This window comes from Pseudomonas guariconensis, from assembly GCF_015680235.1.
Taxonomy (GTDB): domain Bacteria; phylum Pseudomonadota; class Gammaproteobacteria; order Pseudomonadales; family Pseudomonadaceae; genus Aquipseudomonas; species Aquipseudomonas guariconensis_A.
In genome coordinates, this window is sequence record NZ_JADLJL010000039.1 from 1 (window position 1) to 43,794 (window position 43,794).

A 43,794-nucleotide genomic window follows, 5' to 3' on the forward strand; every position below is an offset into this window, starting at 1 on the left:
AAGAACATGCGGCTTGCGCCGCGTGTGGGAGGGGGCTGTTCCCGCGATCAAGGGCGATGCCCTTGCCACGCGACGGTGATATCGGGCCCGGCCCAATCGCGGGACAAGCCCGCTCCCACAAGGACCTGCACAATCAAATAGTTATGCGTTGTTCTATGAGAGCGGGGCTTGTGCCGCGATTGGGCTGCCAAGCAGCCCCCGGGAAAAAACCCGTCACAAACCCCACCGCCAAAACCCCCGCCACACACTCTTTTTCCATCCCAGACAAGCTGTTACTGTAGCCCGATCAAAGCCCAACGCCCCTGGATCGGATGCCGACTTGATACGTCCCCTCCTGCTGTCTCTCAGCCTGGCCTTGAGCTTTCCCGCAGTCGCGACGGTGAGCGAAAGCCACGGTTACGCGCAGTTCGGCACGCTCAAGTATCCAGCCACCTTCACCCATTTCGACTGGGTCAACCCGCAAGCGCCCAAGGGCGGTACCTTGCGGGCCATGGCATTCGGAACCTTCGACACCCTCAACCCCTATACCTTCAAGGGTTCAAGCCCGGTCAGCACGCCGAACTTCCTGCAATACGGCATCAACGAGCTGAACGAGCCGCTGATGGTCGGCACCGGCCAGTACGCCCCCTCTGGCGACGAGCCCACCTCCAGCTACGGCCTGATCGCCCGCTCGGTGGAGTACAGCGAGGATCGCAGCTGGGTGGTGTTCAACCTGCGCCCGGAGGCACGCTTCCACGATGGCCACCCGATCACCTCGGCAGACGTGGCGTTCTCCTACCGCACCCTGCTCAAGGAAGGCCACCCGATGTACCGCACCAACCTGCAGGAAGTGCGACGGGTGGACATCCTCGGCCCCAAGCGCATCCGCTTCGTGTTCAAACGCGCCGGCAACCCGTTGCTGATCCTGCGCCTGGGCGAAATGCCGGTGCTGCCCAAGCACTACTGGAAAGGCCGCGACTTCAAGGCCACCACCTTCGAGCCGCCACTGGGCAGCGGCCCCTACCGCATCACCCAGGTGGAGCCTGGCCGGCGCCTGGTGTTCGAGCGGGTGAAGAACTACTGGGGCAAGGACCTGGCGGTCAATCGCGGCAAGTACAACTTCGACCGCGTCGAGTACGAGTTCTACCGTGACGCCACGGTGGCCTTCGAAGCGTTCAAGGCCGGCGAGTTCGACATCTATATCGAGCACCAGGCCAAGAACTGGGCCAACGGCTACAACTTCCCGGCCATCCGCCGGGGTGATGTGATCAAGGCGCAGATCCCGCACCGCATCCCCACCCAGACCCAGGGGCTGTTCATGAACAGCCGCCGGGCAGCCTTCAGCGACCCACGGGTGCGTCAGGCCCTAGGGTTGATGCTCGACTTCGAATGGACCAACCGCGCCCTGTTCAGCAGCGCCTACCGCCGTTCGACCAGTTACTACCCCAACAGCGAGTTCGCGGCCACCGGCTTGCCCACCGGCAAGGAATGGTTGCTGCTGGCACCGTTCCGTGACGAGCTGCCGGCCAAGCTGTTCACCCAGCCCTACAGCGTCAGCCACACCGACGGCCGCGGCATCGACCGCAAGACCTTGCGCCAGGCCTTGGAGCTGTTCGCCAAGGCCGGCTGGAAACTCGACGGCCAACGCCTGGTCAACGCCAAGGGCCAACAGTTCCGTTTGGAGCTGCTGCTGGTCAACCCGAACCTGGAACGCATCCTCCAACCCTACGTGGAGAACCTGGCCAACATGGGCATCGACGCGCGCCTGCGCACGGTTGATCGCGCCCAGTACAAGCAGCGTCTGGACCAGTTCGACTTCGACATGATCCTCATGACCCTGGCCCAGACCTTGAGCCCGGGCCTGGAACAATGGCTGTACTTCCATTCCAGCCAAGCCTCGGTCAAGGGCAGCAAGAACTACGCAGGGGTGAAGGACCCGGTGGTCGACCACCTACTCGACACCCTGCTCGCCGCCCGCACCCGTGACGACCAGGTCGCCGCTGCCCGCGCCCTGGACCGGGTGCTGTCGTGGCAGTACTACATGATCCCCAACTGGTATCTCGACAATCACCGCCTGGCCTACCGCAACCGGTTCGCCTTCGTCGCCACGCCGCCCTATACCCTGGGCCTGAACAGCTGGTGGCTCAAGACCTCGGAGAAAGCCCAATGATGCCAACGCACCCTTTGCGCCGGCTGGCCGGCAGCCTGCTGCTGGCCTGCCTGAGCCTCCCGGCGATGGCCGCACCGCAACACGCCCTGACCCTGTACGACGAGCCGCCCAAGTACCCGGCCGACTTCAAGCACTTCGACTACGTCAACCCCGATGCGCCCAAGGGCGGCACCTTCCGCCAATCCAGCTTCGGCAGCTTCGACAGCCTCAACCCCTTCATCAACAAGGGCGTGCCGGCCGACGACGTGAGCATCATCTACGACACCCTGATGCGCCAGAGCCTGGACGAACCCTTCACCGAATACGGCCTGGTCGCCGGCCAGATCGAGAAGGCCCCCGACAACAGCTGGGTGCGCTTCTACCTGCGCCCCGAAGCGCGCTTCCACGACGGCCACCCGATGCGTGCCGAGGACGTGGTGTTCACCTTCAACACCCTGATGAGCAAGGGCGCCCCACTGTTTCGCGGCTACTATGCCGACGTTGCCGAAGTGGTCGCCGAAGACCCACTGCGCGTCCTGTTCAAGTTCAAGCACAAGAACAACCGCGAGCTGCCGCTGATTCTCGGCCAGTTGCCGGTACTGCCCAAGCACTGGTGGCAAGGCCGTGATTTCGACCGTGGCAACCTGGAGATCCCGCTGGGCAGCGGCCCGTACAAGGTCGCCGAGGTCAAGGCCGGCCGCTCGGTGCGCTACGAGCGGGTCAAGGACTACTGGGCCAAGGATTTGCCGATCAACCGCGGCTACTACAACTTCGACCAGATGACCTACGATTCCTACCGCGACAACACTGTCGCCCTGGAAGCGCTCAAGGCCGGGCAGTTCGACTACTGGCTGGAAACCAGCGCGAAGAACTGGGCCACCGCCTACAACGTGCCCGCCGTGCAGGAAGGCCGGTTGGTCCGCGAGGAACTGGCCAACGGCAACCCCACCGGCATGCAGGGCTTCATCTTCAACCTGCGTCGCCCGGTGTTCCAGGACGTGCGCATCCGCCAAGCCCTGAGCCTGCTGCTGGACTACGAATGGACCAACAAGCAGCTGTTCAACGGCGCCTACACCCGCACCGGCAGCTACTTCGAGAACTCCGAGATGGCCGCCGAGGGCCTGCCGGGGCCCGATGAGCTGAAGATTCTCGAACCGCTGCGCGGCAAGATCCCCGAACAGGTCTTCACCGAGCCATTCCACAACCCGGTCAGCGACGGCAGCGGCATGATTCGCGACCAGCAACGCAAGGCCTACAAGCTGCTGCAGGAAGCCGGCTGGAAGATCGCCGACGACAAAATGGTCGATGCCCAGGGCAAGCCGGTGGTCATCGAGTTCCTGCTGGCCCAGACCGAGTTCGAGCGCATCCTGCTGCCGTTCAAGCGCAACCTCGCCGACCTCGGCATCGAGCTGAACATCCGCCGCGTCGATGTCTCGCAATACATCAACCGCCTGCGCTCGCGCGACTTCGACATGATCGTCGGCGGTTACCCGCAATCGAGCTCCCCGGGTAACGAGCAGCGCGAGTTCTGGAGCAGTGCCGCCGCCGACAACCCCGGCAGCCGCAACTTCATCGGCCTGCGCGACCCGGCCATCGACCAGCTGGTGGAGCAGTTGATCAACGCCGACTCGCGCCAGAGCCTGATCGCCCATACCCGTGCCCTGGACCGCGTGCTGCTGTGGGGCTACTACGTGATCCCCAACTGGCACATCAAGACCTGGCGCGTGGCCTACTGGAACCACATCGGCCACCCGAAGGTGTCGCCCAAGTACGACATCGGCATCAATACCTGGTGGATCAAGCCCGAAGTAACCCCAGCGGTGGCCGAGCCTGCCGCGCCGCAGGACGAGGCGAACTGACATGCTCGCCTACATCCTGCGCCGCCTGCTGCTGATCGTCCCGACCCTGTTCGGCATCCTGATCATCAACTTCATCATCGTCCAGGCCGCCCCCGGCGGCCCGGTGGAGCAGATGATCGCCAAGCTCGAAGGCTTCGAGGGCGCCACCAGCCGCATCGCCGGCGGCGGTGCCGAAGTGGCCGTGGCCGGCTCCAACTACCGCGGTGCCCAAGGCCTGGACCCGGCCCTGATCGCCGAGATCGAGCGCATGTATGGCTTCGACAAGTCGGCGCCTGAACGCTTGTGGATCATGATCAAGAACTACGCCCAGCTGGACTTCGGCGAGAGCTTCTTCCGCGATGCCAAGGTCATCGACCTGATCATCGAGAAGATGCCCGTGTCCATCTCGCTCGGGTTATGGAGCACGCTGATCATGTACTTGGTGTCGATCCCCCTGGGGGTCGCCAAGGCCGTGCGTCACGGCAGCCATTTCGACGTCTGGACCAGCTCGGCGATCATCGTCGGCTACGCCATCCCGGCGTTCCTGTTCGCCATCCTGCTGATCGTGCTGTTCGCCGGCGGCAGCTACTTCGACTGGTTCCCCCTGCGCGGCCTGACGTCCAACAACTTCGACGAGCTTTCCACCACCGGCAAGGTCCTGGATTATTTCTGGCACCTGGTGTTGCCGATCACCGCGCTGGTCATCGGCAACTTCGCCACCATGACCCTGCTGACCAAGAACAGCTTCCTCGACGAAATCAACAAGCAGTACGTCATCACCGCCAAGGCCAAGGGCCTGAGCCGGCCACGGGTGCTGTACGGCCATGTGTTCCGCAATGCCATGCTGCTGGTGATCGCGGGCTTTCCTTCGGCATTCATCGGCATCTTCTTCACAGGGTCCCTGCTCATCGAGGTGATCTTCTCCCTCGACGGCCTGGGTCTGATGAGCTTCGAGGCGGCGATCAACCGCGACTACCCGGTGGTTTTCGGCACCCTGTTCATCTTCACCCTGCTGGGGCTGGTGGTGAAGCTGATCGGCGACCTGACCTACACCCTGGTCGACCCCCGCATCGACTTCGCCAGCCGGGAGCAATGACATGGCACTCTCCCCTCTCAATCGCCGGCGCTTCGAGCGCTTCAAGGCCAACCGCCGCGGCTGGTGGTCGCTGTGGATCTTCATCGTGCTGTTCGGCCTGAGCCTGGGCGCCGAGCTGATCGCCAATGACAAGCCCATCGCCGTGCGCTACGACGGCCAATGGTACTTCCCGGCCTTCAAGCGCTACCCGGAGACCACCTTCGGCGGCGAGTTCCCCCTGGAGGCCAACTACAAGAGCCCCTACATCCGCGAGCTGCTGGCCACGAAGGACAGCTTCGTGCTGTGGGCACCGATCCCGTTCAGCTACCAGAGCATCAACTACGACCTCAAGGTCCCGGCCCCCGCCCCGCCTTCGGCGGACAACTGGCTGGGCACCGACGACCAGGGCCGCGACGTGCTGGCGCGGGTGATCTATGGCTTCCGTGTGTCGGTGCTGTTCGCCCTGACGCTCACCGTGCTCAGTTCCATCGTCGGCGTGATCGCCGGTGCCCTGCAGGGCTATTACGGCGGCTGGGTGGACCTGGCCGGCCAGCGTTTCCTGGAAATCTGGTCGGGCCTGCCGGTGCTGTACCTGCTGATCATCCTCGCAAGCTTCGTGCAGCCCAACTTCTGGTGGTTGCTGGGCATCATGCTGCTGTTCTCCTGGATGAGCCTGGTGGATGTGGTGCGCGCCGAGTTCCTGCGCGGGCGCAACCTCGAGTACGTGCGCGCCGCCCGCGCCCTGGGCATGCGCAACGGCGCGATCATGTACCGGCACATTCTGCCCAATGCCATGATCTCCACCATGACCTTCATGCCGTTCATCCTCACCGGGGCCATCGGCACCCTCACCGCCTTGGACTTCCTCGGCTTCGGCCTGCCGCCCGGCGCGCCCTCGCTGGGCGAGCTGGTGGCCCAGGGCAAGTCCAACCTGCAGGCGCCGTGGCTCGGCATCAGTGCCTTCGCCGTACTGGCGATCATGCTGAGCCTGCTGGTGTTCATCGGCGAATCCGCCCGCGATGCCTTCGACCCGAGGAAATGACATGAGCGAACAGAACCTGATCGAAGTGCGTGACCTGGCGGTGGAGTTCGTGACCGGCGAGCAGGTCAACCGTGTGGTCGATGGCATCAGCTTCGATATCCGCAAGGGCGAGACCCTGGCGCTGGTCGGCGAGAGCGGGTCGGGCAAATCCGTCACCGCCCATTCCATCCTGCGGCTGCTGCCCTACCCCCTGGCCCGACACCCCAACGGCAGCATCCGCTATGGCGACAAGGACCTGCTGCGACTGGGCGAAAAACCCATGCAACGCATTCGTGGCGACCGCATCGCGATGATCTTCCAGGAACCGATGACCTCGCTGAACCCGCTGCACACCATCGAGAAGCAGATCAACGAGATTCTCCTGCTGCACAAGGGCCTGACCGGCAAGCAAGCCACCGCGCGGACCCTCGAGCTGCTGGAGATGGTCGGCATCCCCGAGCCGCACAAACGCCTCAAGGCCCTGCCCCACGAGCTGTCCGGCGGCCAGCGCCAGCGCGTGATGATCGCCATGGCGTTGGCCAACGAGCCGGAGCTGTTGATCGCCGACGAGCCCACCACCGCGCTCGATGTGACCGTGCAGCTGAAGATCCTCGACCTGCTCAAGGAGCTGCAGGCGCGGCTGGGGATGGCCCTGCTGCTGATCAGCCATGACCTGAACCTGGTGCGGCGCGTTGCCCATCGGGTGTGCGTGATGCAGTGCGGGAAGATCGTCGAACAGGCCGATTGCGCGACCCTGTTCCGCTCGCCACAGCATCACTACACCAAGATGCTGATCAATGCCGAGCCCAGTGGCGCGCCAGCGGATAACCCGGTGGGCTCGCCGTTGCTGGAGGTCGAGGACCTACGTGTGTGGTTCCCGATCAAGAAAGGCCTGCTGCGGCGCACCGTCGACCATGTCAAAGCCGTGGACGGCATCGACTTCAGCCTGCCCCAGGGGCAGACCCTCGGTATCGTGGGTGAAAGCGGTTCGGGCAAGTCCACCCTGGGCCTTGCCATCCTTCGCCTGATCGCCAGCCGCGGCGGCATCCGCTTCCACGGTCAGAACCTCGAAGGCCTCAGCCAGAAGGACGTACGGCCGCTACGGCGGGAAATGCAGGTGGTCTTCCAGGACCCCTTCGGCAGCCTCAGCCCGCGCATGTGCGTGGCCGATATCGTCGGCGAAGGCTTGCGGATTCACCGCATCGGCACGCCTGCCGAACAGGAAGCCGCGATCATTGCAGCGCTTGAGGAAGTGGGGCTGGACCCACGGACTCGGCATCGGTATCCGCATGAGTTCTCGGGTGGCCAGCGCCAACGTATCGCCATTGCCCGAGCGCTGGTATTGAAACCTGCGTTGATTCTGCTGGATGAGCCGACCTCGGCGCTGGACCGAACCGTGCAGCGGCAGGTGGTGGAACTGCTGCGCAACCTGCAGCACAAGTACAACCTGACCTACTTGTTCATCAGCCATGACCTGGCGGTGGTCAAGGCACTCAGTCACCAGTTGATGGTGATCAAGCATGGGCATGTGGTGGAACAAGGAGATGCGCAGGCGATCTTCCATGCCCCACAGCATCCGTACACGCGGCAGTTGTTGGAAGCGGCGTTTTTGGAGGCGGCCCCGGTTGCCTAGGGTGGTGTCGGAGCAGCAGGAATACCTACCTCAAGTGGGCGGCAGAATGCCGTGCGCCTCGAAGTATCGGCCCAAGGTGGAGGCTTGCCCCTCAGGATCAGCCAGCGCGACATAGCTGTCAGGCCGCAACAGATAAGTCGCGTCTCTGGCGAAACCGGCTTGCTCGTACGCACGCGCCCAAGGGAAGATATGCAACGGAATGCCGTGCATCGCGCACCATTGGGACACGCCTGCCTTGGCTTGACCATAAACATGCACTTGCCACTCAATGGTTGCCAGTGAATCGTAGTTGTCCGCAGTGCCCATGGGTAGCCAAGGCAGGCGATCACCGCCCTGAACCTCACCGACCCGGCCCTGGCTCAGCGGGCTGTCGCGATAATCGAGGGTGGTTTGCGAAACCACTCGGAACAGGTACTCACGGACGTTTTCGCTCCTGTACGCGACGCTCGCGAACATTGGCGCAATGCGAGTGCGTACAAAGTCGGCAATTGCGCCCTGAGTGGTAACAAAGGTGAACAGTTTGTCAGTGGTGTCCACCAGCGTGCGGGCGAATGCCTGGCGCTCGATCTGGTAGCTGTCGAGCAATGTATCGGGCGCCGTGCCTTTGACCACCGCAGCCAACTTCCACGCCAGATTGATCGCATCCAGGATACCGGTATTCATGCCCTGACCACCGGCCGGGCTATGGACATGCGCAGCATCGCCGAGCAGAAACGCTCTGCCACGGCGGAAATGGTCCGTGACACGATGATGAACACGGTAGGTGGAAAACCAGTTCACGTCGGTGATCTTAAGGTTCAACCCGTTGATCGCATCATGGCCAACGTCTGCGAACGTCAGCTGCTCAGGATGCTCGGCGCGCTCATCACGCACGGTGCCAATCAGGCGGTATTGGTCCTGTTCGCCATAGCACAACAGCAGCACAAAGTCGGATTTATCAAAAGCGATGTGTGCCTCACCCGCAGGCGCCATACCAGTGACCCTGACATCCGCAACATAGAAAAGCTGTTTGTAGGTCCCGCCCTCGAAACCGCTGCCGATCGCTTGCCGAATGCGCGACCGAGCGCCATCGCATCCTGCCAGGAAAGCCGCAGTGAAGGATTCTTCTCGCCCGTCAGCATGTTTCAGCAAAGCCGTGACATGGCCTTCTCCCTCATCGAAGGACAGCAGCTCGACCTGCCGCTCCACTTCCACGCCGAGCGACTGGAGCCGCTGCACCAGTAGGCGCTCATGGCGATCCTGGGGATAAATCAGCACAAAGGGGTACGCAGAAACCTCTCTGCCTGCATCGACCAAGGGGATACGCGCCCTGTGGCTGCCTCGTGCCCACATGTTCATGGCAGGGGTTTTATAGCCGGCATCTATCACGGCCTCGGCCATATCGAGCTGGCGATAGAGCTCTAGCGTGCGGGCCTGGACAGCCATGGCGCGAGAAGCCTCGCCTGGACCATTGGTCTTGTCGATGATTCGTACGGCGATGCCCTGCTTGGTGAGCCAAAGCGCAAGAACCAGCCCGGTTGGCCCCGCTCCAACAATGAGAACGTCGGTCTGCGCCATGAGCTCACCTCGGAAATGAAGGTTTCAGGAGTCATAGATGTGCCTGAAAGCGCGCAAAGTCAACGATTCATGAGCCTCGTTTTTCAACCCGAGGCTTGGGCTTTGGATCTCACGATTGGCATTCCGGGAGTGGCTTCTCTCGGCCTTTGCTGCAGCCATGAGCGGTGGTCCTACGAAACAAGGGGCGATTCAAGCATTGAGCAAGCCGCAATACCCATGGCAAACCGAAGAGACGACGCCACCACGCTCGTGCCGCGTCTTTTTTACGCCGAGGTTCGGCATCGGAGCTTGGTGAAATCGCCCGTCACTGTCGATTGGACCTTTTGCCCGAAGGTGTTTACGAGACGAGGGGCTGTTCAGATTTCGCTGTCCTGGATGACTGACTCATAAAATGAAATTGTCCTATCTCGTCACTCGCAGCGCCTCCAGCACCAAAGAGAAAGCTGGGGATGGCTGCCTGCGACTTGGGTAATAGAGGTAAAACCCGGGAAATGCGGGGCACCAATCATCCAAAACACGCACTAGGCTACCGTTTTGAATGTGAGGAGCGAACTCTTCCTCGGGCAGCCAAGCGACCCCCAACCCCGCCAACGCCGCGTCCACGATGTTAGGGGAGGTATTGAACACCAATTGCCCTTCTACTCGGACGTTGACCTGTTTGTCTTTGCGTTGGAAGTCCCAAACATACAACCCACCACCGGACTGCATGCGCATGTTGATGCAGTTATGGCCGAGCAAGTCATTCGGTTTGCGTGGCTTCGGGTGCAGGGAGAAATAGGCGGGTGACGCTACAACGGCCATGCGCACGGGCGGGCCAATGGGCATCGCAATCATGTCCTTGTCAATGGTATCGCCCAGGCGCACACCGGCATCGAATCGATCGGCCACGATATCGCGGAAACCATAATTGATGTCGAACTCCACCTTAATGTCTGGATATTCGAAAAGCAGCGGCGTGAGCTTGGGAAGCAACAATGTCCTCTGGATGTGATCTCCGCAGGTAATCCGGACCGTTCCTGTGGGCTTGTCGCGCAACGCAGACAATTCATCCAGCTCAGCCTCGATCTCATCGAACCGATTACCGATTGCATTGAGCAGGCGCTCACCCGCTGCTGTGGGCGAAACGCTGCGTGTAGTGCGGGTAAGTAAACGTATTTGCAGCCGCGCCTCTAGCCCGCTGATCGCCTGGCTCAGGGCGGATTGAGTCACACCTAGCTGGGCAGCCGCGCGCGTGAAGGTGCCTTCACGCGCGACCGTCACGAACGATAGAAGGTCATTGAGGTTACGTTTGATCATGACCTTAGTCTCGCATGATTAATTTATTAGTAAAGCTAATAACCTTGTTCAGTATTGATTAGCTAGTTATGCGGTATGGCATGCCTGAAAATTCATGGCTTCGCGGAGCGATCCGCAACGACCAGGTTATGCAATGACTGTCAGTACCCTCAACCACACCAGTGAGTCCTCTGCCCAATCCAGCTCTTGGAGCGGCGTTCTAGCAATATCCGTGTGCGCATTCGCTCTGGTAGCTTCAGAGTTCTTGCCAGTGAGCCTGCTGACCTCTATCTCCAACGACCTCGGCATCACCGAAGGCATGGCAGGTCAAGGCATAGCTATTTCCGGCGCCTTCGCCGTGATCACCAGCCTTTTCATTTCCTCTCTGGCTGGCAGCTTGGACCGCAAAAAACTGTTGCTGTGGCTAACGACAGCCATGGGTGTGTCGGGCGCAATTGTAGCGCTGGCACCTTCCTACTGGATCTACATGCTGGGCCGGGCATTGATCGGAGTCGTGATCGGTGGATTCTGGTCGATGTCAGCAGCTACAGCCATGCGTCTGGTTTCCAGTCACGACGTGCCGCGAGCACTGGCGCTGGTGAACGGTGGGAACGCACTCGCTACGGTTATTGCTGCCCCGCTGGGCGCCTGGCTCGGCACGCTTATAGGTTGGCGTGGTGCTTTTCTGTGTCTAGTGCCGATTGCCCTGGCTGCACTTGCATGGCAATGGAAAACCTTGCCGTTAATGCAGGTTACCGCTCCGGCCTCAGGACAGGCCAACGTGTTCAAGGTTTTCACGCTGCTCAAACGCCCCGGAGTTCCGGTTGGTATGCTGGCCAGCGGCTTACTATTCATGGGGCAATTCGCCCTGTTCACCTACGTGCGGCCGTTTCTGGAGACCGTTACGGGTGTGCACGGCGGTGGCGTTTCCTTCGTCCTGCTTGTGATCGGCACTGCCGGCTTCATCGGCACCCTTGTTATTGGCCGAGTTCTCCAACATCGCCTTTACGAAACGCTGACGGTCATCCCGTTTTTGATGTGCCTGATTGCCGTCACATTGGTGACACTCGGGGACCAGGTGGCCATGGTCATCGCTTTGCTCGGGTTGTGGGGGCTGACCGGTACCTCGGCACCGGTGGGTTGGTGGGCGTGGATAGCTCGAGTTTTCCCCAACGATGCAGAAGCAGGGGGAGGCCTTTTTGTCGCCGTAGTCCAGCTCTCGATAGCCTTGGGCTCCACGCTGGGCGGGCTCTTGTTCGACCAACAAGGTTACGCGAGCACTTTCCTCATGAGCGCCTCAGTCTTGATGGTTTCGGCGGTCTTGACCCTTATCACCGCACGTTTGAAGAACGCGGCCGGTTAACGCCCCCCAAAAAAGGGTCGTGCCCGGTCATCGCTCTTTGCATGTATCGAGTTTCAGGAGAACGCCATGAACATCAAGCAACGCAATCGTCACCAGCGCAGCAATGGGCTTTTTCCAATGCTAGTACTCGCGGGCGCGCTGACGGCGCTGCTCGGCTGCCAAGCCACTACCCCTGCCACCTCCGCGACCAACCCTGGAGCCAAGACAATGCAACTGCAATTGACGCAGGAATGGGACAAAACCTTCCCCCAAAGTGCAAAGGTTGATCATCGCAAAGTCACCTTTCCTAATCGCTACGGCATCACGCTGGCAGCCGACGTCTACGTGCCCAAAGAGCGCCCCCACGCGCGGCTGCCGGCGGTGGTGGTCAGCGGTCCATTCGGCGCGGTAAAGGAGCAGTCCTCTGGGCTGTATGCACAAACCTTGGCTGAACGCGGTTTTGTCACGCTGGCGTTCGACCCGTCGTACACCGGAGAAAGTGGTGGTCAGCCGCGCAATGTGGCATCGCCGGATATCAATACTGAGGATTTCAGCGCCGCCGTGGACGCTATAGGCTTGCTGCCGGAAGTTGATCGCGAGCGGATAGGCGTCATCGGTATTTGCGGATGGGGTGGCATGGCACTTAACGCTGCAGCCGTAGACAAGCGAGTCAAAGCCGTGGTGACCAGCACCATGTACGACATGACGCGAGTTATGTCCAAGGGCTACAACGACAGCGTGACACTCGAGCAGCGTACGCAGACGCTGGAGCGACTCAGTCAGCAGCGCTGGGTCGATGCGCAGAGCGGAGCGCCTGGCTATCAGCCACCCTACAACGTGCTCAAAGGCGGAGAGGCACAGTTTCTCGTCGACTACCACGATTACTACATGACGTCCCGCGGCTACCATCCTCGGGCGGTCAACTCCGGTAATGCCTGGACAATGACGACACCACTGTCATTCATGAACATGCCTCTGCTGACCTACATCAAGGAAATCTCGCCGCGCCCCATCCTCTTCATCCACGGGGAAAAAGCCCATTCCCGTTATTTCAGCGAGACCGCATTCGCAGCGGCGGCAGAACCCAAGGAGCTCTTGATCGTTCCTGGGGCAAGCCACGTAGATCTGTACGACCGCCCTGACAAGATTCCTTTCGATCGTATTGCCCGGTTCTTCGCTAACAACCTGAAGTAACGGGGGCGAATGCCGCCGAGACGCCCTTGTCGGTACGAGCGGCGAACGCGAAATCACAAATATCCGACCTGCGTGGTCACAGGAGCTAAATGCGATGATGTACTCGCATCTGGGCCGAACCGGCCTCAAAGTCAGCCGTATCGGGCTTGGCACCATGAACTTCGGCGAATTGACCGACGAAAAGACCAGCTTTGCAATCATGAATGAGGCTGTTGACGCCGGCATCAACTTCTTCGACACCGCCGATGTGTACGGTGGGCCACAGTCACCGGATATGGCCAAGGGTTATGGCCTATCCGAAGAAATCATCGGTAACTGGCTTGACCAGGACCCGTCGCGACGCGACAAGATCGTGCTGGCGACCAAGGTGTACCAGCCGATGGATATTGGCCCCAACGACAAGTACCTGTCGGCCTATCACATTCGCCGTGCCTGCGAAGCTAGCCTGAAGCGCCTGAAGACTGACCACATTGATCTCTACCAGATGCACCATGTTGACCGTGCAACGCCCTGGGAAGAAATCTGGCAGGCAATGGAGCAGTTGATCCGTGAAGGCAAGATCACCTACGTCGGCAGCAGCAACTTTGCTGGTTGGGACATTGCCACCGCCCAGTGCGTGGCAGATGCGCGCAACCTGTTGGGGCTTGCCTCGGAGCAAAGTCTGTACAACCTCACCCAACGCACCATCGAACTTGAAGTGATCCCGGCGCTGCGCTACTTCGGGATCGGGCTGATTCCCTGGAGCCCGATCGGTATGGGGCTGCTGGGGGGCGTTTTGCGCAAGATCGCTGGGGGCCGTCGAGCGACGCCTCACTTGCAGCAGAGGATCGAGTTGCTCCGGCCACAACTGGAGGCCTATGAAACGCTATGCGAAGAATTGGGTGCGGCGCCGGCTGATGTGGCACTCGCCTGGCTCCTTCAAAATCCAGTGGTAACCGCAGCGCTCAGTGGGCCTCGGACTACCGTGCAATTACGGGAGAATCTCAAGGCACTTGAGCTGAAACTATCGGCTTCAACCCTGTCGAAGCTGGATTCGATCTGGCCCGGCCCTGGCGGCGAAGCCCCTCAGGCGTATGCCTGGTAGAGACTGAACCAAGGAGACTAAGTGTCTGTAGATCCACGTTCAAAACTGGCATCCATTTTGGCGCTGATGTTCAGCGCCACTTCACTTGCCAATGACATGGTCGCCGGAGATGAACGCCACATGCACGCCATCCATATCATCCTCGGCAAGCAGGTAATCAGCGCCTCCCTTGAAGACAGTCCAGCTACCCGGGACTTAATTTCACAGCTCCCATTGAGCATCGACCTTGCTGATTACTCGGCCAAGGAAAAAATCGCCTACTTGCCGCACAAGCTAGACACCTCAGGGGCACCTGCCGGTATAGATCCAGATGTCGGAGACGTCACCTACTACGCGCCTTGGGGCAATCTGGCAATTTTCTATCGTGACTTTGGTTACTCGGTTGGTCTTATCAAGCTCGGGAGCATCACTAACGGCCTTGAACATCTCGGATACTCGGGGTCTAGGCAGGCCATAATAAAGCTCGCTCCTGCCAAGAAGTGAATCGCCGTTGGTACACCCTGACTGGCGGTTTTGGGCCGATTCTGTTGAAAAAGTCGGTTTTTCAGCTGACCTGAACCCAGGCACGACCATCGCCTAAGAACCGACTCACCACATTGAGTGGTTTCTCGGCCCTTCGTTGACCGTTGCTGCTCAGTTAGTGGGTTAATTTGAGGTTTCTTGCTGAGTGCAGGCGCACCTATCCCGTGGCAGGTGGCCCTTGAGATGTAAATTTAGCCAGCCGTCGCAGGTTCTGTACCGCGGCCGCCAGCGTGAATTCATCGGTCGCGCCACTCATGCCACGTAGTCTCAGGCGATCCAGTTTCAGGATGCGCTTGAGGTGGGCAAACAACATTTCGACCTTCTTACGTTCGTGGCGAGAGCGCACGTACGCAGGTGTCGTTGCGATGCGCCGAGCCACATCGCGCGCGGCTTCATGGACGCTGCGGGCGATCTTGCGGAACGCAGTGTTCGGGCAACACTTGGCTTTCATCGGACAGGCAACGCAGTCGGTCTGCCTGGATCGGAAGATGATGGTGTTGGCTTTGGTGACGTGCGAACGCTTGTTCTTGAAGGCTCGCCATTCGCTACGTAATGCATTGCCAGCCGGGCAGCAGTATTCCTCAGACTCTTCATTCCAGCGGAAATCGTTGCTCGAAAAACTGTCGTTCTTGCGTTCGGTTTTGTCCCACACCGGCACATGTGGCTCGATGTCCTTTTCCTCCACCATCCAGGCCAGCATCGGCGCGGTACCGTAAGCGGTGTCGCCAATCAGGCGTTCCGGCTTGATGTCGAACTGCGCTTCGACCCGATCGATCATCGTCTTGGTGCTCTCGACTTCTGCGGTTCGATGAGCCGGTGTGGGTTCCACATCCATGATCACGCCGTGCTCGGTATCGATCAGATAATTCGTGGAGTAAGCGTAGAACGCTGGGCCACCTGGAGCTGCGGTCCAGCGGGCTTGAGGATCAGTCAGCGATAGGCGCTTCGGTAGCGTTTCGGCCAGAGCCTCTTCATCGAGCGCCTCAAGATACTCACGCACGGCGCGGGTGCTCAGGGCCGGATCGCTCCAGTTGACCGGTTCATCGCCCGGTACGCCGCGCTGCCGGCTGGCATCCGCCTTGATGATGCTGGCGTCCACGGCAAAGCCTTCACCTTTGACCAAGCCAGCGTCCATGCAACGACGCAGCACTTCATTGAACAGCCAGCGAAACAGATCGCTGTCCCGAAAACGGCCGTGTCGATTTTTGGAAAAGGTCGAGTGATTGGGGACCTCATCTTCAAGGCTCAACCGGCAGAACCAGCGATACGCCAGGTTCAAATGGGTCTCTTCGCACAGCCGCCGCTCTGAGCGAATGCCGTAGCAATAGCCCACGATCAGCATGCGGATCATCAGTTCGGGATCAATCGACGGACGCCCAATCGGGCTGTAAAAATCGGCGAGGTAATGGCGCAAGTCGCTCAGATCGAGACACCGATCAATGCTACGCAGAAGGTGATTGGCGGGGATGTGGTCTTCAAGGTTGAATGAGTAAAACAGCCGTTCCTGCCCACTCGATAACTGTCCCATCATGCTGCGTGCTTCCCTGCTGGCCGATGCGCGGATTTTGCCGCAGGCCAGACAGGGGAGCTACTTTTTCAACAGAATCGGTCGAAACCAGCCATTCCGATGAAGCTACGGTCCTGCCACCCGGGTCAGTTCCGGGTCGGTCCTGACGGTAAAAATCAGATTTCACCCCTTCCCTGTAGTCCATTTCCCAAACATACTCCTGTCGCTTTTTTTCCGTTGCGGTCGCTCTGGCAGCGCTCTAGTCTCGGCGTGTCGCTGAAATCAGCGATCGGCTTTGACAGGCCGCAACGGTATTAAGCATACGGCTAGCCCTCAATGGCGGCTGTACGTGCGGGCACGCTTGCGTGCGCCGGAACTTGCTTATTCCACCGGTCTGTCAACCCGCGTACAGCTGCCACCCTTCTGTTTGACAGCAGGTGGGTGGCCGCACCGCCAAAGGAATAAGTAATGTCGAAGATCGTCCCCGATCCACCCCAGAACCTCCCCTCCCTCGAAGACACGATCATCCAGGCCTCGGAGTACGCCCTCTGCGCGCAGACCGTGGCGCATCAGGCGATTCAGCTGCTGCCCAAGTCACCCGTCTCGATGCTGATGATGGTGTCGATGCATGAGCTTGAAGCGCTGCGCGTATTGCTTGAGTCGGCGTTGAACCAGATGCAGGTGCCGGCGGAGCCGCGAACGCTGCATTAACAGATCGAGTTGTTGTCTGGGCTGGCCCTATCGCCGGCAAGCCGGCTCCCACCTGTCCTGCGCTGTGATCAGAGACACCGCCGTACGTGTGGGAGCTGGCTTGCCAGCGATAAGGCCCGGTTGAGCAGCGAGCATTCCAGGGAGATGAGCAAAATGGCCACAGATGACATCGAGGTCAAAACCACCGTTGGCAAAACGAAGTTCTACCAAGGCCCGGGCATGACCGACCCGATGTTTTGCATCGAGCCTGGCATTCCCTGCCAATACGCGCGGGAACAGGCTTCGGAGTTGATGGGCTACGTGCGGGATATGACCCTCACCGGGGTGATGGAAGACAAACCTCAGTTGGTGTGGGCATCGCATTACCTGGCGGCGCTGGCCAAGGCGTTGATGGATGACGCGGAGTTGGGGATGATGCGCCGAGTGTAGGGATGGATGGCGTGACGGCTGCGGAGCGATTCTCGTCCCTTCAGCGGACAAGGTTCGAGCCATTTGGCTGACTCTTGAATCCTGGGGGCGCTTTGCGCCCCTTTCGCGGCGCGAGGCCGCTCCTACAGAAGAGGTGGAGATTTCACGTCTTGGCCTCAGCGCTTGCCCAACAGTTCCTGGCGCTCTCGCCAGATTTCCTGGCCTTGAATAATTTTGTGTAAAGCTGTGGGGGCTGGACGACCGCTCCCTACCGCTCCACCGGCCCGAGCGCCACACCGGCGGCATTCGATTGCCACTTCTGGTACCATCGCGCCACCCAACAACAAGGCGGCCCGGCCAAACGAAGCCGTTCGAACCGGTAGCCCGCCTGATCATCTGTGATTCCTTCGACTATGCCATTCGCCACGCACGCGTAGTGGCGGCACACCCTGTTAGGTGGCTGGCATGGTCAGGTCATGATTACGACTATATGAATTACTCATTGCCCGCCTGACATCGAACAGCCGGGTTCATGAGGCGCTTACGCATTCCATTTTGCCGTGATACAAGGCAAATCAAGAGCACCAACATGAAGTACAACAGAAACAAGACGCACGTCGTGATTGCTGATGATCACGATATCATCCTGACAGGCATCAGAACGATCCTGCAAAGTTCGAGCGAATACCATATTTCAGCCGAGGCCAAGACGCCGACCGAACTTATGATTGCCTTGAGCCGGGTTCAGTGCGACATCCTCATCACTGATTTCAACATGCCCGATCCCTTGGCCAAGGACAGCCTGAGCATGCTCAGCACCATTCGCATGCGCTACCCCGACCTTCCGATCATCGTGCTGAGTACGCTGGACAACCCAATCGTGCTTTCCGCGATCCTGGGGCTGAACGTAATGGGCGTGGTGTCCAAGGGCAACGCGATAGAGACGTTACCCCAAGCACTGTTGAAGGCCAGCCTGAATGAAAAATACCTGGACGCCAGTTTTTTCGATTTACTGGTGAATGCAGGCTTGGCGAAAGGGAAACACATCACGATCTTCACCAAACCCGAGATCGCGGTTTTCAACAAACTGACTGAAAGCCACATACTCGAAGACATCGGAAGGGATACAGGACTGCCCTTGGTGGATATCATCTCCATCGTCAACAAGGCCCTGAGAAAGTTCAGGCTCAAAAGCATAGAAGAGCTCACTGCCCATCTCAGCGGCAATGGTTTTTATAAATATTCATGATGCTTGGGCGCGGCGCGCTCGAGCCTACTCAGGGTTGAACTTTTAGGGCTGCTTTGCAGCCCTTTCGCGGCGCAAGGCCGCGCCTACAGGTATGCGTAGCGCCAATCCGTCATGATGCCGGCGCAACCAGGCGATAGCCCACACCCGCCTCGGTGATGATGAACCGCGGTGCAGTCGGGTCATCGCCGAGCTTCTGCCGCACATGGGCCACGACGATGCGCAGGTAATGGGTGTCGTCCACGTGGGTCGGGCCCCAGATATCCTTGAGCAACTGCTGCTGGGTGATCACCCGCCCCGGATGGCTGGCCAGTTGGGCCAGGAAGGCATATTCCTTGCGCGTCAGCGCCACTTCGGCACCGTCGAGCGTCACCTTGCGAAACGCGAAATCCACCACCAGCGGCCCGAAGCTCACCGAAGACACCGCGCTGCCGGCCTGGGGCACCTGGCGCAGCAGCGCGCGCACGCGGGCGAGGAACTCCTGGATGCCAAAGGGCTTGGTCACGTAGTCGTTGGCACCGCCGTCGAGTGCATCGACTTTTTGCACTTCGCTGGCGCGTACCGACAGCACCAACACCGGCACGGCGCTCCATTCGCGCAGCTCACGCAGCACCTGTTGGCCGTCCATGTCCGGCAGGCCGAGGTCGAGCACCACCAGGTCCGGCTTGGCCAGTGCCGCCTGGGCCAGGCCTTCGCTGCCGGTGGCGGCTTCGAGCACCTTGTAGCCCTGGGAAGCTAGGCTGATGCGCAGGAACTTGCGGATCTGTGGTTCATCGTCGATGACCAGCAGGGTGGCGGGCTGACTCATGGGGCTTCGCTTTCAGGTTCGGGTTGTGGGGGCAGCGGCAAGCATAGAGTGATGCAGGTGCCCTGGCCATCGATGCCGTCGTCGACCAGGATCTTGCCGCCATGGGCGCCGATCATGCCCTGGCAGATCGCCAGGCCCAGGCCGGTGCCCTGCCCGCCACGGTCGCCGCGGGCGGCGGTGTAGAACATGTCGAAGATCATCTCGCGCTCGGCCACCGGGATGCCTGGGCCCTGGTCACTGACGGCGAAGCACAGTTGCTCGCCCTGAAGGTCAACGCGCAGCTCCAGGCGTCCGTTGGCGGGCGAGAAGCGCGCGGCGTTTTCCAATACATTCACCAGCGCCTGCTCGATCAGGGCGGCATGCACGTACAACAGCGGCAAGGTGGCAGGGACTTCGGTATGCACACGCAAGGGCGCCAGCACCACACGCAGGCGGTTGAGGGCGCTGCCAACGATGTCCGCCGGGGCGACCCAGTCGCGCGCCAGCGTGAGGCCGCCATGGCCCAGGCGGGTCATGTCCAGCAGGTTCTGGATGTAGCGATCGAGGCGTTCGGCTTCGTTGCGGGTGCCCTCGAGCAGCTCCTGGCGGTCGTGCGCAGGGATGGCATCGCCCAAGGCCAGCAGGCTGTCGATGCTGCCGCGCATGGCGGTCAGGGGGGTGCGCAGGTCGTGGGAGACCGAGGCCAGCAAGGCGCTGCGCAACTGTTCGGTTTCGCCGTGCAGACGCGCAGCCTCCAGTTGCTCGCCCAGCCGGGCACGGGCCAGGGCCTGGGCCAGAGGTTGGCCGAGGGCCATCAGCAGGCGGCGGCGTTGGGCACCAAGCGGCTCGCGGGTGCGTGGCCGCACGCCAAGCAGGGCCAGGGGTTGGCCCTCCGCTGACAACGGCCACCACCACCAGCGGCCCTGAGGCAAGGTGTCGCTGCCGTGGCCGGCAGCCTGGCCGTGCTGCCAGGCCCATTCGGCGGCGGCGCGTTCGTTGTCGGTGAGTTGCGGGGCGTGGCCGCTGGCAGCCTGCAGCCCGCCTTCGCTGTCGCGTTCGAGCAGGCAGGCCTGCAGGTCCTGCCAGGCACCCAGGTGCTGGCCGGCGGCACTGAACACGGCCTGACGGTCGGTGGCTACAGTGAGCCGGCGCGACAGGTCGAGCAGCTGCGTGGTTTCGGCCTGGGTTTCCTTCAAGGCCTGCAACTGCCGGCGCTGGCGCGTGGCCAGGTTGCCGGTGAGCGCAGCCATGAGCAGGAAGAACACCAGGGTCAGCACGTCTTCTTCGCGCTGGATGCTGAAGGAAAAGGTGGGCGGAATGAACAGGAAGTCGTAGCTCAGGAACGACAGCGCCGCGCAGGCCAGGGCCGGCCCCAGGCTGCTGCGCACCGCCACCAACAGCACCGCGACGAGAAATACCAGGGACATGTTGGGCAGCGGTAACAGGCTCGATACCGCCCACGACACGCCAGCAGCCAGCACGGTCGCCAGCAACGCCAGGAGATAATGGCGCCATACCCAGACTCGCTTGGCCGCCGCACCTGTTTTTTGTGGCTGGGCGTCTCGATCGAGCACGTTGATTTCCAGGCCGTGGCTTTCGCGCAGCAGGCGCATCGCCACACCGCCGCCGAACAGGCGTCGACGCAGGCGATCACGGGACTGGCCCACCAACACCAAGCTGGCCCGGCGCTCGTTGGCGTGCTGGATCAAGGTGCGCGTCACTTCACCTGCGCGCAGCACCACCACTTCGCCACCCAGACGTTCAGCCAACTGCTGGGCCGCCTGCAGGCGCTGGCGGGCGGTTTCGTCGCGAAGCCGGCCGTTGTCCACATGCACCAGGCTCCAGGGCAAATGCCGGCGCTGGGCGACCCGGCTGGCATGGCGCACCAGGCGCTCGGCCTGGTCGTCGCCGTCCACGCCGACCAGCAATCGCCCCCGCAGGGCGGGAGCTTCCTCGCCGCGCTGGCGATAACCATGGGCAAGGTCGGCATCGACCTGGGCGGCGGCAGTCTGCATGGCCAGCTCGCGCAGAGCGGTGAGGTTGGTCTGGGAGAAGAAGGCATCGATGGCCGCCCTCGCCTGCTCCGGCACATAGACCTTGCCTTCGCGCAGGCGCATGAGCAGCTCGCGGGGCGGAAGGTCGATCAGCACCAGCTCGAAGGCTTCCTGCAACACCCAGTCGGGCAGGGTTTCGCGCACCTGCACGCCGGTGATGTCGCGGACCTTGTCGTTGAGGCTTTCCAGGTGCTGGACGTTGACCGTGGTGTACACGTCGATGCCGGCGGCCAGCAGTTCCTGGACGTCCTGCCAGCGCTTGGCGTGGCGGCTGCCGGGGGCATTGGTGTGGGCCAGTTCGTCGACCAGGGCCAGGCCAGGCCTCGCGGCCAGCACGCCGTCCAGGTCCATTTCCTCGAGGGTGACCCCGCGGTATTCGCTGCGCACCAGGGGTTGTTGCGGCAGGCCACCGAGCAATGCCTCGGTCTCGGCGCGCCCGTGGGTTTCCACCACCGCGGCCAGCACGCGCACGCCCTGGCGCTGCTGGGCGTGCGCCGCCTGGAGCATGGCGTAGGTCTTGCCCACGCCTGGGGCGGCGCCGAGGAACACCTTGAGCTTGCCACGGCCTTCGCGCGGCAGGGTTGCCAGAAGCGCATCGGCGCGGGTGGCGTTACTCATGTTTCATCCTTCAGTCATGCGGTGAATGGTCGATCCTGGGGGCTGCTTTGCAGCCCATCGCGGGGCAAGCCCGCTCCCACAGGGACCGCGCCGAACCCCAGAACAGCGCGGTTCCTGTGGGAGCGGGCTTGCCCCGCGATGGGCCGCAAAACGGCCCCACTATCAGCGCTCCAGCGCCTGGTTCAGCGCCAGCACATTCACCACGGGCGGGCCAACCAACGGGTGCAGGGTGGACGCTTCTACCAGCGCTTGCAAGCGCTCCACCGGCACCTGACGCGCCGCCGCCACGCGCGGTAGCTGGTAGGCCACAGCCTCAGGCGGCAGGTGCGGGTCCAGACCGCTGCCAGAGGTGGTCAACAAGGCCTGGGGCACGGGCCCTTGCTGCGCTTGATACAGCGCGTTGGCCTCCCTCTTGATCCGCTCGGCCAACGCCGGGTTGCTCGGTGCCAGGTTGCTGGCACCGCTGGCCACGGTGGCGTAGTCCGCCGCCGAGGGGCGTGGATGGAACCAGGCATCGCCTTTGAAATCCTGGGCGATCAGCGCCGAGCCGCGGACTCGCCCTTGCGCATCACGAACCAGGCTGCCGTTGGCCTGTTCAGGGAAGGCCAGTTGGGCGATACCGGTCACCGCCAGGGGATACAAGGCGCCGGTGACCAAGGTCATCAGCAAGACCAGGCTCAGGGCCGGGCGCAGGTAGGTCGTCATGTTCGTCTCCTTCAAACCAAATGCAGGGCGTTGAGCAGCAGGTCGATCAGCTTGATCCCGGCAAACGGCACGATGATCCCGCCCACGCCATAAATCAGCAGGTTGCGCCGCAGCAGTTGCGCGGCACTCGCCGCTTGCACCCTCACACCGCGCAAGGCCAGAGGGATCAGCACGATGATGATCAGTGCGTTGAACACGATCGCCGAAAGGATGGCGCTCTGCGGGCTCTGCAACTGCATGAGGTTGAGCACGCCCAACTGCGGGTAGATGGACGCGAACAGTGCCGGCAGGATGGCGAAGTACTTGGCCACGTCGTTGGCGATGGAAAAGGTGGTCAGCGCACCGCGGGTGACCAGTAGCTCCTTGCCCACCTGCACCACATCCAGCAACTTGGTCGGGTCGCTGTCCAAGTCGACCATGTTGGCCGCCTCGCGCGCGGCCTGGGTGCCATCGTTCATGGCCATGCCGACATCAGCCTGAGCCAAGGCCGGGGCATCGTTGGCCCCATCGCCGCACATGGCCACCAGGCGACCATCGCCTTGCTCCTGGCGAATGCGCGCCAGCTTCTTCTCCGGGGTGGCTTCGGCAAGCACGTCGTCCACGCCGGCTTCGGCGGCGATGGCGGCGGCAGTGAGCGGGTTGTCGCCGGTGACCATCACCGTGCGGATGCCCAGCTTGCGCAATTCGGCGAAGCGCTCGCGGATGCCGGGCTTGACCACGTCCTTGAGGTGGATGACCCCAAGCAGGCGTTGGTCCAGGCACACCAGCAGCGGCGTACCGCCCCCCTGGGCGATGCGCTCCACGTCGCGGGCCAGGGGCGCCGGCATGTCCAGGCGCTGCATGCCGACGAAAGCCAGCACCGCATCCACCGCGCCCTTGCGGTAGCGGCGCTGTTGGAAGTCGACCCCGGACAACCGGGTTTCGGCGCTGAAGGCGATCGGCTCGACCTCGCTGGCAGTGGGTTCGTCGAAGTCGTACTGCTGGCGCAGGTATTCGACGATCGACTTGCCCTCGGCGGTGTCATCGGCCAGCGAGGCAAGCAATGCCCCCTCCCCCAGCTCGCGCGCAGTGATGCCCGGTGCTGCGTGCAGGGCGCTGCAACGGCGGTTGCCGAAGGTGATGGTGCCGGTCTTGTCGAGCATCAACGTGTGCACGTCGCCGGCGGCCTCCACCGCACGGCCGGAGCGGGCGATGACGTTCAGGCGCACGAGGCGGTCCATGCCGGCGATGCCGATGGCCGAGAGCAAACCGCCGATGGTGGTAGGGATCAAGGTCACCAGCAGCGCCGCGAGGAAGATCAGCGGCAGGCTGCCGCCGGCAAAACGGGCGAAGGGCTGCAGGGTCACCACCACGATCAGGAAGATCAGGGTCAGACCGATCAGCAGGATGTCCAGGGCGGTTTCGTTGGGGGCTTTCTGCCGCTTGGCGCCTTCGACCAGGGCGATCATGCGGTCCAGGGTCGACTCGCCAGGGTTGCTGGTGATGCGCACCAGCAGCCAGTCCGAGACCAGGCGGGTGTTGCCGGTGACAGCGGAGCGGTCGCCACCGGACTCGCGGATCACCGGCGCTGACTCACCTGTGATGGCCGCTTCGTTGACCGCGGCGATCCCTTCGATCACCTCGCCATCGCCAGGAATCAGCTCGCCAGCGACCACCTTCACCACGTCGTCCTTGCGCAGTTGCGTTGCAGGGACGGTTTCGAAGGTGCCGTCGCGTTTGCGCCGTTTCGCGGTCAGGCCCTGGCTGCCGGCCTTGAGGCTGTCGGCACGGGCCTTGCCACGGCCCTCGGCCAGGGCTTCGGCGAAGTTGGCGAACAGCACAGTGAACCATAGCCACAGGGCGACCTGCACCGCCACGCCGGTGCTGACGTCGCTGCCCGGCACGAAGCACAGCACTGTGGTCAGCACAGCGGTGAGCGCCACCACCAGCATCACCGGAGAGCGCTTGAGCTGGCGCGGGTCGAGCTTGACGAAGGCTTGCACCAGGGCCGGGCGCCACAGGGCGGCAAGGCGGGTCTGGTCCTTGGCAGGATGCTGGGTTTTCACATTGGAAATGGGCATGTTCATGGAGGATTCCTCAGAAACCCAGGCTCAGGTATTCGGCGACCGGCCCCAGGGCCAGGGTTGGCAGGAAGGTCAGGCCACCGACCAGCAGGATGGTCACCAGCAGCAGGACAGTGAACAGGGGGCCGTGAGTGGGGAAACTGTTCAGCCCCTGGGGTGCGCGTTGCTTCGCCGCCAAGCTGCCGGCCAGGGCCAGCACCGGCAGGATGTAGCCGAAGCGGCCAATGAGCATGGCCAGGCCGATCATCAGGTTGTGGTATGGCGTGTTGGCACCGAAGCCGGCGAACGCCGAGCCGTTGTTGGCCGCGCCCGAGGTGTACGCATAGAGCAGCTGGCTGAAGCCGTGAGCGCCCGGATTGGTCACCGCGCTGGCAGGCCCCGGCAGGCTGGCGGTGACGGCACCGAGCACCAGTACTCCGACCGGCATCACCAGCAAGGTCGCCACCAGCAACTGCACCTCCCGCGCCTGTAGTTTCTTGCCCAGATACTCCGGCGTGCGCCCGATCATCAGCCCCGCCAGGAACACGGCGACCAGCACGAACAGCAGCATGCCGTACAAGCCGGCCCCCACGCCGCCGAAGATGACTTCGCCCACCATCATGTTGACCATGGCAACCATGCCGGTGAGGGGGTTGAGGCTGTCATGCATGGCATTGACCGAACCGTTGGAGGCGGCCGTGGTGGTGACCGTCCACAACACCGAGGCAGTGGTGCCGAAACGGCTCTCCTTGCCCTCCAGCGGTGCCGCTTGTTGCACCTGGGCGCTTTGCAGGGCCGGGTTGGGCTGTTGCTCGGACCAGAGCGCCACGGCGCCGCCGATCAGGAACAGAGCGAGCATGCAGGCGAGGATAGCGCGGCTCTGGCGCAGGTCCTTGACGTAATGGCCGAAGGTGAACACCAGCGCGGCTGGAATGAGGATGATCGACGCCACTTCGAACAGGTTGCTCCAGGCCGTCGGATTTTCGAACGGGTGGGCCGAATTGACGCCGAAGAAGCCGCCGCCGTTGGTGCCCAGTTGCTTGATGGCGACCTGGCTGGCGACCGGGCCCAAGGGGATGGTCTGGTCGTTGCCTTGCAGGGTCAGGGCATGGGCGTAGCCGGCGAAGGTCTGCGGCACCCCCTGCCATACCAGCAGCAGTGCCAGCATCAGGCACAGCGGTAGCAGCACGTAGAGGGTGGCGCGGGTCAGGTCCACCCAGAAGTTGCCCAGGGTGGCGGCTGAACGCCGGGCGATGCCACGGCACAAGGCCACCAGCACGGCCAAGCCGGTGGCGGCACTGACGAAGTTCTGCACGGTCAGGCCGATCATTTGGCTCAGGTAGCTGACCGAGGCCTCGCCGCTGTACGCCTGCCAGTTGGTGTTGGTCATGAAGCTGACCGCGGTGTTGAACGCCAGCGACCATTCCTGGCCTGGAAGGTGTTGCGGGTTGAGCGGCAGGTGGCCTTGCAGCAACAACACCGCGAACAAGCTCACGAAGCCCGCCAAGTTGAACGCCAGCAGCGCCAGGGCGTACTGCTTCCAGCCCTGTTCCTGCTCGGCGCGCACGCCGGCCAGGCGGTAGCAGCCTTGCTCTACCGGCCCGAGTATCGGTGACAGCCAGGTACGCCGGCCTTCCATCACCCTGAAGCAGAAGCGCCCAAGCCAAGGTGCCGGCAGCAGCACGATGGCGAAGAAAGCCGCCAGCAAGACGTAGTCGTAACTGTGCATGGCCGCTCCCTAGCCGCGATCGGCGCGCAGCAGCGCCACCAGCAGATAGACCGCCAACGCCACTGCCAAAAGCAGTGACACCCCTTCGAGCATGTTCATGCGCTTGTCTCCCTTTTCACGGCGCCTGCCGCGTCAGGAAGATTGTCGGAGGGTGGAGCGTAAAGGGACGAGGCCGAGGGGGCGCCCAGGGGATAAAGAATGCGTAAAGATCAGGCCTCTGAATCCCCTACCCTCACCTGTAGGAGCGGCCTTGTGCCGCGAAAGGGCCGCAAGGCGGCCCCGGCTATCATGGCGTTATCATCGAAATCCTAGGACCGCTGCGCGGCCCTTTCGCGGCGCAAGGCCGCTCCTACAGGGAAAGGCGTTGGGTGATCGTGACGGCTACGCCTGTGGGGGCTGCGGCGTTTGCGCCCCGGCGTTGCGGCTCCAGTCCAGCAGCAGGCTGTAGCCCACTGCCAACAATGTCGGGCCGATGAACAGGCCGATGAAGCCAAAGGCGATCAAACCGCCGAACACCCCGAGCAGCACGATCACCAGCGGCAGGTTGCCGCCACGGCTGATCAGATAGGGTTTGAGCACGTTGTCCACGCCACTGATGATGAAGGTGCCCCACAGGCCAAGGAACACCGCCATGCCGTACTCGCCCTTCCACACCAGCCAGCCGGTGGCAGGTATCCAGGCCAACGGCGGCCCCATGGGGATCAGGCTGAGCATGAAGGTGACCAGCCCCAGCACGATGGCGCCCGGAACGCCGGCGATCAGGAAACCGATCATGGCCAGCAGGCCCTGGGCGGCGGCGGTGCCGATCACGCCGTTGACCACACGCTGCACGGTGCCGGCCACCAGGTCCAGGTAGTACTCGGCGCGCTCGCCCATCAACCGCTGCAGCAGGCGCAGGACGAAGGCCGCCAGGCGCGGCCCGTCGCGGTAGAAGAAGAACACGAACACCAGGCTCAAGGTCAGCTCGAGCACGCCGCTGCCGATCTGCGCGCTGCGCGCCAGCAACCAGTTGCCCACCTGCCCCAGATACGGCTTGATCGACGCCATCAGCGCGGCGCCCTGCTGGTCCAGGGAGGCCCACCAGGCAACCAGGCGTTCACCCACGAAGGGTATGTTGCCCAGCCAGGCCGGAGCATCGGGCAGGCCATCGACCTGCACGTCACGCACGAAAGCCGTGGCGTCGCGGATATGGTCGGCCAGGTTGAAGCCCAGCCACACCAAGGGCAAAGCCACCAGCAGAATCCACACGGCGGTGAGCAGGCCAGCAGCGAGGGTTTCCCGCCCACCCAGGGCACGCGTGAGCAGGCGCATCAATGGCCAGCTGGCGAAGGCCAGGATCGCCCCCCACAGCAACGCCGAGATGAACGGAGCCATGACCCACAGGCCAGCGCCGAGCAAGGCCAGGAGGAGGATCTGGATCAACAGCCGGTCATTGTTGGCCATCATGGCTCTCGCTCAACGGATCAATTCCAGGTGCAGGCCATCGGTGGCTGCAGCCCCCACTTCCAGGCGCGCGGCGCGTACTCCGGCCTGCACCAACTGCTCGCGCCAGGCTTCGGCCTGGGCTCCGCTGAGGCTGGCGCGCAAGGTGCTGTCCAGGTTCAGGCTGCGCCCGAGCAAAGCCACCCAGGCCGGTTGCGGCGTGGCCAGATCAGGGTAGTCCAGCTTGCCGGTGTCGCGCAGCTCGCGCAGCACCGTGGCCGGGGTCGGCAGCAGCTCGCCCAGAGGGGTGGCGGAGACGAACTCCTCGACATGCAGGTACGCACGGCGATTGCCACGGGTGACGCTGTAGAGCGACACCAGGGTGTCGGCTTCGTCGGCAGAACGGCGCAGGAGGATGAACGCTTGCTGCTCGTCGCCGCCGTTGAGCCGCGCATTGGCGAACACCTCGTTGGCCCACAGGCTGGCTTCGCCGCAATCGCGGCCTTGGCACCAGAACAGCGGATAGCCGCCATCGCGCTGCAAGGCTTCACGGGCGCTGGTGAAGGCTTCACGGGCAGTGCGCTCCACGGGCAGCTCGTAGGTGACGGAACTCACCTGCCCGCGGCTTTCGACTTTCTCCTCGACCCGCAACCGGCCGCTGATCTTGCGCAGTGGGCCCATGGGGTAGACCCGTTCCTGCTCCACGGCCGGGCGCTGATCGACCACCTTGGCGTCCACCGGCACCGGCAGGCTGCCGGCCCACGATAACGGGCTGGCCAGGCCCAGGCATGCGGCGATAAGAATACGTGCGCTCATCGGCCACCCTTCACGCCCGGGGCGACGGTGAAACTCTCCAGGATGTCTGGCATGTGCATGGTTGTCTCCCTGTTCAACCCGCCAAGCCTCGACACTTGTCCGGTGCAAGTCAAGAAAAGCCGAAGAAGCGATTGAAACAGTCTGCAACAAGGGTTGCGCCTTGGTCGTCGTTCAAGTGCAGGTGATGGCCACCGGGCAAGGTGACCGTCTCGAAGGGTAGCTGCTCCAGCAAGGCCGTGTGGCGGGCGAGCATGCCGTCGGCGGCGATCACCAGGCAGGCCGGGCACGCGACGCGCTGCACGAAGGCCATGGCCTGGGCCTCGTTCAGGCGCACCGGTGATGGCAGGGTAAGGCGGCTGTCGCTGCGCCAGCTGTAGCCACCCGGTACCGGCATCAGGCCGCGCTGGGCGAGCAGCTCGGCGGCTTCGCGGCTGACCGCGACCATACCTTTCATGCGTGCCTGCACGCCCTCCTCCAGGGTCGCATACACCGACTTGCGCTTGCCGTCCAGGCGCAGCTGCGCCTGCAGGGCCATGCCCAGGCGCTCGGCAGCGTCCTGCTCGCGCCCGGTGGGCGGCACCACGCCGTCGATCAGTGCCAGGTGGCTGATGCGGTCTGGCAAGGCACCGGCCAACTGCACCGAAATGATCGCCCCCAGGGAATGCCCGAGCAGAGCAAAGCGCTGCCAGCCCAACTGCTCGGCCACCCGCAGCACGTCATGGGCGTAGTCGGCCAAGGCATAGCCGGCGCCCGGGGGACGGTGTTCGGAATACCCATGCCCGGCCAGGTCCAGGGCGACGATGCGCAGGCCTTTCAAACGCGGCGCCAGGCGGATGAAGCTGTTGGCGTTGTCCAGCCAACCATGCAGCGCGATCACCGGCAGGCCATCGGCCGGGCCGAACAGGTGCGCCGCCAGCTCGATGTGGCCCAGGGCGAGGCGGACCTCCTCGACTTGCGTGTTCATGGGCGGCTCCAGCGGTCGAACAGGCCCTTGAGCAGCCTGGCGGTATCGCCCGGGCGCTCCAGCGGGAACATGTGCCCGCCCGAAATGCTGTGGTATTCACCCTTGGGCATATTGCGCACGGCCAGGGCATGGTGCCGGCGGATCACCCCGCTGCGATCGCCCCGCACCATGGCCAACGGCACCTGCAACTGGCGCGCGGGCGCCGGGCTGACATGGGGAATGCTGCGGTAGATACGGATTTCGGTGTCCGGGTCGAAGCAAAGGCGCAAGCCCTCCCCGGCCGACCGCAGGCCATGCTCGAGGTAGGCCTCCAGGCATTCGGGGTCGAAATGGCGGAACAAGGTCTTGCTGGCGAAGTAGGCCCGTGCGCTATCGCGGTCAGGGAAGGCTTCGCGCCGCCCCAAGGTGCGCCCGGCGGGGGTGATGCGGTCGATGAAGCCGAAACGCTTGGCCGCGCGGATCAGCCACTGGTCGGCACGGGTCAGCACCGGGGAGTCGAGCATCACCACACCACGGTAGTACTGTGGGCAACGCAAGGCCGCATGCAGGTGCAGTACGCCACCCAGGGAATGGCCGACGCCCCACACCGGCTGGCCCTGCCGGGCAAGATGGTGCAGCAGTTCATCGACCAGGTTCTGCCAGTTGTCGTTCACCGGAAAGCGCGGGTCATGGGCATGCTGGGCCAGGTACCGGACCTGGTAGTCCGGCGCCAGGGCAGCGAACAACTTGCCATAGGTGGCCGAGGGGAAGCCGTTGGCGTGGGCGAAGAAGATCTGCTGCGACATGGCGGCCGGGGCCTGCGTGGAAAATGAAGGTTCATTTTCGACAAGGGGCGCTGGGGCGGCAACGTTCGGAAAAGTCATCCAAGAGGGCGATCAGGCCATCCTCAGGCCTTTATGGCATTCGTGCCTGTGGAGCTTTCCGGATCCAGCGCCACTACTGGCCATAGTGAATACGATTGACATACCAGGTGGCCTCGCCGGTAGGCGTGTTCACCACCACCTCGTCGCCCTCTTCCTTCTTCAGCAGCGCCCGGGCCATGGGCGAGTCGATCGAGATGTAGTCGTTGCGGCCATGGATCTCGTCATAACCGACGATGCGGAACGTCAACACCTCGCCGTCGTCGTTCTCGATCTCCACCCACGCCCCGAAGAACACCTTGCCTTCCTGCTCGGGTGAATAAGCAACGACCTTGACGTCTTCCAAGCGCTTGCGCAGGTAGCGAACCCGGCGGTCGATTTCGCGCAGCAGCTTCTTGTTGTACTGGTAGTCGGCATTCTCGCTACGATCGCCCAAGGACGCCGCCCAGGTGACCTTTTGCGTGATCTCGGGGCGATAGACCCGCCACAGGTGGTCGAGCTCCTTCTTCAGGGCCTCGTGACCTTCGATGGTGATGATGTTGGTGCTCAAGCCGTATTCTCCTCAGTGCATCCCCGGCAGGCGCGAACCTGCCGAGACACCGAGCTTAACGAAAAACGCCAGGTGCCACACGCGCCTCAACGGCGGGTGATCAAGCCCTGGCGGGCGATGCGGGTGAGCTGGCCGATCACGTCGGCGGCCTCGTCGGCCAGAGGCGCCTGGATGACCGCCAGATCGAAACGGTCATTGGCGAATTCGGCCAGGCCGTCGCAGGTTTCGGCGAACTGGACCAGGAACGCACGCGCCTGGCCCTTGCGCCGTGACAGGCCATCAAGGTTACGTAAAAGCGTGGGTTGATGCTGGCCGCCGAGCAGGATGCGCGGTGTACGGGAAGCCTGGTTGGCAGGCAATGGGCTCAAGCAGACACTGGTACGTGGACAACTCATGGAGATATCTCTGCCTCGCGAATCCCGCTGGGCAGCGGTGGGAGGCGTCACCGAACCAGCGCTTTAGCGGTATTTCGGATGACCCCGTGGGGCCTCTCCCGCGCCCCGCAAGTAGCTGTTTAAATCGGCGCAGACGGTATGCTAGAGGCTCGAGCTGCAACTTACAAGCCACCTGTGAAGGATTCAGCGCTTGGCCACAGGCTCCAACGATTGCCGCTGGCGATTGAACGCCAGGAAGTACTTGTTGACGCTGTTGACGAAATTGACCGGACCCATGCCCACCTGTTCCATGGCGATGCGCTCGGTCTGGAAGAACCACTGGTTGCCGTTGAGCCCACGGCGCCGTGCTTCGGCCCGCATGGCCTGGACCCGCTCCGGCCCGAGGTTGTAGGCCGCCAGCACGAATGCCATGCGCTCGCGCTCGTTGAGCTGGGGGCTGGCGAAGAACTTGCGTCGGATCAGCGCCAGGTAGCGGGCACCGGCCTGGACATTGCCATCAACGGTCGCCGTATTGCTCACCCCCACGCGACGGGCCGCCGATGGAGTGATCTGCATCAACCCATGGGCGCCACCGCTGCCCCGCGCCGCGGGATTGAGCGTCGACTCCTTGAAGGCCAGCGCCGCCAGGTTGAGCCAGTCGATCTGCTGCGCCGCGCCATGCTTCTGCAAAACCGCACGCACCGACTCCAGGCGCTTGCGGTTCTTGCGTGCCAACGGGTCGTGCACCCGGTACTGGCGCCGGTAGATGCGCTCGAAGGCCGCGTCCTGGTTCGCCGGCGCGCGATAGCCCTGGAGGAAGCGGTCCACGGTGGCCAGCAGCATGTTGGCATCGCGCCTGACGTACCAGCGCATCGCCCGGGGCTGACCCAGGTTGACCCGGCTGTCCAGGCGCAGGCGCGGCATCACCCGCGCCCAGCGCTGGGCGATCGGGCCCTCCACCACGGTCAGGTGGTAGATGCCAGCCTGGACCATTTCCAGCACATCCTCCACGGCAAGGCTCGGGTCCACCCATTCCACCTTGATCGCGGCGCGCTTGCGCAAGGCCAACTGCTGGTTGAGCTGTTCGATCACAGCGCCAGCGGCACTGGCGCTGGTCAGGGCGACGGTACGCCCGGATAACTGCTCGACGCGGCTGAAACTGCGCTCGCCCTTGCGCCCGACCAACATCAGTTGCACCTGGTCGCGCACCGGCGCACTGCCGCTGACACCGCGCACCAGCGACGGGTCCAGCAGTTCGCCCGGCGCCGCCAGGTCGCCCTCGCCCCGCTGCAGGGCGGCGAGCAACTGCTCCTTGGCTCGTGGGATGAGCTTGAGGCGGATTTCCTGGCCGTCCCGGGCGCGAGCATTGAGGTAGTGTTCCAGGCCTCGTAGACGGTGATACTCGACGCCCACCGGCTCGCCCTTGACCTCGCCCGAGCTGTTGCGGCTCTGGTTCACCAGCACCCTGAGCACCTTGCTGCTGCGGATCTGCGCCAGGTCCCGCACCTGGCCGGCCGGCACGTGCTGCTGCGGGCCAGGCAAACGGGCATTGGCCGGCCCGGCCAGGGTCAGGCCGAAGATCAGCAGAAAAATCAGCAGCGATCGCAGCATGCGAGAACCTGTCCATGGGCGGTGGGCTGGCGTCATGGCGCATCCACCCATGACAAATGACGCCAAAAGACCACGACAACCGCTTGAAGTTCTGGGATTTATTAGAAATTCCCGATTTTTGCTATGCTGGCCGACCCGCGGCACGAGTGAGCACCATGCAACTGATCGATATCGGCGTCAACCTGACCAACAGCAGCTTCCATGACCAACAGGCCGCCATCGTCGAACGCGCCGTGCAGGCCGGCGTGATACAGATGGTCCTCACCGGCACCAGCCTGGGTGTCAGCGAACAGGCCCTGGAACTGGCCTTGCAGCTGGACCCCGAAAGCCGCCACCTGTTCACCACCGCAGGCGTCCACCCACACGATGCCAGCCATTGGGACGTCGCCAGCGAGGGCCACTTGCGCCAGCTCCTGGCGCAGCCGCGCGTGCGCGCCGTTGGCGAGTGTGGCCTGGATTTCAACCGCGACTTCTCCCCTCGCCCGCTCCAGGAAAAAGCCCTGCACGCGCAGCTGGCCCTGGCCGCCGAACTGCAGCTGCCGGCGTTCCTCCACGAGCGCGACGCCAGCGAACGGCTGCTGGCGATCCTGAAGGATTACCGCGACCACCTGCCCGCCGCCGTGGTGCACTGTTTCACCGGCGAGCGCGAGGCCTTGTTCGCCTACCTGGACCTCGACCTGCACATCGGCATCACCGGCTGGATCTGTGACGAGCGCCGCGGCACCCACCTGCATCCGTTGGTCGGCAACATCCCAAAAGGCCGCCTGATGCTGGAAAGCGACGCGCCCTACCTGCTACCGCGCAGCCTGCGGCCGAAACCCAAGAACGGGCGCAACGAGCCGGCCTTCCTGCCCGAGGTATTGCGCGAAGTGGCACTGCACCGGGGCGAACGCCCTGAAGACACGGCAGCCCATACCACCGCCACGGCGCAGGCGTTCTTCCAGCTGGCGTAGGCCCAGCCTTTGTTGACGCATATCAAGTCATGCTCTGGGGTGAGCAGGCACAATGATGGCACCTTGCCAATGTTGTTTCCGCTCAACTCAGAGAAGACCTGTCCATGGGTGCCTGGCTTAGCAATATCTCCCTGAAATACAAGTTCTGGGCCGTCAACGCGGTGGCCTTCATCACCACCTTGCTGCTGGTGCTCTACGCCGTGCACCTGGAACAGCAGGCGCGCGCCGAAGGAGCCCGCGACACGGCGGCCGCCCAGGCCGAGCTGATCAGCGCCTGGCCGTCCGGGCAAGCCCTGCCATCGCAGCCCAACCTGGTGGCCTGGCAGGCCGGGCAGGTGCCGGTCATCGCCGAACAGCCGCGCGAGGCCTTGGCCAACGCCCAGGGCTGGGTCGCGCTGCCCCACGCCAGGATCCTGGGCGACACCCCACTGTTTGGCGCCCAGGTCGTACGCCATGGCGACCAGCAAGTCGCCGTACTGGCCCAGGCGCCGAGCCTGCGCCAGGTGTTCCTCGAACGCTTCAGCCGCTATGCCGTCTGCGTGCTGATCCTGATGCTGGCGATGCTTTGTGCCTCGCAGTTGCTGATCCGCTTTCTGCTCAGCCAGCTAAATACCCTCAAGGACGTGATGCTCCACGTGGAGAAGACCGGCGACCTGGCCGCCCGTGTGCCGCTGTCCTGCGGCGATGAAGTCGGCCAGATGGCGGGCGCCTTCAATGCCATGCAAACCACCTACCACCGCATCGTCAGCACCGTGGCGCACACCGCGGCGCAACTGGACGCCGGCGCCGCACGCCTGGCCGCGAGCATGGACGAAGTACGCCACGGCATGATCGGCCAGCAAAGCGAAACCGACCAAGCGGCCACGGCGATCAATGAAATGTCCGCCACCGTGCACCATATCGCCCAGCATGCCGGTGCCACCCGCGACCTGTCCCAGAGCGCCGACGCCCTGGCCGGCAGCGGCCAGGCCGTGGTCAGCCGGGTACAGGGCTCGATCGCCGGGTTGTCCGGCGGGGTTCAGCAGACCGCCGAGATGATTCGCCAGCTGGCCGAGGATAGCCAGCGCATCAATGGCGTGGTCGGGGTGATCCACAGCATCGCCGAGCAGACCAACCTGCTGGCGTTGAACGCAGCCATCGAGGCCGCCCGGGCCGGCGACCTGGGCCGCGGCTTCGCGGTGGTGGCGGACGAAGTGCGCAACCTGGCCAGGCGCGTGCAAAGCTCCACGGATGAAATCACCGCCATGGTCTCGGCGCTGCAGGCCGGTACCCGGGATGCGGTGGAGTTCATGCAGGAGAGCTCATACAAGGCCGATGACTGCGTCAAGCAAGCCCAGGAGGCCGGCGAAGCGCTGCTCGAGATCACCAGCGCGGTGGCGCAGATGCGCGAGAGCAACACCCAGATCGCCGTGGCCGCGCAACAGCAGAGCCAGGTTGCCGAGGAGATGAACCGGGCGGTGGTGAGCATCCGCGATGTCACCGAACAGACCGTCCAGCAGACGGTCGGCTCGGCCACCACCAGCAGCGAACTGGCGACCCTGGCCGCGCAGCTGAACAAGGCCATCGGCCAGCTCAAGCTATAGGGTCGATAACCCGCCTCGATTGGCCCTCGCCAGGGGGCCGCACTAAGCTTTGGGCATGACCGATGAGGAAATGCCCATGAGCAAACGACTGCCCAATCTGCCCGCCTGGCAATGGCGTGGCTACCACCATAATCACCGTCACCCGACCAACCTGGTGCTGCACCTGATCGCCGTGCCGTTGTTCATCTTAGGCGCGCTGTTGGTGCTCTCGGGCCTGTTCGGCCTCGACCTGAGCCAGGTTGCCGTCGGCGTGATCGCCCTGGCCGCGGGCCTGGGTCTGCAGCGTCAGGGGCACCGCCTGGAAGCCGAACAACCGGAGCCGTTCGCCAACCGCAAGGATGCCGTGCAGCGTCTCCTGACCGAGCAGTTCATCACCTTTGCGCGCTTCGTCTTCAGTGGCGCCTGGTGGCGTGCCTGGCGCGAGCGCCACAAGCACCGCCGTTGAGGCAGCTAACGACGCGCCAGGGCCGCCTGCAAGGCTTGCAGGGTGATATCGGCCTTGCCCTCGGCCTCGTGCAGTTCGCACTCCCAAGCCGCCTTGAACGGCGCCAGGTCGGCGTGCTCGCGCACCAACAGCAACCACTGGACGCGGTCGTGCCAGTCGCCCAGGTCGCCCTGGGCCCGCTTGAGCAACCGCTGCAGTTTCTTGCCGGCATGCCTCAATTGCGGATAGGCCTCGTCGCCGTAGCGCGCCCGCTTGATCAGCAGGCGCAGGCGATGACGATCATGGGCAGGGTCGGCCAGGGCCTTTTCCAATTTGCGCCATTGCTTGCGCAGGCGCTTGTCGATGCGTTTGCCCAGATCGTCCACCAGGCCTTCCCGGGCACTGACCCGCAGGAACAACGGGAAGTTGTCGATGATGGCCAGCACCCGGGTAAGTTGGCGGCTGGCGGCCACGCTGGCAAAGGTCTTGGCCCTGCCCTGCAGGCGTTGGCGACCGACCTGTTCATGGCCCTGCCCGATCAGGTGCGCTGCCAGCACCTCGCGATCACGCAGGGGCGTGGTCAAGGTGCCCAAGGCTTTCGCCGCGTCCTCCAGCTGCTCCACACCCGGCAGCCCGCGCAAGGGCCGCAGCAGGCTGCGCAGGCGCCTCAGGCTGATACGCAAATCGTGCAGCGCTTCGCTGTCGACATCTGCAGCCAACCGTTCACGACACGCCAGCAGACGCACCTGAACGGCCAGCACCTGGGCAATGACATGATCGAGCATGGAAGCCATAGGTCACTCCAGCATCAACGCCCCGCGCGGGATTCACGGATGTAGAAGCGCGCCTTCTCGGCCTTGCGCGAGCAACCTTCGAACGCTTCGAACTGTTGCTGGGTCTTGGCGCCGGTCAGCAGCGACAGGGCCTTGGAATAGCTGACGGTGCCGGCAAAGCCTTCGGCCTTGGCAAGGTCCAGTTCCTTCCAGGCGGCATCGAGCTGGTTCGCACAGCTGTCACGATAAGCCGTCTTGCCTGCGCAGCCAGCCAGGGCCAGGGCCAGGAGGGGAAGGCAGATCCATGCTTTCATCGGTAATACCTCGAAATTGAACAAACGAATTGAGTGGCCGTTCGACGCTCAGGCAAGCGAAAAGTGCCCTGCTCAGCGTAGCCCAGCGCGGTCTACATTGAAGCATAGGCAGCAATGGGTGCATTGTTGGACCATGGTTGCACAGCAGTGAGGGGGACGATCATGAGCAAACGCGTGGCATTGGTACTGGGATCCGGCGGTGCCCGGGGGTACGCGCACATCGGCGTGATCGAGGAAATCGAACGACGAGGCTACGAAATCGCCTGTATCGCCGGCTGCTCGATGGGGGCGGTGATCGGCGGCATCTATGCAGCCGGCAAGCTGGACGAATACCGGGGCTGGATCGAAAGCCTGGACTACCTGGACGTGCTGCGCCTGGTGGATGTGAGCTTTCGTCTCGGCGCGATCCGTGGCGACAAGGTGTTCGGCCAGATTCGCAAGATCGTCGGCGAGGTGAACATCGAGCAATTGTCCATTCCCTACACGGCCGTGGCGGCGGACCTCACCAACCAGCAGGAAATCTGGTTCCAGGAAGGCTGCCTGCACCAGGCCATGCGCGCCTCGGCAGCGATTCCCAGCCTGTTCACGCCGGTGATGCAGGGTAACCGGATGCTGGTCGATGGCGGCATTCTCAACCCATTGCCGATCGTTCCGGTGGTTTCCAGCCACTGCGACCTGATCATCGCGGTGAACCTCAACGCCACCAACCAGAAGCAGTACCAGTTGCCGGTGATCGAACGCCCGGCGGCGTTCAAGATGCGTTTCGATTCCTTGATCAGTTCGCTTGGCTCGCGCATGCCCTTTCGACGCAAGCCGGCCGAACAGCTGATACGCATCGAGCAGGAAATCGTCTCCGAAAGCCTGGCTGCCCATAACCCTTGGCTCGGGGAGTCGGCAGACCCGGAGAGCCAGCAACCGGCCGCGGCGCCGGAACGCGGGGGGGCGCCCAGGTCGGCCACCGGTTCGTTCATCATCGACAACGTCGGGCCGGCCTCGTTACTCGACCTGATCAACCAGAGCTTCGAGGTGATGCAGACGTCCCTGGCCCAGTACAAGATCGCCGGCTATCCGCCGGATGTGCTGATCAACGTGCCCAAGCGGGTGTGCCGCTTCTTCGAGTTCTACAAGGCGCCGGAGCTGATCGCGCTGGGGCGGGAGATCGCGCGGGATACGCTGGATAACTATGAAGGCGAGCGGCGTTAGGTGCCTGGGTGTTCACCCTGCACTGCCACGCGTACGTCCCGCGATTGGCCGGCGCGCCATCGCGATACATGGCACGGGCTGCGCCCGTGATCGCGGGGCAAGCCCGCTCTCATAGAACAACGCATGACTATTTGATTTTGCGAGTCTTGTGAGAGCGGGCTTGTCCCGCGATTGGGCCGGGCCGGATATCACCGTCGCCTGGCAAGGGCTTCGCCTTTAATCGCGGAACAAGCCGCGCTCCCACAGGGGGGCGGCGCTAGCCGCTTGTTCTCTGCGCGACATCGCAGCCCGAAGGGCTGGGATATCTCTTGCAAGTTCAAGCGAGGCTCGAAACGAAACAGGCCGCATAAGCGGCCTGTTTCGTTACGGGGCGGGCACTCAGTAGCGAGTGACGTCGGCGTTGGCTTCCAGCTGCTTGCGATAGGCGGCGAAGTCCTGCTGGCCGGCACGGGAGGCAAGGTAGCGACGGATTTGCGTCTTCTCCTCGTCGGTGGCCGCAGCACCTTCGTTGACCCCCTTGAGCTGCAGGACCACCAAGCTGCCATCGCCCAGGACCACGCTGCCGTATACCGGCTTGTCCTTGGACTCGGGCTTGGCCAGACGGAACACTGCCTGCAGTTCGGCTGGGTCGATACCGTCCTGGCCGCGGGTGACCGCTTCCTGAACCTTCCACGCCTGGCCCTCATGGGCCGCATCAGCGGCGACCGAGCCATCACGCAGGCCAGCGATCAGCTTGTCGGCCTTGGCCTTGAGTTCGGCGATCGCCTTTTCCTTGGCCAGGTGGTCGTGGATGTTCTTGGCCACGGCCTCCAACGGCAACTGCGACGGCTTGCGGTGCTCCTTGACCCGCAGCACGACCACGGTTTCCGGGTCCAGCTCGATGGCGTTGCTGTTGGCGCCTTCGTCCAGCACTTCTTCGCTGAACGCTGCCTGGACCACCGAACGGTTGGCGGTGATGCCTTCGCCGCCCTCGCGACCGAACGCTGCCGAGGTCTGCACCTTCAGGCCCAGGTCCTGGGCCGGCTGGGCCAGGTCGGAGGCTTCGAAAGCGGCATCCTCGAGCTGCTTGGTCACTTCCACGAAGCGCTGTTCGACCTGCTGGGTCTTCAGTTCGCGGGTCAGCTTGTCTTTCAGGCTGGCGAAGGTCGGCACTTCCGGCGCCTGGACACCCAGCAGCTTGATCAGGTGGTAACCGAACTCGGTGCGCACCGGCGCCGATACCTGGTCCTGGTTCAGCTTGTACAGCGCCTGCTCGAAGGCCGGGTCATAGACGCCGGGGCCTGCGAAGCCAAGGTCACCGCCATTGTTGGCCGAACCTGGGTCCTGGGAGAACTCCTTGGCCAGGGCGGCGAAATCCTCGCCCTTGGCCAGGCGCTGCTGGATCTCCTCGATGCGGGCCTTGGCCTGGGCATCGGAGACCTTGTCGTTGACTTCGATCAGGATGTGCGCGGCATGGCGCTGCTCGGCCAGGTTGGCGACTTCCTTCTCGTACAGGGCCTTGAGCTCGTCCTCGTTGACCTCGACCTGGTCGAAGAAGGCCGACTTCTTCAGCTCGATGTAATCGATGACCACCTGGTCTGGCGTCATGAATTCCTTGGCGTGCTGGTCGTAGTGCGCCTTGACCTCCTCGTCGCTCACCTTGACCGCGGCCGGGTCGGCCTTGAAGGTCAGCGAGGCGAAGTCACGGGTCTGCTTCTCCAGTCGGGCAAAGGCCTCGACCTGCTTGTCGGTGACGAAGCTGCTACCGACCAGGCCTGTGCGCAGCTGGCTGATGAGCATTTCCTCGGTCAGCATCTCGCGGAACTGCATCCGGCCATAGCCCAGCTGGCGGATGACCGAGTCGAAGCGTTCGGCGCTGAACTTGCCGTCAACCTGGAACTCCGGCATCTGCAGGATCATTTGATCCAGCGCGGCTTCGGAGAAGGAGAACTTGGCATCCTTGGCGCCCTGCAACAGCAGCTTGCGCTCGATCAGCCCCTTGAGCGCGGCTTCGCGCAGCATTTTTTCGTCCAGCAACGCGGGGTCGAAATCCTTGCCCAGCTGTTGCATCAGCTGACGGCGCTGCAAGTCGACGGCCTGGCTCAGCTCGTTCTGGCTGATGGTCTCGTCGTTCACCTTGGCAGCGTCCTGGCTATGGCTGGTGGCCTGGAAGATGGCCTCGAAGCCGGTCAGCGCCATCAGCACAACGATAAGGCCGATGATGGTCTTGGCAATCCAACCTTGTGAATTGTCCCTGATATTCTGCAGCATGCGTCCCCCAGAAACGGTTGTACCACTGCGTCGACAACCGTGGAGCGTGGGTAGAGTCCTGATAGAAGAAAGGCGCATCCTGTGGGATGCGCCTTTTCAAAGCGAGCGTGCCAACGGGAACGTTTGCGGCCCCGCCGTCACGCGGTCGGGCCTGGCATGGCCAAGCCCGGCTGAAAGAGACGACTTAGTTGACGGCGTCTTTCAGGCCCTTGCCAGCCTTGAAACCTGGAACCTTGGCGGCAGCGATCTTGATCGCCTTGCCAGTTTGTGGGTTGCGGCCGGTGCGCTCGGCGCGCTCCTTGACCGAGAAGGTACCGAAGCCAACCAGTACAACATCGTCACCTTGCTTCAGGGCGCCGGTGACGGATTCGATGACTGCGTCCAGCGCACGGCCAGCTACAGCTTTCGGAATGTCAGCGGATGCGGCGATAGCGTCAATCAGTTCCGACTTGTTCACTCTAAGTCCCCTTATATCTCTATTGAGTTTGTTTCTAAGTATGTAATGAAAAGCTTATGAAACGAGCACTGGGCGGCCTATTGACACTGGCGTGCCGTTTTATAGCAAGGCCCCGAAAAAACTGTCAAGGAAAGCCCCCCAGCGAAATACGTACTAGTGCGTGCTGATTCTTTCCTTAGCATCGCCGTCGCGCTTTTCATCTTTCGCGACAATCTCCGGAGCCACATCTGGCAAGGGCTCCGGGGCGTATTGCAGCGCAATTTGCAGGACTTCGTCAATCCATTTGACCGGTTTGATCTGAAGATCCTGTTTGATATTTTCAGGAATCTCCTTCAGATCGCGAACATTCTCCTCGGGAATGATCACCGTCTTGATCCCGCCCCGATGCGCCGCCAGGAGTTTTTCCTTGAGGCCACCGATAGCCAATACCTGGCCACGCAGGGTGATTTCACCGGTCATGGCCACATCGGCGCGTACCGGGATCTGGGTCAGGGCCGAGACCAGCGCGGTGCACATGCCGATGCCCGCGCTCGGGCCGTCCTTGGGCGTGGCGCCCTCGGGCATGTGGATGTGCACGTCATGCTTCTCGTGGAAATCGGCGGCGATACCCAGGCTGCGGGCACGGCTGCGGACCACGGTCTGCGCGGCGGTGATCGACTCGACCATGACGTCGCCCAGGGAGCCGGTCTTGATCAGCTGGCCCTTGCCGGGGATGACCACCGCTTCGATGGTCAGCAGTTCGCCGCCTACCTGGGTCCAGGCAAGGCCGGTGACCTGGCCGATCTGGTCCTGCTGCTCGGCCAGGCCGTAGCGGAACTTGCGCACGCCGAGCAGATGCTCGAGCTGTTCGCCGGTGACCTTGACCTTGAGCTGCTTCTCGCCGGTGTGCTCCTTGACCACCTTGCGGCAGACCTTGGCGATCTGGCGCTCCAGGCCACGCACGCCGGCTTCGCGGGTGTAGTAACGGATGATATCGCGGATCGCGGTGACGTCGATCTCCAGCTCGCCCTTCTTCAGGCCGTTGGCCTTGACCTGCTTGGGCGTGAGGTACTTGACCGCGATGTTGATCTTCTCGTCCTCGGTGTAGCCCGGCAGGCGGATGACTTCCATGCGGTCAAGCAGCGCCGGCGGGATGTTCATCGAGTTCGAGGTGCACAGGAACATCACGTCTGAGAGGTCGTAGTCGACTTCCAGGTAATGGTCGTTGAAGTTGTGGTTCTGCTCGGGGTCGAGCACCTCCAGCAATGCCGAGGCCGGGTCGCCACGCATGTCGCTGCCCATCTTGTCGATTTCGTCGAGCAGGAACAGCGGGTTGCGCACGCCCACCTTGGTCATCTTCTGGATCAGCCGGCCCGGCATGGAGCCGATGTAGGTACGGCGGTGACCGCGGATCTCCGCCTCGTCACGCACACCACCGAGGGCCATGCGCACGAACTTGCGGTTGGTGGCGGCAGCGATGGATTCGGCCAGGGAGGTCTTGCCCACGCCAGGCGGGCCGACCAGGCACAGCACCGGGCCGCGGATCTTCTTCACGCGCTTCTGTACGGCAAGGTACTCCAGGATGCGTTCCTTGACCTCTTCCAGGCCATAGTGGTCGGCATCGAGGATTTCCTCGGCCTTGGCCAGGTCCAGGCGCACCTTGCTCTGGGCCTTCCACGGCACCTGTACGAGCCAGTCCAGGTAGGAGCGCACCACGGTCGCCTCGGCGGACATCGGCGACATCTGCTTGAGCTTGTTCAGCTCGGCCTGGGCCTTGGCCAGGGCGTCCTTGGGCAGGCCGGCGGCTTCGATGCGCTTTTTCAGCTCCTCGACTTCGTTGTGGCCTTCGTCGCCATCGCCGAGTTCTTTCTGAATGGCCTTCATCTGCTCGTTCAGGTAGTACTCGCGCTGGCTGCGCTCCATCTGCTTCTTGACCCGGCCACGGATACGCTTCTCGACCTGCAGCAGGTCGATCTCGGCGTCCAGCAGCGCCAGAACGTGCTCGACCCGGGTCGGCAGGTCGACGATCTCGAGGATCTCCTGTTTCTGCTCGATCTTCAGCGCCATGTGGGCCGCCATGGTATCGACCAGGCGCCCCGGCTCCTCGATGCTATTGAGCGAGGACAGGACTTCAGCCGGGACCTTCTTGCCCAGCTGGACATACTGCTCGAATTGCGACAGCAACGTGCGCACGAAGACTTCCGACTCGCGCTCGGCAGCTTCCGCTTCATCGATCAGGGACACTTCGGCACGGACGTGCCCTTGGGTTTCGGTAAAACGCTCTACCGCACCGCGCTGCTCGCCCTCGACCAGCACCTTGACGGTACCATCGGGAAGCTTGAGCAATTGCAGGACGGTGGCGATGGTACCAACGCGGTACAGGGCGTCTTCGCCTGGATCGTCATCGGCAGGATTCTTCTGGGCCAGCAGCAGGATCTGCTTTTCGCCCGTCATCGCGGCCTCGAGGGCTTCGATGGACTTCTCGCGCCCCACGAACAGTGGGATGACCATGTGCGGATAGACAACGACATCGCGCAATGGCAAGAGAGGCAAGTCGAGGGTGGTCTTCATGATTTCGCCTCTACAGCGGCCCTTAATGGCCGGAAACCGGTGGAAATGATGCTTGGACCTAATGTGGGGGCAGGTCTGCAAAAATACAAGCGCTGAGATCGGAAAAGCAGAAAGGGGCCCGTACAGACTGTGTGAAAACACACTGATAGGCCCTAGACCAAACGCCCCGACTTGTTCGGGGCGTTTGTTTTTGTGCTGAAAAAAGGCTCTTCAG

At 62.9% G+C, this 43,794-nt stretch carries 37 protein-coding genes; 16 read left to right on the forward strand and 21 right to left on the reverse strand.

Going from position 1 to position 43,794, the window contains the following annotated elements; all coding sequences use genetic code 11:
• The first annotated feature begins 319 nt into the window (after positions 1-319).
• The 5 genes from IRZ56_RS20190 to IRZ56_RS20210 are packed head-to-tail and all read left to right on the forward strand — an operon-like array spanning position 320 to position 7,695.
• Complete coding sequence (locus IRZ56_RS20190) at positions 320-2,149, forward strand: extracellular solute-binding protein (RefSeq protein WP_196146562.1); 1,830 nt, start codon at positions 320-322, stop codon at positions 2,147-2,149.
• Positions 2,146-3,987 carry an extracellular solute-binding protein gene (locus tag IRZ56_RS20195; RefSeq protein WP_196146563.1) on the forward strand — a complete coding sequence of 614 codons (1,842 nt, stop codon included), beginning with the start codon at positions 2,146-2,148 and terminating at the stop codon, positions 3,985-3,987. Before IRZ56_RS20190 ends, IRZ56_RS20195 begins: the two co-directional genes overlap by 4 nt.
• 1 nt (position 3,988) lies before the next feature.
• Positions 3,989-5,062, forward strand: a complete 1,074-nt coding sequence (locus IRZ56_RS20200; RefSeq protein WP_196146564.1) for a microcin C ABC transporter permease YejB — start codon at positions 3,989-3,991, stop codon at positions 5,060-5,062.
• A gap of 1 nt (position 5,063) precedes the next feature.
• Positions 5,064-6,083 carry an ABC transporter permease gene (locus tag IRZ56_RS20205; RefSeq protein WP_196146565.1) on the forward strand — a complete coding sequence of 340 codons (1,020 nt, stop codon included), beginning with the start codon at positions 5,064-5,066 and terminating at the stop codon, positions 6,081-6,083.
• A gap of 1 nt (position 6,084) precedes the next feature.
• Positions 6,085-7,695 carry an ABC transporter ATP-binding protein gene (locus tag IRZ56_RS20210; RefSeq protein ID WP_196146566.1) on the forward strand — a complete coding sequence of 537 codons (1,611 nt, stop codon included), beginning with the start codon at positions 6,085-6,087 and terminating at the stop codon, positions 7,693-7,695.
• Positions 7,696-7,725: 30 nt separating this feature from the next.
• Here the strand turns inward: IRZ56_RS20210 and IRZ56_RS20215 are convergent, their stop codons facing one another.
• Both IRZ56_RS20215 and IRZ56_RS20220 read right to left on the reverse strand, forming a co-directional pair.
• Positions 7,726-9,252 (reverse strand): FAD-dependent monooxygenase, encoded by a 1,527-nt coding sequence (locus tag IRZ56_RS20215; RefSeq protein WP_196146567.1) that lies wholly within the window; start codon positions 9,250-9,252, stop codon positions 7,726-7,728.
• A 402-nt stretch (positions 9,253-9,654) separates the two neighbouring features.
• Positions 9,655-10,548: a LysR family transcriptional regulator gene (locus tag IRZ56_RS20220; protein WP_196146568.1), complete on the reverse strand. Its 894-nt coding sequence runs from the start codon at positions 10,546-10,548 to the stop codon at positions 9,655-9,657.
• 133 nt (positions 10,549-10,681) lie between these two features.
• Here IRZ56_RS20220 and IRZ56_RS20225 point away from each other — a divergent pair, with 133 nt between their 5' ends.
• The 4 genes from IRZ56_RS20225 to IRZ56_RS20240 all read left to right on the forward strand — a co-directional run bounded on the left by IRZ56_RS20225 (position 10,682) and on the right by IRZ56_RS20240 (position 14,630).
• The gene (locus IRZ56_RS20225; RefSeq protein ID WP_196146569.1) at positions 10,682-11,890 is read left to right on the forward strand and encodes an MFS transporter; all 1,209 of its coding nucleotides are present in this window, start codon (positions 10,682-10,684) and stop codon (positions 11,888-11,890) included.
• Positions 11,891-11,956: 66 nt separating this feature from the next.
• Positions 11,957-13,063: an alpha/beta hydrolase gene (locus IRZ56_RS20230; RefSeq protein WP_196146570.1), complete on the forward strand. Its 1,107-nt coding sequence runs from the start codon at positions 11,957-11,959 to the stop codon at positions 13,061-13,063.
• 94 nt (positions 13,064-13,157) lie between these two features.
• Entirely contained in the window at positions 13,158-14,147 is a 990-nt protein-coding gene (locus IRZ56_RS20235; RefSeq protein WP_196146571.1) for an aldo/keto reductase, read from the forward strand.
• Between the two features lie 21 nt (positions 14,148-14,168).
• Positions 14,169-14,630, forward strand: coding sequence for a cyclophilin-like fold protein (locus IRZ56_RS20240; RefSeq protein WP_328305342.1), 462 nt, complete (start codon positions 14,169-14,171; stop codon positions 14,628-14,630).
• 196 nt (positions 14,631-14,826) lie between these two features.
• Here IRZ56_RS20240 and IRZ56_RS20245 read toward each other — a convergent pair whose 3' ends face one another.
• Positions 14,827-16,200 (reverse strand): transposase, encoded by a 1,374-nt coding sequence (locus IRZ56_RS20245; RefSeq protein WP_124166951.1) that lies wholly within the window; start codon positions 16,198-16,200, stop codon positions 14,827-14,829.
• Between the two features lie 444 nt (positions 16,201-16,644).
• Here IRZ56_RS20245 and IRZ56_RS20250 point away from each other — a divergent pair, with 444 nt between their 5' ends.
• The 3 genes from IRZ56_RS20250 to IRZ56_RS20260 all read left to right on the forward strand — a co-directional run bounded on the left by IRZ56_RS20250 (position 16,645) and on the right by IRZ56_RS20260 (position 18,544).
• A complete protein-coding gene (locus IRZ56_RS20250) occupies positions 16,645-16,887 on the forward strand; it encodes a hypothetical protein (RefSeq protein ID WP_196146572.1) in 243 nt (80 codons plus the stop codon).
• A gap of 153 nt (positions 16,888-17,040) precedes the next feature.
• Positions 17,041-17,316 carry a DUF3077 domain-containing protein gene (locus IRZ56_RS20255; RefSeq protein WP_196146573.1) on the forward strand — a complete coding sequence of 92 codons (276 nt, stop codon included), beginning with the start codon at positions 17,041-17,043 and terminating at the stop codon, positions 17,314-17,316.
• A 568-nt stretch (positions 17,317-17,884) separates the two neighbouring features.
• Positions 17,885-18,544, forward strand: coding sequence for a response regulator (locus IRZ56_RS20260; protein ID WP_196146574.1), 660 nt, complete (start codon positions 17,885-17,887; stop codon positions 18,542-18,544).
• Positions 18,545-18,653: 109 nt separating this feature from the next.
• Here the strand turns inward: IRZ56_RS20260 and IRZ56_RS20265 are convergent, their stop codons facing one another.
• From IRZ56_RS20265 to IRZ56_RS20325, 13 genes are all read right to left on the reverse strand, one after another.
• Positions 18,654-19,349, reverse strand: coding sequence for a response regulator (locus IRZ56_RS20265; RefSeq protein ID WP_196146575.1), 696 nt, complete (start codon positions 19,347-19,349; stop codon positions 18,654-18,656).
• Positions 19,346-22,000, reverse strand: coding sequence for a sensor histidine kinase (locus tag IRZ56_RS20270; protein WP_196146576.1), 2,655 nt, complete (start codon positions 21,998-22,000; stop codon positions 19,346-19,348). Before IRZ56_RS20270 ends, IRZ56_RS20265 begins: the two co-directional genes overlap by 4 nt.
• A 162-nt stretch (positions 22,001-22,162) precedes the next feature.
• Positions 22,163-22,705: a potassium-transporting ATPase subunit KdpC gene (gene kdpC, locus IRZ56_RS20275; RefSeq protein ID WP_196146577.1), complete on the reverse strand. Its 543-nt coding sequence runs from the start codon at positions 22,703-22,705 to the stop codon at positions 22,163-22,165.
• Between the two features lie 11 nt (positions 22,706-22,716).
• Positions 22,717-24,771 (reverse strand): potassium-transporting ATPase subunit KdpB, encoded by a 2,055-nt coding sequence (gene kdpB / locus IRZ56_RS20280; protein ID WP_196146578.1) that lies wholly within the window; start codon positions 24,769-24,771, stop codon positions 22,717-22,719.
• Positions 24,772-24,781: 10 nt separating this feature from the next.
• Complete coding sequence (gene kdpA, locus IRZ56_RS20285; protein WP_196146579.1) at positions 24,782-26,476, reverse strand: potassium-transporting ATPase subunit KdpA; 1,695 nt, start codon at positions 26,474-26,476, stop codon at positions 24,782-24,784.
• Positions 26,477-26,485: 9 nt separating this feature from the next.
• Entirely contained in the window at positions 26,486-26,575 is a 90-nt protein-coding gene (gene kdpF, locus IRZ56_RS20290; RefSeq protein WP_196146580.1) for a K(+)-transporting ATPase subunit F, read from the reverse strand.
• Positions 26,576-26,857: 282 nt separating this feature from the next.
• Positions 26,858-27,919, reverse strand: a complete 1,062-nt coding sequence (locus IRZ56_RS20295) for an AI-2E family transporter (RefSeq protein WP_196146581.1) — start codon at positions 27,917-27,919, stop codon at positions 26,858-26,860.
• A 12-nt stretch (positions 27,920-27,931) separates the two neighbouring features.
• A complete protein-coding gene (locus IRZ56_RS20300; protein WP_196146582.1) occupies positions 27,932-28,714 on the reverse strand; it encodes a DUF4892 domain-containing protein in 783 nt (260 codons plus the stop codon).
• A gap of 109 nt (positions 28,715-28,823) precedes the next feature.
• Entirely contained in the window at positions 28,824-29,678 is an 855-nt protein-coding gene (locus tag IRZ56_RS20305; RefSeq protein WP_196146583.1) for an alpha/beta hydrolase, read from the reverse strand.
• Positions 29,675-30,463 carry an alpha/beta fold hydrolase gene (locus IRZ56_RS20310; RefSeq protein ID WP_196146584.1) on the reverse strand — a complete coding sequence of 263 codons (789 nt, stop codon included), beginning with the start codon at positions 30,461-30,463 and terminating at the stop codon, positions 29,675-29,677. The genes IRZ56_RS20305 and IRZ56_RS20310 overlap by 4 nt, the downstream gene beginning before the upstream one ends.
• Before the next feature lie 151 nt (positions 30,464-30,614).
• Positions 30,615-31,088, reverse strand: coding sequence for a transcription elongation factor GreB (gene greB, locus IRZ56_RS20315; protein ID WP_196146585.1), 474 nt, complete (start codon positions 31,086-31,088; stop codon positions 30,615-30,617).
• A gap of 86 nt (positions 31,089-31,174) precedes the next feature.
• Positions 31,175-31,483, reverse strand: coding sequence for a hypothetical protein (locus IRZ56_RS20320; protein ID WP_196146586.1), 309 nt, complete (start codon positions 31,481-31,483; stop codon positions 31,175-31,177).
• A gap of 183 nt (positions 31,484-31,666) precedes the next feature.
• Positions 31,667-33,073 (reverse strand): transglycosylase SLT domain-containing protein, encoded by a 1,407-nt coding sequence (locus IRZ56_RS20325; protein ID WP_196146587.1) that lies wholly within the window; start codon positions 33,071-33,073, stop codon positions 31,667-31,669.
• Between the two features lie 155 nt (positions 33,074-33,228).
• Between IRZ56_RS20325 and IRZ56_RS20330 the strand changes: the two genes are divergently transcribed.
• The 3 genes from IRZ56_RS20330 (at position 33,229) to IRZ56_RS20340 (ending at position 36,054) form a co-directional block, all read left to right on the forward strand.
• Complete coding sequence (locus IRZ56_RS20330; protein WP_196146588.1) at positions 33,229-34,026, forward strand: TatD family hydrolase; 798 nt, start codon at positions 33,229-33,231, stop codon at positions 34,024-34,026.
• A gap of 104 nt (positions 34,027-34,130) precedes the next feature.
• Entirely contained in the window at positions 34,131-35,609 is a 1,479-nt protein-coding gene (locus IRZ56_RS20335) for a methyl-accepting chemotaxis protein (RefSeq protein ID WP_196146589.1), read from the forward strand.
• A gap of 76 nt (positions 35,610-35,685) precedes the next feature.
• On the forward strand, positions 35,686-36,054 hold the full coding sequence (locus IRZ56_RS20340) for an Mpo1-like protein (RefSeq protein ID WP_196146590.1): 369 nt from the start codon (positions 35,686-35,688) through the stop codon (positions 36,052-36,054).
• Between the two features lie 5 nt (positions 36,055-36,059).
• On the opposite strand, the gene IRZ56_RS20345 is transcribed toward IRZ56_RS20340, so the two are convergent.
• Both IRZ56_RS20345 and IRZ56_RS20350 read right to left on the reverse strand, forming a co-directional pair.
• Complete coding sequence (locus tag IRZ56_RS20345) at positions 36,060-36,827, reverse strand: CHAD domain-containing protein (protein WP_196146591.1); 768 nt, start codon at positions 36,825-36,827, stop codon at positions 36,060-36,062.
• 14 nt (positions 36,828-36,841) lie between these two features.
• Positions 36,842-37,120, reverse strand: a complete 279-nt coding sequence (locus IRZ56_RS20350) for a hypothetical protein (protein WP_084854798.1) — start codon at positions 37,118-37,120, stop codon at positions 36,842-36,844.
• Between the two features lie 162 nt (positions 37,121-37,282).
• Here IRZ56_RS20350 and IRZ56_RS20355 point away from each other — a divergent pair, with 162 nt between their 5' ends.
• Positions 37,283-38,323 carry a patatin-like phospholipase family protein gene (locus tag IRZ56_RS20355; protein ID WP_196146592.1) on the forward strand — a complete coding sequence of 347 codons (1,041 nt, stop codon included), beginning with the start codon at positions 37,283-37,285 and terminating at the stop codon, positions 38,321-38,323.
• Between the two features lie 378 nt (positions 38,324-38,701).
• Here the strand turns inward: IRZ56_RS20355 and IRZ56_RS20360 are convergent, their stop codons facing one another.
• From IRZ56_RS20360 to lon, 3 genes are all read right to left on the reverse strand, one after another.
• Complete coding sequence (locus IRZ56_RS20360; protein ID WP_196146593.1) at positions 38,702-40,573, reverse strand: SurA N-terminal domain-containing protein; 1,872 nt, start codon at positions 40,571-40,573, stop codon at positions 38,702-38,704.
• 184 nt (positions 40,574-40,757) lie between these two features.
• Positions 40,758-41,030 carry a nucleoid-associated protein HU-beta gene (gene hupB, locus IRZ56_RS20365; RefSeq protein WP_011533117.1) on the reverse strand — a complete coding sequence of 91 codons (273 nt, stop codon included), beginning with the start codon at positions 41,028-41,030 and terminating at the stop codon, positions 40,758-40,760.
• A gap of 153 nt (positions 41,031-41,183) precedes the next feature.
• On the reverse strand, positions 41,184-43,580 hold the full coding sequence (lon, locus tag IRZ56_RS20370; protein ID WP_196146594.1) for an endopeptidase La: 2,397 nt from the start codon (positions 43,578-43,580) through the stop codon (positions 41,184-41,186).
• Between the last annotated feature and the right edge of the window lie 214 nt (positions 43,581-43,794).

Bases quoted from the DNA above. Each gene is read 5' to 3' on its own strand.
- IRZ56_RS20195 (WP_196146563.1), top strand. From the start codon at position 2,146: ATGATGCCAACGCACCCTTTGCGCCGGCTGGCCGGCAGCCTGCTGCTG.
- IRZ56_RS20200 (WP_196146564.1), top strand. From the start codon at position 3,989: ATGCTCGCCTACATCCTGCGCCGCCTGCTGCTGATCGTCCCGACCCTG.
- IRZ56_RS20205 (WP_196146565.1), top strand. From the start codon at position 5,064: ATGGCACTCTCCCCTCTCAATCGCCGGCGCTTCGAGCGCTTCAAGGCC.
- IRZ56_RS20210 (WP_196146566.1), top strand. From the start codon at position 6,085: ATGAGCGAACAGAACCTGATCGAAGTGCGTGACCTGGCGGTGGAGTTC.
- IRZ56_RS20215 (WP_196146567.1), bottom strand. From the start codon at position 9,252: ATGGCGCAGACCGACGTTCTCATTGTTGGAGCGGGGCCAACCGGGCTG.
- IRZ56_RS20220 (WP_196146568.1), bottom strand. From the start codon at position 10,548: ATGATCAAACGTAACCTCAATGACCTTCTATCGTTCGTGACGGTCGCG.
- IRZ56_RS20225 (WP_196146569.1), top strand. From the start codon at position 10,682: ATGACTGTCAGTACCCTCAACCACACCAGTGAGTCCTCTGCCCAATCC.
- IRZ56_RS20230 (WP_196146570.1), top strand. From the start codon at position 11,957: ATGAACATCAAGCAACGCAATCGTCACCAGCGCAGCAATGGGCTTTTT.
- IRZ56_RS20235 (WP_196146571.1), top strand. From the start codon at position 13,158: ATGATGTACTCGCATCTGGGCCGAACCGGCCTCAAAGTCAGCCGTATC.
- IRZ56_RS20245 (WP_124166951.1), bottom strand. From the start codon at position 16,200: ATGATGGGACAGTTATCGAGTGGGCAGGAACGGCTGTTTTACTCATTC.
- IRZ56_RS20250 (WP_196146572.1), top strand. From the start codon at position 16,645: ATGTCGAAGATCGTCCCCGATCCACCCCAGAACCTCCCCTCCCTCGAA.
- IRZ56_RS20255 (WP_196146573.1), top strand. From the start codon at position 17,041: ATGGCCACAGATGACATCGAGGTCAAAACCACCGTTGGCAAAACGAAG.
- IRZ56_RS20260 (WP_196146574.1), top strand. From the start codon at position 17,885: ATGAAGTACAACAGAAACAAGACGCACGTCGTGATTGCTGATGATCAC.
- IRZ56_RS20265 (WP_196146575.1), bottom strand. From the start codon at position 19,349: ATGAGTCAGCCCGCCACCCTGCTGGTCATCGACGATGAACCACAGATC.
- IRZ56_RS20270 (WP_196146576.1), bottom strand. From the start codon at position 22,000: ATGAGTAACGCCACCCGCGCCGATGCGCTTCTGGCAACCCTGCCGCGC.
- kdpC (WP_196146577.1), bottom strand. From the start codon at position 22,705: ATGACGACCTACCTGCGCCCGGCCCTGAGCCTGGTCTTGCTGATGACC.
- kdpB (WP_196146578.1), bottom strand. From the start codon at position 24,771: ATGAACATGCCCATTTCCAATGTGAAAACCCAGCATCCTGCCAAGGAC.
- kdpA (WP_196146579.1), bottom strand. From the start codon at position 26,476: ATGCACAGTTACGACTACGTCTTGCTGGCGGCTTTCTTCGCCATCGTG.
- kdpF (WP_196146580.1), bottom strand. From the start codon at position 26,575: ATGAACATGCTCGAAGGGGTGTCACTGCTTTTGGCAGTGGCGTTGGCG.
- IRZ56_RS20295 (WP_196146581.1), bottom strand. From the start codon at position 27,919: ATGGCCAACAATGACCGGCTGTTGATCCAGATCCTCCTCCTGGCCTTG.
- IRZ56_RS20300 (WP_196146582.1), bottom strand. From the start codon at position 28,714: ATGAGCGCACGTATTCTTATCGCCGCATGCCTGGGCCTGGCCAGCCCG.
- IRZ56_RS20305 (WP_196146583.1), bottom strand. From the start codon at position 29,678: ATGAACACGCAAGTCGAGGAGGTCCGCCTCGCCCTGGGCCACATCGAG.
- IRZ56_RS20310 (WP_196146584.1), bottom strand. From the start codon at position 30,463: ATGTCGCAGCAGATCTTCTTCGCCCACGCCAACGGCTTCCCCTCGGCC.
- IRZ56_RS20320 (WP_196146586.1), bottom strand. From the start codon at position 31,483: ATGAGTTGTCCACGTACCAGTGTCTGCTTGAGCCCATTGCCTGCCAAC.
- IRZ56_RS20325 (WP_196146587.1), bottom strand. From the start codon at position 33,073: ATGCTGCGATCGCTGCTGATTTTTCTGCTGATCTTCGGCCTGACCCTG.
- IRZ56_RS20330 (WP_196146588.1), top strand. From the start codon at position 33,229: ATGCAACTGATCGATATCGGCGTCAACCTGACCAACAGCAGCTTCCAT.
- IRZ56_RS20335 (WP_196146589.1), top strand. From the start codon at position 34,131: ATGGGTGCCTGGCTTAGCAATATCTCCCTGAAATACAAGTTCTGGGCC.
- IRZ56_RS20340 (WP_196146590.1), top strand. From the start codon at position 35,686: ATGAGCAAACGACTGCCCAATCTGCCCGCCTGGCAATGGCGTGGCTAC.
- IRZ56_RS20345 (WP_196146591.1), bottom strand. From the start codon at position 36,827: ATGGCTTCCATGCTCGATCATGTCATTGCCCAGGTGCTGGCCGTTCAG.
- IRZ56_RS20350 (WP_084854798.1), bottom strand. From the start codon at position 37,120: ATGAAAGCATGGATCTGCCTTCCCCTCCTGGCCCTGGCCCTGGCTGGC.
- IRZ56_RS20355 (WP_196146592.1), top strand. From the start codon at position 37,283: ATGAGCAAACGCGTGGCATTGGTACTGGGATCCGGCGGTGCCCGGGGG.
- IRZ56_RS20360 (WP_196146593.1), bottom strand. From the start codon at position 40,573: ATGCTGCAGAATATCAGGGACAATTCACAAGGTTGGATTGCCAAGACC.
- lon (WP_196146594.1), bottom strand. From the start codon at position 43,580: ATGAAGACCACCCTCGACTTGCCTCTCTTGCCATTGCGCGATGTCGTT.